This window comes from Pseudomonas sp. RAC1, assembly GCF_030658255.1.
Lineage (GTDB): Bacteria > Pseudomonadota > Gammaproteobacteria > Pseudomonadales > Pseudomonadaceae > Aquipseudomonas > Aquipseudomonas boreofloridensis.
In genome coordinates this window covers 55076-111368 of the sequence record NZ_JAUTXS020000031.1, presented here as the reverse complement: position 1 = coordinate 111368, position 56293 = coordinate 55076, and the positions used below count along the sequence as shown (strand labels likewise).

Sequence of the window (56293 nt, the reverse complement as noted above, 5' to 3'; positions counted from 1 at the left end):
CCATGGGTGCCTCGCCCTGCTCGGTCTGCTGACCGACGATCACCGTGTCATCCGACACCTTGACCGTGGAAGGCGGCAGCTCGCGCACGGTGATCTTGCCTTTGGGCACCTGCACCTTGCCGGTCACCGCCAACTTCTCGCCAGCCAGGCGAATCCGCAGGTCGGGCGCGACTTCGAGCGCCGCGTATGGCTCGACGCTGACCGGCAGTTGCTGGCCCTGGAGCCGCAGATCGACGGCCAAAGCCTGACCCCAGGTCATGTCGCCGGTCAATTGCCCGCGACCGGCCTCGCCGCTGCGCCAGTCGCCGTTGATCTGCACCTGCTCACCGGCGATCAGCGCTCGCAGCGACAAGGCTTCCAAGCTGACCGGCAATTCGGCGCCACTGACGTGTCCGCCGCTGAGCTGGACAGTGCCGTTGACCTGCGGCGTCAGCAACGTGCCGGACAGCCGACCCTCGCCATTGAGCTGGCCAGCCAGGCGCTCGACCATCGGTAGGAACGGACGGGCGATCGACAGGTCGACGCCGGAGAGTCGGAAATCGCCAGACAACGGTTTGTCGCGCCCCAGTGGATCGATGCGCGTGGACAGGTTCAACTGACCCAGCCGCTCGCCGCGGAAAACCAAAGTGGTGTCCACCTGACGCGGCGCCAGGGTGCTGTCCAAGCGCAGCGTCTGATAAGGGAAATCGACCCAGCGACCACTGTCGCGCACGCGCAGCGTGCCGCCACTGGCATCCACGCGCACCGTACCCTTCGGCCCGCTGGCCGGGATATCCAGGTTGATGTCGGCGTTGAGCATGCCTTGCCAGGCGAAGTCCTTGGGTAACCACTGGGCCAGGCTGTCGATGGGGAACTGTTTGAGGTGATAACGCAGTCGCGGCTCCGGCGCCAGGCGCTGGTCGTCGCCGCACAGGCTGGCCTGGCCGGAGCGCCAGCAATGGCTGGCGAAGTCGATCTGACCATTGGCCAGGCGCTGCACGCGTGCCGGGGCCTGTAGTTGCCAGTCCTGGCCACCGGCCTGGACCCGGCCGCTGGCCAGCCGACCGCGCCAGTCGCCCTTGGCCAGTGTGCCGTCGAGCGCAAGGTTCAGCTTGAGTTGCGGGCCGTCGAGCGCAAGGCTCAGCGCCTGCTGACGAATGTCGCCCTTGCCGCTGAGGTCCAGATTACCCAAGGCGGTCTCGCCCAGGCGGATAGCGCCGACCTTGAGCGTGACCACGCCTCGCTGGGCATTGTCCAGGCGCGCGTCCAGGTCCAGCCGTTGAATGCGATTGTCGGCCTGGGCCAATTGCTGCCCCTGCAGCGTCAAACTACCCTGCGGGGCCGCCAGGGTTCCGGCCAGATCGAGGCGGCCTTTGGCCTGGCCTTGCAGGCGCGGCCAGAGCTGCCCCAAACGGGGTAGGTCGAGGTCGATGCGCCCGGCCAGGCGCTGCTGCAGGCTGCCGCTGCCGGTAATACGGTTGTCGCCCAACTGGATCGCCAGCGTGCCCAGGGTCCAGGCATCCCCTGCCCCCTTGGCGTCTGCCTTGAGCTGCGCAGGTTGACCACGCAGGCGCCCCTTCAGATCGAGCTCGGCATCGAGCTGCAACCGCTCGTTCTTCAACTCACCCTTGCTGCGCAGCGGCCCTGCCAGCGTACCTGGCAGTTCAGCGACCCAATAGGCCGGGTCGAGTGCCGATACGTTCAGATCGACATCCCACGCCAGGGTGTCGGCGAACTGGATGCCGACGCTGCCCGCCGCCCGCCCTTGACCAGCCACCAATTCGAGCTTGGGCAAACGCACCTGGCCCAGATCTCCCGCGAACGGGCTGGCCACACTGAACGCCCCCGCCGGGCCTTCCAGATTGCCGGTGAACTCGCCTTCGTAGCGGCCGTCGCGATACGCCACCTGCGCCTTGAAGCGCTTGAGCGTCACTTCAGGCGCCTCTGGCAGCGGGTACAGGCGCAACCAGGGGAAATCGAGCCAGTCGACAGTGGCATCGGCCTGCACGCCCTGCTCCCAGTCAGCCGTGGCCTGAAGCCGGAGGCGCTGCGTGTCACTGGCGGTCAGGTCCAGGGCATCGAGGCGCGCTCCTTTGGCATCGACCTTGCCGTTCAACGCCAGGGCGATCGGCCCTTGCTCGGCCGGCAGGCTCGCCGTGCCCTCGAGCCGATAACCCACGAGCAGGTCCCCGGTTGCCAACAGTTGAAGTTGGTTCAGTTGCAGCGGTGCGGGCAACGCGGCAGAGGGCCGGAACCCGTCGGCACGAATACGCAGCCTTGCGGGCACATGCTCGGCCAGCGCTTGCAGCTCACCGTCGATTTTGGCTTGCAGGTAACCGCTGCTGGTGCCGTCGAGCGCCAGCGTCTTGAGCAGATCGCCTTTGGCGTTGAGCACCAACTGCCACGCCTGACCGTCAACCGCAGGCAGTTGCAGCGTGGCATCGGCATCAAGCGGCCAATCGCCCTCGGGCAACACGGTACCTTGCAGGCTCAGGTGCAGATCGTCGCGCTGCAACTGCAAGCGGTCGATGCGCATGCCCTGTCCGGTCCAGTGCGCCGCCAGTTGCAGATCGCCGAGCAAGTCGCCGCCATCGAGGCGCAGTTGGCCCACCTTTACCTCCCCCAACTCGATGGCGATCGGCAAGCGCAGGTCAGGCAGTTTCAGAGGACCACTGTCGGTCTGCTCGGCGCTGGGGGCAAAGGCCATGTCGATACGCTCGGCCTGCAGGCGCTGGACACACAAGGTGGCGCGCAACAAACAGGCAGGCGACCAGTGCAGTTGCGGCGCCTGCAGTTCGACGCGGCTTGCGTCCTGTGTCCAGACCAGGCGACTGGCCTGCCATTGCCCGCCCAGCGTGCCTTGGAAGTCGTCGACCTGCAGGCCCGGCACCCAACCTAGCACCCAGCGACTGCCCGCCTGGGTGCCGAGCACCAAGGTCAGCGCGAGCACCATCAACAGCAGCAGGCCGAGCAGTCCCAACAGCAGCGGCGTGATCACCCGCCTCACAGTTCAGGCCCCATGGAAAAGTGCACACGGAAACCACCGTCATCATCGAGCGCACGCGCCAGGTCCAGGCGCAGCGGACCGACTGGCGACACCCAGCGCACGCCGATGCCGACCCCTGTTTTAAGGCTGGGCAGCTCCAGCGAATTGAAGGCGTTGCCTTGGTCGACGAAGGTTGCCACGCGCCATTTCTCCGTGATCGAGTACTGGTATTCGACACTGCCGGCAACCAGGTAACGGCCACCGATGCGGTCGCCCTGGCTGTTCTTCGGCGACAGTGTCTGGTAGTCATAGCCGCGCACGCTCTGGTCACCACCGGCAAAGAAACGCAGCGACGGCGGCATTTTCTTCTCATAACCGTTGGTGGCGCTGCCGCCGAACTGCACACGCCCGAGCACGCGATGGTTTTGCCCCAAGGTGGTCAGGCCCTTGAGCAGGACGTTGCCATGCACCAGGTTGGTGTCGGACACCAGCCCTTCCTTGGCCACCTGGACGTCGAACTGCAGGCGGTAACCATTGTGCGGGTCGATGCGGTTGTCGCTGCGCAGGTACGAGTAGCTAATGCCAGGCATCAGCAGGTTGCTCAGGCCAGAGTCGTCACCCAGTCGGTATTCCTCGCGCTGGTACTTGAGTGAAATCACCCGCTGCCAGCCGCTGGGCAGCTTGCTGTGCCACTCCGGGCCGACCGTCAACAGCTTGCTCAACGTGTCGGTGCCAGAGAGTTCTTCGTTCTGGTAGCCACCGGCAAAGCGCAGTTTGTCGGTCAACGGTGGGTCCAGGGGTACGTCATACCAGAGGCCGACGTTCTGTCGGGGGCCGGAAATCTCGGTTTCCCAGCCATAGCTGTGGCCCTGAGGGTTGACCCAGTGCCGCGTCCAGTTGGCTTTGCCGCGCGGCCCGACGTCGGTGGAAAAACCCAGTCCCAGACCCAAGGTGCGCGGTTTGCGAGTATCGAGTTGCACCGCCACTGGCACCACGTCGTCAACGGCTGCCGTGGGCGCAGCATCCACCCGCACGCCCTCGAAGTAGCCGCTGGACTGCAGGTCGTTGTTCAGTTCGGCGACCAGTTCCGAGTCATAGGGCGTACCGGGCTTGAAGCCCACCATGCGCTGCAGCAGATCGTCGTCCAGTGGCGCGTCGCCGCCGAAGGTGACCTTGCCCAGGCGGTAGCGCGGACCGCTCTGATACACCAGTTCAATATCGGCGACGCCGGCGCGGGGATCCACGGCCAGGCGTTGGCGGGCAAACCGACCGTCGAAGAAGCCATAGCGCGAGGCCTGGTTCTGGATCAGGCGCTTGGCGTCCTCGTAGGCACCGTGATTCAGTTGCTCGCCTTGACGCAAGGCCCGGCTGTCCGGGACTCGGAACGCCTTCATCTCGCTGGCCGGACCTTCGATACGCACTTGCACATTGCGCAGGCGCACCGGCTCGCCGGACTCGACCCGGATGATCAATTGCAAAGGCTGATCAGGCTTGCTCGGGGGCTGGACCTGGGCGTCGATCTGCGCCTGGTAATAGCCCAGCGCCTGGGCCGCCTTGCGCGCCTGTTCCTCGGCCCCGCGACTGAAGCGCAGCAAGGCGTCCTCGTCACGATCGCCGAGGCTGCCGATATAACCTTCAATGTTCGCCTGCAGCGCCTTGTTGGCCGGTTTGACCCGCACCACCAATTCGCTCTGGCCCCACGCTGTACAGCTGGCGGCGAGCAACAGCACGCCCCAGCCAAATCGTCCTGAATACGTCATGGCGGGCATGCTACCAGAGCGAAGCGGCAGCGTAAGCCGCGCCTGTCGCGATCAAGACCCTATCGTTTTGACTGACGACGGATTCGGATTGAAGAACACCCGTTCGTTGACACTGCCGAGTGCAAGCTCTCCAACCTCCTGATACCCCATGCGCTCGCAGAACCCGTAGTAATGCGGGTTGCCGGTGCTGAGCACGACGCCTTGCGTCTCCAGGTCCTTCGCGCACCAGTCATGCACCGCCTGCAAGAGTTGTTCGGCGTAGTGCTGGCCCTGCACCTGTGGATGCACGCCCAGCAACGACAGCACATGCACTTGCTGGGTGGGCAGGCAGGCGGCCAGTGCTGCCTGATACGCCAGGTAGCGACGGGTGCTGCGCCGACCTGCGCCGATCAACATACGCAGGCGCCACATCCAACTGTCGGCCACACCCAGACGGCGCTGGGGCGGCGCGATCAATGCCACGGCGATCAAGCGGTCGTCGACCAGCAAGCCCAGCGCCGGCAGTTGCATATAGAAGTGCTGGCGCACCCAGGCGCGTATCATTGCGCGCAATCGCCGCTGGTAACCGCTGCGTTGGGCGTCGAACAGCCAGGCGAAGGTCGGTTCCGAGGGATAAGCATCATAGAGCAGCCTGCGCACTTCGCGGCGATAACCATCGTCGAGCAGGCAGAGGCGGGCTGGGGCGGCGGACATTGCGAAGATCCTTCTGGAAGGTGCGGGTCAGAGCTTTTGAGGCACGCCATGGCGCATCGTTCCACCGTCGTTGCGGTACTGGAGAGCCGCCCAGAAGCTCAGGCTGGTGATGACTGCGGATGTCAGCTAGCATCCCTGGCTTTTACCAGGACCGCCTTAGCCATGAAGATCGTCTCGTTCAACATCAACGGCCTGCGCGCCCGCCCGCACCAGTTGGCCGCGCTGATCGAGAAGCATCAGCCGGATGTCATCGGCCTGCAGGAAACCAAGGTCAGCGACGAGCAGTTCCCGCTGGCCGAGGTCCAGGCCCTGGGCTATCACGTGCACTTTCATGGGCAGAAAGGCCACTATGGCGTCGCCCTGCTCTCGCGGCGCGAACCGCTGTCGTTGGTCAAGGGTTTCAGCACCGATGAAGACGATGCCCAGCGTCGTTTCATCTGGGGCACCTTCGCCGATGACAATGGCGCCGCCATCACCATCATGAACGGCTACTTTCCCCAGGGGGAAAGCCGCGACCACCCCACCAAGTTCCCAGCCAAGCAACGCTTCTACAGCGATCTGCAAGCCTTGCTGGAGGGTCAGTTCCACAACGACCAGCCCTTGGTGGTGATGGGCGACGTGAACATCTCCCCCCAGGACTGCGACATCGGCATCGGCGCGGACAACGCCAAGCGTTGGCTCAAGACCGGCAAGTGCAGCTTCCTGCCGGAAGAGCGTGAATGGATGGAACGTCTCAAGGGCTGGGGTCTGGTCGACAGCTTCCGCCACCTGCACCCAGAGGTGGCGGACCGCTTCAGTTGGTTCGATTATCGCAGCCGCGGTTTCGAGGACGAGCCCAAGCGTGGCCTGCGCATCGACCTGATCATGACCTCGCAGGCGTTGCTACCGCGACTCAAGGACGCCGGCGTGGACTACGAACTGCGGGGCATGGAAAAACCGTCCGACCATGCACCGATCTGGCTGGAATTGGCTTGACCGCCGTGCATCGATGAGTCAACTGCGCAGAAAGGCCTCGACCTGCTGCGCGGCGCTCACCGGATCCTGTTGCATGAAGCAGTGCCCGCCCGCGACCGACTGCTCACTCACATGGCGATTGCGCGCCGCCAGGCGTCGAGCCGACTCGGCAACGAACGGATAGCTCTGTTCGCCGTGCAGGATCCGCGTCGGCGTGACGATCTGCTCCAGGCTCGGCCACAGCCGCGACGGCCAGGAACTGAATACCTCCACCTCGCGGCTGGGCCGACACTTGAGCACCACGGCATTGGAACAATCGCCCAACGCGTGGCCCACATAAGCCTGCAGCGACGCTTCGCTCCACCCTTTGAAGATGCCCCGTCCGTGCAGCGACGCCAGCGCCGCCTCACGGTCCGGCCAGTGACTGCGCCGGGTAGCGGCTTTGCGGGCCAGGCCATGTCGGCGATTCAGGCCCATCAGCGCCAGGATGCGCATGACCGCGATCATGCGTGGGCTGAACAACACCGGATCGAGTAGCACGGCACGCGCGAACAACTGTGGCTGCCGGGCCAGAATCAGTGCGGTCAGCACGCCACCGAAACTGTGCCCGGCGGCATACCGCGGTACCTCGCCGAACATCGACCGCTCCGCCTCGAAGGCTTCTACCACCAACTCCGCTGAGCGGTTCCAACCGCGAAACGCCCCGCCATGATCGCTATCGCCATGCCCCTGGACATCGCACAGCCACAGGTCGAAGTGCTCGCCGAGGCGCATCAGCAACGGCTCGTAAGCCAGGCAACAGAAGCCGTTGCCATGCAGAAAATGCAACAGCGGCTTGCCGCTGGGCGCCGAGTGCCAGCCTCGCAAGGTGAAGCCGTCGGAGCAGTCGTGGGACCAAGGAATCAATTGCATCGGGAGCGGCACTCGTCGAACTACGAAAACGACGATTCTACAAACAGCAGCGGATACAACGAAATCACCAGCAACACGGCCATCAGGACATTGAACAGCACCAGCCAGCGAGGATTGCGCAGCACGTTGCGCAGCGCGCTGCCGAACATGACCCAGATGCCGACGCTCGGCAGGTTCACCAACGCGAACAGCACGGCAATCACCACAACGTTCACGGCATAGCCTTGGGCCGGGGTATAGGTGGTGATTGCCCCAACAGCCATCACCCAGGCTTTTGGATTGACCCACTGGAATGCCGCCGCGCCCCAGAAACTCATGGGGCTGCGCGTGCTCTGAGCCTCGCCGGATAGCGGGCCGGAGGTGGCGATTTTCCATGCAAGGTAAAGCAGGTACGCCGCGCCGACATAGCGCAGCACGCTATACAGCGGCGGCCAGGCTTTGAAGAGCTCACCCAGGCCAAAACCCACACCCAGCACCATCAGCATGAAGCCAATGCTGATGCCCATGGCATGGGGAATCGAGCGACGGACACCGAAGTTCACTCCCGAGGCAAGCAACAGGGTGTTATTCGGCCCTGGCGTGATGGATGAAACGAAGGCGAAAAGAATGAAGGCGCTGAGTAGTTCGTAGGAGCCAAGCATGGCGTGCAAGTCCGTCAGAGGATGATTGTCGAGTCGCATAACACTAGCGATCCTCGATCGGCCCCAACCCATACAGTTGTGGAAAATTAGCCCGTAACACATAACTGTTCATTCGCTACTGATGCCCCCGCCCCCTAAAACCCGGCCAATCTCAGCGACTCGGCAACGCCAGCCTTACCCGCTACGCTAGGCGCTTGTCTTTCAAGGAATGCCCCATGAGCCTGACCATTCGTCCAGCCCAGCGCAGCGACGCCGCACAGATCCTCGATTTCATCACTGAGCTTGCGGACTACGAGCGAGCCCGAGACCAGGTGGTAGCCAGCGTCACCGACATCGAACGCAGCCTGTTCGATGACGGCAGCACCGTACACGGACTGATCTGCGAACGTGACGGTCAGCCCATCGGCTTTGCCGTCTTCTTCTATAGCTACTCCACCTGGTTGGGCCGCAACGGTATCTACCTCGAAGACCTGTACATCACCCCTGAGCACCGTGGTGACGGCGCCGGTCGCCAACTACTGCGCCACATCGCCCGCGAAGCGCTGGCCAAAGGCTGTGCGCGCCTGGAGTGGAGCGTACTGGACTGGAACGCTCCAGCCATTGGCTTCTACGAGGCGCTGGACGCACAAGCCCAGTCTGAATGGATTCGCTACCGTCTCGAGGGTGAGCGGCTGCGCAACTTCGCTGAAGGGTGACGTTCGGAATAAACGAGTGGGCGATGTGTTACCCGCACAGCGTCGGCGGCCGACAAGCGGGTAACACGGAAACAATTCGAGAGGTTCGTGCGCGCTTCCCACACTGCCTGAAAACGGCAAGCCACTGATTTTAAAGAAAATTAAAAAGTTGGCACGCCACCTGCTATATCTCTGGCACAACAAAAATAAAAAATCGCGACACACCCAATAAAAACAACATGCACCGGCTCTGACATAACAAGAACAACACGGCAGAGGCGCAGCAAGCAGATTTTTTTGGAGTAGGCAGCAATGTGGGGTTCGCCCCCCGGTTCGACACAGAACAACAAAACTACCTTCAGGTAGCGACAGTCAGGATCGAATGCAGGCCAGCGCTCAAAAAAATACGTTTGCTCTTGGCCCCAGATAGGGGCCCGGCTACACCGGAACCAGCTGACAACAACAACAACAGGCCGGTTTTGAATAATAATAAAAGAGCAGGCAACAACACCTAGAGGGGAGCTTCGGCTCCCCTCAGTGTTTCCGACCACCCTCCTCGTCCTTCTTCTCCTCGTTCTCGTCTTCCACCTTGCCCACCAACAGCGGCATGCTGGCCAGTACCAGCAATGCCAGCACGGTGCTCACCAGGGCCGTCGCTTCGCGCCCCATGCCCGCTGCCGTGCCGATGGCGGCCGTCATCCACAGCCCCGCGGCAGTGGTCAGGCCCTTTACATGACTGGTGTCACGTCCATTGCCTTTGAGGATGGTGCCTGCACCGAGAAAACCGATGCCTGCAACGATGCCCTGGATCACTCGACTGAGTGCCTGATCGTCGGCACCGGCCATACCCGGCGCCAATACGAACAACGCCGCGCCCATGGACACCAGCATGTGGGTGCGCACACCCGCCGATTTGCCACGATGCTCACGTTCGAAGCCCAACACGGCCCCAAGCACTGCGGCCATCATCAGACGCACGACGATCCGCGTGACCTCGCTTTCATCGGTAATGTCGGCGAATTCGGCCACTACGGCCTGCCACACGTTTTCCCAGATCCGCTCCACGGACAGTCCTCAGAAGGCTTCATGGAAGGTGGACCGCACACCCTGCCAGGAGTGCGACGGCGATGCAGAAACCTCGCCCCCAACAAGGTCGAAGACTCAAACCACAGGAGAGAAAGGCCATGCCCGTACACATCGACGACCACAAGCGCTGCACCTTGTCCGGTGACACCGTCACCATCGAAGGCCTGGGCCACGAGGTTGAGATCGTCACCGACGCGCACCTGCGCATGTCGGTGGCCATTCTCGCCGGCGAACGCTTCCCGATCACCGAAGCCGAGGCCGACGCGCTCACCGTGGCAGGTGCGGTGGATAGTCGCAGACATCTGAAGAACAGTGGCCCAGGCTCGATAATCTAAGGGTTCGAGTGGGTCACAGCGCGTTCTGATATGGTTTTTATCACCCGACCTGAGCCTGTGCTGAAAACAGATCGGGGGCCATAGTGCCCGGGCCTGATAGAGGCCTGATGAGCGAACCACCATGAGCGAGAGAGTGCCCTTCCGAGTCATCCACATCGAACCCACCGCCACGCCAGCACGACAGAACGCTGACGGGCAGATTCAGACCCGCAGCTTCAAAGGCGTATACCGCAACGTGCGCATCGGTTTCGCCGGCCTGCTGTTCGCGCTGTTCTTCGGTACCGCCTGGCTGAGCTGGAACGGGCGCCAGGCCGTGCTGTGGGACTTGGCCGAGAGCAAGTTCCACATCTTCGGCGCCACGTTCTGGCCGCAGGACTTCATCCTGCTCTCTGCGCTGCTGATCATTTGCGCCTTCGGCCTGTTCGCCATCACCGTCTTCGCTGGACGGGTCTGGTGCGGTTACAGCTGCCCGCAGAGCGTCTGGACCTGGCTGTTCATGTGGTGCGAGAAAGTCACCGAAGGCGACCGCAACCAGCGCATCCGCCTGGCCGCCGCACCCTGGAGCCTCAACAAACTGGCTCGCCGTGCTTCCAAGCACGGCCTGTGGCTGGCGATCGGCGTGATAACCGGCCTGACCTTCGTTGGCTACTTCACACCCATCCGGGCACTGGCCAGTGAGCTGTTGAGCTTCGAGCTGGGCGGTGTCGCACTGTTCTGGATCCTGTTCTTCACCGCTGCCACCTACCTCAATGCCGGTTGGCTGCGCGAAGCGGTATGTATGCACATGTGCCCGTATGCGCGTTTCCAGAGCGTGATGCTCGACAAGGATACCCTGGCCGTGGCCTACGACCCGCGGCGCGGCGAATCGCGCGGCCCACGCAGAAAAGGCAGCGACCCGCGCGCGCAGCAATTGGGCGACTGCATCGATTGCACCTTGTGCGTGCAGGTCTGCCCCACCGGCATCGACATCCGCGACGGTTTGCAGATGGCCTGCATCGGCTGCGCGGCCTGCATCGACGCTTGCGACACGGTCATGGACAAAATGGGTTACCGGCGCGGCCTGATCGGCTACAAGTCCGAGCACAGCCTGCAGGGTGGCACCACCCACTGGCTGCGTCCGCGCCTGCTAGGCTACGCCACGGCCCTGGTGGTGATGATCGGCGCACTGGTGATCGCGCTGCAGATGCGGCCGATGGTGTCCATGGACGTGATCAAGGACCGTGGACTGTTCCGCGAGAACGCCCAAGGCCAGATCGAGAACATCTACCTGCTCAAGATCATCAACAAAACTCAGCAACCGCAGCGTTACGCGCTGAGCCTGGTCGATGCCGACGGTTTCGTCCTGCAGGGCAAACGCGAGCTGTCCATTGCCGCCGGGGAGATGAGCGAATTGCCGGTGTCCGTGGCGATGCTGGCCGAGCGACCTGCCAGCAGTTCGGTGGACCTCACCTTCGAAGTGCAGGACCTCGACCAGCCGCAGGTGTACAGCCGCGCGCGCAGCCGATTCGTCGCGCCCCTGAACCGCTGATCCCTTACACTGCCGCCCACCTTGCGTGCCCAGCCAGAAGTCCAGGAACGATGAAACGCTACGAACGCTTTGCCGACGACATCGCTGAATTGATCCGCTCCGGGGTGCTTGGCCCTGGCCAGCGCGTGCCTTCGGTGCGCTATGCCAGCCAGACCCACGGGGTCAGCCCGTCCACCGTGTTTCAGGCCTACTACCTGCTGGAACGCCGCGGGCTGATCCGCGCCCGGCCGCGTTCGGGCTATTTCGTCAATGCCCATGCGCCCCGTCAGTTCAGCGAGCCGCAGGCGCAGGCGCCGGTCAGCGAGTCCACCGACGTGGACGTCAGCGACCTGGTGTTTTCGATCCTCGACTCGATCAAGGACCCGCACACCGTGCCCTTCGGCTCGGCCTTCCCCAGCCCGACGCTGTTTCCACTGCAACGCCTGTCGCGCTCGCTGGCCAGCGCCAGTCGGGCCATGGATCCGCGCGTCGTGGTCACCGACCTGTCGCCGGGCAATCCGCAACTGCGCCGTCAGATCGCCCTGCGCTACATGGTCGCCGGGCTGATGCTGCCAATGGAGGAGTTGCTGATCACCAACGGGGCGCTCGAAGCGCTCAATCTGTGCCTGCAAGCGGTCACCGAGCCGGGCGACCTGGTCGCCATCGAGGCGCCCGCGTTCTATGTCTGCCTGCAGGTGCTCGAGCGTCTGAAGCTCAAGGCGGTGGAAATCCCGGTGCACCCACGTGAAGGCATGGACCTGGACGTATTGGCGCAGACCCTGGAGAAACACCCGATCAAGGCCGTGTGGTCGATGACCACCTTCCAGAACCCGGTCGGCGCGAGCATGCCCGAGGCCAAGAAACAGGCACTGGTGGACCTGCTGCACCGGCATCAGGTGCCGTTGATCGAAGACGATGTCTATGCCGAGTTGTATTACGCACCCCAGGCCCCCAAGCCCGCCAAGGCCTTCGACCGCGACGGTCTGGTAATGCACTGCGGATCGTTTTCCAAGAGCCTGGCGCCCGGCTACCGGGTTGGCTGGGTCGCTGCCGGGCGTTACGCGCAGAAGATCGAACGACTCAAGTTGATGACCTCGCTGTGCGCCTCGATGCCCGCCCAGGCCGCCATCGCCGACTACCTGCAGCATGGCGGCTACGACCGTCACCTGCGCAAATTGCGCTACGCCCTGGAGGGCCAGCAGTCCAGCATGCTGGCGGCCATCGCTCGACATTTCCCGGCCCAGACCCGCGTCAGCCAACCGTCCGGCGGCTATTTCCTGTGGCTCGAACTGCCTGAGCGAATGGATGCGCTCAAGCTGTTCCACATGGCCCTGGCCCAAGGCATCAGCATCGCGCCAGGGCCGATCTTCTCGCCAACGCGGCGCTTCGGCAACTGCATACGGCTGAACTATGGCTCGCCCTGGGACACCACTTGCGAACAGGCGATGCAGACCCTGGGGCGCATCGTCAGCTCGTTCTGAGTGCAGCACCAAGGCGGCAGCGATCAGCGTCTATAGTGAGGACTCGCCGCCTGGAGAACTGACGCCATGTCCACCCTGCCCGCACATCCACCTGATCCCTATACGCTGGCGTGGCACCGCCAGCAAGCGCGCGCGGCCATGCTCGAGGAAGGCATGAAGGAGCAGTGCTTCGAGCTGCTCTGTCAGCAGATGAACGAGGGGTTCTGCATTGTCGAAATGATCGACACCCCACGCGGCCCACTCAGCGACTATCGGCACATCTACCTGAATGCCGCCAGCGTGCGCCACGCGGGTTATCACCGGCACCTGGGCGTCACCGTTCGCGAGCTCATCCCCGATGAGGCCGAGGTGTGGATCAAGCGCTTCGCCGAGGTACAACGGACCGGAGTCAGCAGTACCTTCGTTCACGAACTCAAGGAAGCCCGTCGACTGCTGGCCGTTTCCGTCTATCGATTGGAGCCGACGAGCAAGCGTCGCCTGGGGGTGATCTTTCGCGATCAGTCGTCCAGCGACTTGCTGCTCAGCCGTTACGAGTTGCTCGAACAACGCATCGATGCCGCCCAGGCCGAGCGCAAACTGTTCGGCGATGTGCTCGACAGCAGCCTGGCCAACGTGCTGGTGATGGACAACAACCTGATTCTGCGCGCCATCAACCGGACCGCGCGGGCCACGTTCCAGCGCGAGCATCACTACGTGCCGCAGATCGGCGAGACGCTGGAACAGGCCCTCGCCCCTCTGCCAGAGGCCAGCAAGCTGATGCTGCCGCTGTGGCGCCGGGCCCTGAGCGGGGAATCCGTGGTTCACGTCATCAGCATTGGTGATCGACCCCATCTGCGCCACTATGAATTGCGCATGAGCTGCCTGCGCAACGATGAGCAGCAGATCATCGGCGCTTATCTGTTCGCCTATAACATCACCGAACGGGTCAACGAACAGGAGCGGCTGCGCGAGGCCGAGCAGGCCCTGCGTCAGTCGCAGAAGATGGAAGCGGTCGGTCAGCTCACCGGCGGTATCGCTCATGACTTCAACAACCTGTTGGGCAGCATACAAGGTGCACTGGAGCTGGCCCGGCAGCGCCTGCGCGAATCGCGCGCGGACGATGCCGCGCAGTTGCTCGACAGCGTGCAACAAGACACTGGCCGCGCGGCCTCGCTGGTGCAGCGCTTGCTGGCGTTTTCACGCCAGCAGACCTTGCAACCCCAAGCCATCCATATCCAACACCTGGTCAGCGGGTTGATGCCGCTGATCAAGAGCTCGGTCGGCAGCCGCGTGCAACTGATCGACCGCACCCAGCCTGACCTGTGGCTGACCTGCGTCGACCCCCCGCAACTGGAAAGCGCCCTGCTCAACCTATGCCTGAATGCTCGCGATGCCATGCCCGAGGGCGGCGCCGTGTCCATTCAGTGCGAAAACATCGACATGGATCCGCAACTCGCCGCAGGCCTGGACGCTGCACCGGGCGAGTACCTGCACCTGGCCGTGGCCGACCAGGGCGAGGGCATGACGCAGGAGGTGGCCGAGCGAGCCATCGATCCGTTCTTCACCACCAAGCCACTGGGACAGGGCACGGGCCTGGGGCTTTCGATGGTGTACGGCTTCGTGCGCCAGTCAGGCGGGCAGATGCAGATTCAAAGCACGCCGGGACAGGGCACGACCGTGCACCTGTATTTGCCACGTCATCACTCGATACCTCGACGCACCGTGTTGGTCATCGAAGAACAACCGGCAATGCGCCTGGTGATGCAGGAGTACCTGGAGGACGCGGGCCACAGAGTTCACACCAGCCTCTCGGGCAACGAAGCGTTGTGCGCCGTGCAGCAAGGGCTGCGGCCAAACCTGCTGATTTGCGACGCACGCGTGCTGCGCCAGGAAACCGGTTTACGCCTGCTCCAGGCAGCGCAGCAGGTGAATCCGGCGCTGAAGGTGCTGGTTGTGGCTGAGCCGGGCGAAGCCGTCGGCCTGCACGGCGATACGCGCGTTGAAGTGCTCAACCGGCCGGTCAATGTCGAGGCGTTGGTAAGCCGCATGACGTCACTGCTCGAAGCACTGAAGGTGTCTTGAAACGCACAGGCCGCTGCGTCGGCAGTGAACCGCCCGGCCTGCTGAAATCTCGCTTCAATGACCTGCCGAGGCCGGCCCCGCCTTCGCCGTGAACGGCGGCTTGGCCAGCCACACGAGCAGGATCAAGGCACCGAAGACCCAGGTGAGCAAGGTGAAATAGTCCACCGTGGACATCATGTAGGCTTGGCTGTTGAGGATCTGCTCGAGCTGCGCATAGCTCTGCGGGCTCGCCCCGCCCAACTGGGCCAACGTGTGCCGGGTCGCCGGGTCGTATTGGCTGATGTGCTCGCTCAGGTAGGCATGGTGCTGATCGGCCCGGCGAATCCAGATCCAGGTGGTCAGCGACGCGGCGAAGCTGCCGCCCAAGGTGCGCAGGAACGTCGCCAGGCCAGAACCGTCGGCGATCTGCTGGGGCGGCAGGTCCGAGAGCAGAATGCTCAAGGTGGGCATGAAGAACAGCGCCACGCCAATCCCCATGAACAACTGCACCAGGGCGATGTGCAGGAAATCCACTTCGCTGGTGAAGCCGGCGCGCATGTAGCAACTGGCGCCGATCGCCAGGAACGCCAGACCGGCCAGTAGGCGCAGGTCGAAGCGATGGGCATATTTGCCGACGAAGGGCGACATGATCACCGGCAGCAGACCGATGGGCGCGACCGCCAGGCCGGCCCAGGTCGCGGTGTAGCCCATCTGCGTCTGCAGCCACTGGGGCAGGATCAGGTTGATGCCGAAGAACCCCGAGTAGCCACCGACCAGCACCAAGGTGCCGATGCGGAAATTGCGGTGCACGAACAAGCGCAAATTGACCACCGGATGACGATCGGTCAGTTCCCAGATCACGAACACGGCCAGGAACACCACCGAGATGAGGCTCCCGGCAACGATGAACGAGGATTCGAACCAATCCAGGTCATTGCCCTTGTCGAGCACCACCTGCAAGGCACCCACGCCAACGATCAGCGTCAGCAGACCGACGTAGTCCATGGGCTGACGACTGGTAGTCACCGGCCGCGCGCGCATCTGCTGGCGCACCACCGCAGCGGCGAACAGGCCGATGGGCACGTTGATGAAGAAGATCCAGGGCCAACTGTAGCTGTCGGTGATCCATCCGCCGAGAATCGGTCCGGCAATCGGCGCCACCACCGTGACCATCGCCAGCAGCGCCAAGGCCATGCCGCGCTTGGCAGGCGGATAGACTGCGATCAGCAACGTCTGGGTCATCGGGTACAGCGGCCCGGCGACCACCCCCTGCAGCACGCGAAAGCCCACCAATTCCGGCATGGATTGCGCAATACCGCACAGGAACGAGGCCAGCACGAACAGCAGCGTGGCCCAGATGAACAGCTTGACCTCACCGAAGCGTCGGCTCAGCCAGCCGGTCAGCGGCAAGGCGATAGCATTGCTCACCGCGAATGAAGTGATGACCCAGGTGCCCTGCTCGTAGCTCACCCCCAGGTTGCCGGAAATGGTCGGCAGCGCCACGTTGGCGATGGTGGTATCCAGCACCTGCATGAACGTCGCCAGCGACAACCCGATGGTCGTCAGCAGCAGACTCGGCGGGGTGAACTGAGCGGGGGCGCCGTTGCTCATTGCGACGCCGTCTTGCCGCTGGCGGCGCTGTTGTCATGAATCAGCTTGGCGATCAGGCGGTCGGCTTCGGCCAGTTGGCGGTCGTACACTTCGGTGGCATAGCTGGCCTGCTGCGGCGGTTGCTGGGCCAGGGTCGGACCGCTCTGGTCGTGCAGGTCGACCTCGACCACGGTCGACAAGCCGATACGCAGCGGGTGCGTCTTGAGCTGTTCTGGGTCCAGGTGCACGCGAACGGGCACCCGCTGGACGATCTTGATCCAGTTGCCGGTGGCGTTCTGTGCGGGCAGCAAAGCGAACGCGCTGCCGGTACCAGCGCCGAGGCTCTCGACGGTGCCGCGGTAGATGACGTCGCTGCCGTAGAGGTCGGCGGTGACTTCCACCGGCTGACCGATGCGCATGTCGCGCAGTTGGGTTTCCTTGAAGTTGGCGTCGATCCACACCTGATTCAGCGGGATCACCGCCATGGTCGCGGTGCCCGGTTGCAGGCGCTGGCCAAGCTGCACGGTGCGCTTGGCGACGTAGCCGGTGACCGGCGCCACCAGCGTGGTACGGGCATTGTCCAGATAGGCCTGACGCAAGTCCGAAGCGGCAGCAAGCACATCCGGGTGCGAAGCGACCACGGTGTCATCGACCAGCGCCGTGCTGGTGTTGAGTTGCTGGCGCGCGCTGTCCAGGGCGCTTTGCGCACTGGACAGGTCATCGCGCGAGTGCGACAGCTCTTCGGCGGAAATCGCCCCGCTGTCGGCGAGCACCTTGCGGCGGTTGTAATTCTCTCGCGCTTTCTTCAATTCGGCCTGGCGCGCCTGCATCTGCGCCTTGAGCGCATCGACGTTGCTGTACAGCCCGCGCACCTGGCGTACGGTGTGCGCCAGCTTGGCCTCGCTGGCCTGCAATGCCACCTCCCCATCGCTCGGATCGAAACGCAGCAGCACCTGCCCAGCCTGGACCAGGTCGCCATCATCGGCACCGATGCTGATGACGGTGCCGGTAATCAGTGGCGTGATCTCCACCACGTTGCCGTTGACGTAGGCATCGTCGGTGCTCTCATGCCAGCGCCCGACCAGGGCGTACCAGGCCCAGGCGGCAGCACCGGCGAGGACCACCAGCAGCAGCAGGGCCAGTAGCCAGGTCTTGCGCTTGCGATTGGCGCCCGGCTCTTGTGCGGGGGCGGGTGCATCGGAGGGAGTGGCCATGACGTTACCTTCGAATCAAGTCGGATCAGGGGTGCGATCGCCGAAGCGAGCGATCGTCAGGGGGTCGCCGGCAGCCAGAAGCAGCTTCGCCAGCAGGGTCTCGAGCGCCTTCAGCTCGGTAGGTTCGAGCGCGCCGACCAGCTCGTTCATGGCCATGGCGCCGATCTCCGGCAAGCGATCGGCCAGACGCTGACCGTCTGCCGTCAAGGCCAGGCGCACCTGGCGCCGGTCTTGCGGGCAGCGCGTACGCAGCAGCAAGCCTTTGTGCTCCAGACGATCGAGCATGCGAGTCATCGAGCCGCTGTCCAGACCCAGATAGCGGCACAGGTCGGCCGGCGTATCCACGTGGTACTGGGTGATGATGATCAGCACTTTGAACTGGGCCGCGGTCACGCCGTCACCTTCCAGGTGCCAATCGAGAATACGGTCCTTCAACAGCGCGGCGCGGCCCAGCAACATGCCGATGGCGCAGGTCTGGAAGTTCTCCGGGGTGAAATGGGCCATCGGAATCGCTCGACATCGCAATAATGTTAGAAAATATTACTGCCTAGGCAGTAAATGTCAAAAACTTTATTAGTTTCCTACCTAAAATCTTATTCATGTGTCCGCCGACACGATAACGCTGCAAAACCCATCAAAAAACGCGCAACTGATAGGTATTCGCCATTATCTCGGTTCTCGCCATGCAGCGCTGACGGTAGAATGCGCAAAACCGGGAGCCACGATGAATCAGGACCGCCTCACATCAACCGACGCCGATGCCGTCACCGATGCCGCCGCGCAGTGGTGCATGCGCCTGCACGCCGAGGATTGCTCGGACGCCGAGCGTGAGGCCTTCGCGCAGTGGTTGGCCGCCGATCCGCAGCACGCCGAGGAATACCAGGCGATGCTGGAAATCTGGCAAACCGCCGACTTGCTGCCCCGCCCACCCGCTACCACCCGCCAAGCCCCCGCTGGCCGTGTGCGCCGCCGCGCATGGCGCCCCGCCGCTTCGGCAGCGATGATCAGCGTGCTCGCGCTGCCCCTGGCGGCCTGGATCGGCTGGGAGCTGGGCTGGCTGCCCAACCGCTATCAGCATTTCGACAGCAGCGATCAGGTGCGCGCCGTGCAACTGGCCGATGGCAGCAACGTCGAACTCAACCTGCACAGCGAGGTGCGCTTTCTCAACTTCAAGGATCGGCGTCGGGTCGATCTGGTCAAGGGCGAAGCCTTTTTCGACGTCAGCCACGACAGCCAGCACCCCTTCATCGTGCATGCCGGACGTGGCCAGATCCGCGTGACAGGTACGCAATTCAACGTGTGGAAGTACCAGGACCAGGTCAAGGTGACACTGGTCGAAGGCTCGGTGCTGGTCTCCAGCGATGGCAGCGATGGCGGCTATCGCCTCGGCCCAGGCATGCAGGCCAGCTACCGCACCGGCGATTTCGAGCCGCGGTTGGCTCAGAGCGACGACTACGCCAACAGCCTGGCCTGGCGCAGCGGGCGCATGGTGCTGGACAACCTCAGCCTGTCCCAGGCGCTGCCGGTGATCAACCGCTACCTGGACAAGCCGCTGATGCTGGCCGACAACAACGTCGGCAGCATTCGTATCAGCGGCATCTACGACACCCGCGATGTTCGCCAGTTGGTCGACAACCTGCCCAAGGTCCTGCCGATCTATCTCACCCGCAGCAACGACGGCAGTACCGTGCTCAACCGTATCCTGCCCTCCCCCCACAAACGCTGAAGCGCAAGCGCCCGGCATCCGAACGAACTCGGCGAGCGGCGCGTCGGTCACACCTTGGGCATGCACATGGAAATCATCCCAGAAGGAGACGGACATGCCCTACCCATTTGCTCCCCTGCCCAACGCACTGCGCCACATCGTGCTGGCCGGCGCCCTGCTGACCGGCAGCGCACTGGTGCACGCCGATGACGTGCTCCTGGTCGGCAACAAGGCCGACGCCAGCGTGTCGGCGCTCGACACGCGCACCGGCAAGGAGCTGGTGACGCTGAAAGTCGGCACCGGCCCGCACGAAGTCGTGGTCTCGGGCAACAACCTGTTGGCCGTTGCTGGCAACTATGGTGTTCAAGGCACCGCCAACAACACCCTGAGCGTGATCGACTGGCCGACCCGCAGCGTGGTGCGCACCATCGACCTGGGCCAGGATTCGCGTCCGCACGGCATTCGCTTCCTGCCCGACAGCCAGCGGGTGGTGGTGACCACCGAAGACAGCGACCGCCTGCTGGTCGTCGACCTGGTCCAGGGCCAGGTCACCGACCGCATCGACATCGGCGGCGGCAAACCGCACATGGTCGCCTTGGCGCCCGGCGCCGAGCGCGCCTACGTCACCCATGTCGACGGCGGTCAGTTATCGGTGGTGGACCTGCTGCACAAGAAAAAACTCTATGACATTCCCACCGGCAACGGCAGCGAAGGCGTGGCGGTGACCCCGGATGGCAAGCAGGTGTGGGTCAGCAACCGCGGCGGCAACGAGGTGGTCATCGTCGATCCGCAGCGCCGGGAAGTCACCGATCGCATCCGTACCGGGCTGTTCCCCATCCGCGTGGCCATGACGCCCGACGGCAAGTACGCACTGGTGACCTGCGCCAAGTCGGCGGAACTGGCGGTCATCGACGTGGCCGCCAAGAAAGAGATCAAGCGCATCGGTTTGGCGCGAGAAGGCGCTGAGTACCGACGCACGCTACTGGGCGAAGAAGCGCTGCCCATCGGCGCGGTGGTCTCCCCTGACGGCAAACAGGTGTACGTGGCCATCAGCGGCGGTGACGAGGTGGCGGTGATCGACACCGCCAACTGGACCGAGAAAGCCCGCTGGAAAACCCGCGCCGAGCCGGACGCATTGGCCATCGTGGTGCAGCCCAAGCAGGACGAGTGACGCAGCGACGGTCCTATCCGACTGCGGCCGTGGCATCCACCACGCGCAGACAGTCGCGCCCACCGCGCTTGGACTGGTAGAGCACCGCGTCCCCCTGTTCGATCAACGCCGCCAGGCTCGCTGGCGGCTGATCGAACAGGTGAGCGCCAATGCTCAGGGTGACCGCCATCGGCGTGGCGAAAGACTGTGCCGTGATGTGCTGGAAGCGCTCGCGCAGCAGCGCCCCCAACACCTGGACTTCGTCACGCCTGGCGTTGCCCAGCAGGATGATGAATTCGTCACCACCCAGACGTGCGGCCAGCGCATGGGGCGGCAACAGCCCCTGGATGGTTTCGCTCAAGGCCACCAGCAGGCGATCACCGGCGGTGTGTCCGTACAAGTCGTTGACCAGTTTGAAATGGTCGATGTCGATCAATAGCGCAGCACTCGGTCGCTCGCCACTGGTCGCCTGCAACAGCCTCGGTGCGCGCATTTCCAGGGCGCGGCGATTGAACAGTGCCGTCAACGGATCACGCGCCGCCAGCAACGCAATGCGCTCCTCGCGACGGTAGCGCTCGGTGCCGGTCATCGACAGCGCAATCAGCATGATCGCCATGGCCCCTTCGATCAGCGAGATCTGGATGATTTCGCCACGAAACGCGGCCAGATCGATCAGCGTCCCGGGAACCACCGCAGTCGAAGCCTTGGCCACATAGAACAGGCCATGACCCAGCAGGATGTAGCGCAGTTGAACGGCACCCACGCTCAGCGACACGCCATGGGGGCGCAGCAGGAAACTGGCGCGCAGCGAAACCCCGGCCACCAGCAGCGATTGCACACCCAGCATGATCTTCGACCACGCCGGCCCTTCTGGCAGCAACAGCATGCCGGCCCACAGCAGGACGATCAGCAACCAGGCCCGTGACAGTCGCACCTCGGTAAAACGGGCGACGCCCAGCAGAAAGCAGAAATGCGCGAAGATCAACAGACCGTTGGCGAACCAGATGCCGACCAGCAAATAACCGTTCATGCGCAACAGCGCCAGCACGCAGCCGATCATGATGGTGGCGAAACCTGCACTCCAGTACAGCAACGACGACTCACGTACGCTGCGCCATTCGATTGCCAGGTAAAGCGCAGCCGCGGCCGCTAGGGCGACACTGAGTGCCAGGAGGGTGGGAGGGTCGAGCGTCATGAACCAGCGAGCCTGTGATGGGGAGCAAACGCGGCGATTGTAAGCGCTTCCACCGCGATTGCAGAGTGCCATCTCATCGGATTGCCGGGGCCGTTGCAGCGACCCCGGACAGTACCGCTATTTCAGGTCGAAACGGTCCAGTTCCATGACCTTGACCCAAGCCGCGACGAAGTCCCTGACGAACTTGTCCCTGCCATCATCGCTGCCGTAGACCTCGCTCAGCGCCCGCAGCTGGGCGTGGGAGCCGAACACCAGATCTACCCGCGTACCGGTCCATTTCACCTGCCCGGTCTTGCGATCACGGCCCTCGAAGGTCTCGTTGTCGCCTGAGGTCGGCTTCCACTGCGTGCCCATGTCCAGCAGGTTGCGGAAGAAGTCGTTGCTGAGAGTGCCCGGCTTGTCAGTGAACACGCCATGCTGACTGCCGCCGTGGTTGGCGCCAAGCACCCGCAGGCCGCCGACCAACACAGTCAGTTCCGGGGCGCTGAGGGTCAGCAGTTGGGCCTTGTCCAGCAACAGTCGCTCGGCCTTGACGCTGTAGCGGGCCTTGCTGAAGTTGCGCAGGCCATCGGCGAGCGGTTCGAGCACGGCGAAGGACTCGACATCGGTCTGTGCCTGAGCGGCATCGGTGCGACCGGGACGGAACGGTACATGGATGGGATGGCCGCCGTCCTTGGCGGCTTTCTCGACCGCCGCGCAGCCGGCCAATACGATCAGATCCGCCAGGGAGACGCGTTTGCCAGTGGCGCTGAACTCGTCTTGGATCTTCTCAAGCGCCTTGAGCACTTTATCCAACTGCTCAGGCTGGTTAGCGGCCCATGAGCGTTGCGGCTCAAGACGCAGTCGGCCGCCGTTGGCGCCGCCGCGCTTGTCCGAACCGCGGAAGGTCGAAGCCGACGCCCAAGCGGTGGCAACCAGTTCGCCCACACTCAAGCCTGAGGCCAGCACCTTGGCCTTCAGGTCGGCAATGTCCTGCTCGCCCACCAGCGGATGGTCGACTGCGGGGATCGGGTCTTGCCAGATCAGTTCCTCCTGCGGGTTTTCCGGCCCCAGGTAACGTGCCAGCGGTCCCATGTCACGGTGGATCAGCTTGTACCAGGCACGGGCGAAGGCATCGGCCAACTGCTCCGGGTGATCCTTGAAACGGCGGGCGATGGGGGCATAGATCGGGTCGAAGCGCAGCGCCAGGTCGGAGGTGAGCATCATCGGCGCATGGCGCTTGTTTGGATCGTGCGCATCGGGCACGGTGTTGGCGCCTTTGCCGTCCTTGGGTCGCCATTGGTGAGCGCCGGCCGGGCTCTTGGTCAGTTCCCACTCGAAGTCGAACAGGTTGTTCAGGTATTCATTGCTCCAGCGGGTCGGGGTCGAAGTCCAGGTCACCTCCAGGCCGCTGGTGATGGCGTCGCCACCCTTGCCGCTGCCGAAGGTGCTGGCCCAGCCCAGGCCCTGCTGCTCCAGCCCGGCAGCTTCGGGTTCAGCGCCTACGTGGTCCGCCGGACCTGCGCCGTGGGTTTTGCCGAAGGCGTGGCCGCCGGCGATCAGGGCAACCGTCTCTTCATCGTTCATGGCCATGCGGCCGAAGGTTTCGCGGATGTCCTTGCCCGAGGCGACGGGGTCGGGATGACCTTCGGGGCCTTCAGGGTTGACGTAGATCAGGCCCATCTGCACGGCGGCCAGCGGGTTCTCCAGATTGCGTGCGCCCGGCTCGGTGCGGCTCTGCTCCTCACCGTGCTTGGCAGGCTCGGCCACCAGATCTCCCTGCCCCGGCGCCTGGGCCTTGCCATAGCGGGTGTCGCCACCAAGCCAGACCTTTTCCGAGCCCCAGTACACGTCTTCGTCCGGCTCCCAGACATCGGCGCGGCCACCGGAGAAGCCGAAGGTCTTGAAGCCCATGGACTCCAGCGCCACATTGCCAGTGAGCACGATCAGGTCGGCCCAGGAGATGTTGCTGCCGTACTTCTGCTTGATCGGCCAGAGCAGGCGTCGGGCCTTGTCCAGGCTGACGTTGTCTGGCCAGCTGTTGAGCGGGGCGAAGCGTTGCTGGCCGGAGCCGGCGCCGCCGCGCCCGTCGGCAATGCGGTAGGTGCCAGCGCTGTGCCAGGCCATGCGCACGAACAGCGGACCGTAGTGACCGAAGTCAGCAGGCCACCAATCCTGGGAGTCGGTCATCAGGTTCGCGATGTCCTGCTTCAGGGCTTGAAAGTCCAGGCGCTTGAAGGCCTTGGCGTAATCGAAGTCCGGGTCCATCGGGTCGGACTGCTCGCCGTGCTGGTGCAGGATCCTCAGGTTCAACTGATCGGGCCACCAGTCGCGGTTGCTGGTGCCCTCCCCGGCCGTGTGATGGAAGGGGCATTTCGATTCGTTCGACATGTGCGCTTACCTTGCAGGTTCGGTTATCCAGATTTCCGGTCTGTGCCGGGCGATCCGCGGGCCGAGCCAGGAACTCGACCCATCTGCTCATCAGGGATGGTCGGACAGGAGCCGACGCTGGCTCACCGCGCGTCAGACGCACGAGGCGAAGCCAGGGGAAAGACTAGCCGAGCTTCGGCAGAGGTCTAATAGAGTGGCTGTTCAGGGGCGATAGTCAGGGTCTTTCAGCACCCTGAGCCCGCTAACGACGGCGTTGCATCCACGCCGCCCCCAGGCCGCTGAGGCAAATAATGGCGATACCGAACACGCTGAGGGTATCCGGCACCTGGCCGAATACCAGCAATCCGAGCAGCCCGGCGAACACGATCTGGCAATAGCTGAACGGCGCCAGCAGCGCAGGGGCGGCGTGGCGGAAGGCTTGGGTCAGCAACAGGTGCGCGGTCATGCCGCAGCCGCCGAGCGCCAGCATCAGCAACACATGGGAGGCTTGCGGGGTTTGCCAGAAGAACGGCACCAGTGCGCTCATGATCAGGGTGTTGCACAGGCCCGCATAGAAGTTGCTGGTGGTGGGGCTGTCGTGTGCGGCCAGAATACGGGTGAGCAACTGGTAGAAGCAGAAGCCCAACGCCGAGCCGAACGGGAACAGGATGGCCGGTGTGAACATCGCGCCGCCCGGATGCACCACCACGAGCACCCCGATAAAGCCCAGCACCACGGCCAGCCATTGACCAGGCGTGACCCGCTCCTTGAGCAGCGGCGCCGACAGCGCAGTGACCAGTACCGGAGCCAGAAAGTTGACCGAGGTCGCTTCGGCCAGTGGCAGGTATTGCAAGCCGGCGGTGAACAGCAGACTGGTACTGAGCAAGCTCAGGGCACGCAGGGTTTGCAGGAGTGGGCGGCGAGTGCGCAGCACGCGCAGCCCCGCTTGAGGCAGGAAGATGCCCGCCATGAGCAAGGTGTGCACCACGTAGCGCGCCCACACCACCATGATGATCGGGTAGAGACCGCCCAGGTACTTGGACAGTCCGTCGTGACTGGCAAACAGGAAAGTCGCCACGACCACCAGGGCGATGCCATGCAGCGGGTGATTGACGCCAGACAACGGGGTGCGGGTGGTCATGCGGATCTCGGGCCGTGGCAAACGCTGGCAGTTTAGAAGAGTTGCACGAGCCCAGGGAAAGACAATGCCCGTCCAAGGGACGGGCAATGGCAACGAGCGTGCGGTTATCGGCCAGACAGGCCGCTCAAGCGTGTCCGTGCGACAGGCGCTCTCACCGTCTCACTTCTCTTCGAGTACCGCCTTGCCCTTGACCGCACGAGGGCCTCGCCACGCCCAGAACAACAGGCCGGGGAACGGCGCCCATACCACGAATACGACCCAGAGCATCTTGCGCTCGGCACGTCGGTCGCTGCCGATGATGTGCCAAATCGCCCAGACTTGCAGGAGGATCACCACCACCGCGACGACGATCCAGATCGTTCCGATTTCCATGAGCGTTCTCCCGTGTGCATGTACTGTATTGGTTCGCGCCAAGCGGCAAGGGTTCAGTCGGATACGCAGGCGATTGCGCGTGCACCCTGGCCTGTTCAACGATTGTCTTTCCGCGCGACGGGTAGCACACTCGCTGCGCCAGAGAAGCCCATGGAGTCCGCTGTGCCAACGCCCCGCCAGTTCAGCAAGAAGACCAGCACCAGCAACATGCTGCGGCTCAAATCCGGCGCCAGCGACGAACAGAAGCCCTACCACGTAGGTTTCGTCCTGCTCGAGCACTTCTCCATGGCCAGCTTCACCGTGGCGATGGACGTGCTGGTCACCGCCAACTTGCTGCGCGCCGAGCGCTTCGCCTTCACCGCGCTGTCGTCCAGCGGCGACCGGGTACTCAGCGACCTGGGCCTGGAATTGATCGCCAGCGAGCTCGATCCGTCCGCCCTGAAGACACTCGACCTGCTGGTGGTCTGCGGCGGCCTGCGCACCCTGCTCAAGTACCCTGAACTGGACCGTCTGCTGGCCGATTGCGCCGCCCACGGCATGGCCCTCGGCGGCTTATGGAATGGCGCCTGGTTCCTCGGCCGGGCCGGGGTGCTCGGCGATTACGGCTGCAGCATCCATCCCGAGCAACGCGCCAGCCTGGCCGAGCGCAGCCCGCAGACGCGCATCACCCCGGCCAGCTTTACCCTCGACCGCGACCGCCTCACCGCCGCCAGCCCCAACGGCGCGATGGAGCTGATGCTTGGCCTGGTGCGCCGCTTGTACGGCGATGCGCTGGCCGAAGGCGTCGAGGAAATCCTGTCCTTCTCCGGCGCGCGCTATCGTCAGGTCGGGCCCGGCGCCAAGAAATCCATGAGCTTGCAACTGCGCACCATCGTCGAGCTGATGGAAAACAACCTGGAAGAAACCCTCAGCCTCGACCAACTGGCCGCCTACAGCGGTCGCTCGCGGCGCCAGATCGACCGGCTGTTCCAGGCCCAGCTCGGCACCTCGCCACGGCGCTACTACATGGAGTTGCGCATCACCAAGAGCCGGCGCTTGCTGCAGTATTCGGACCTGTCGGTGATGGAAGTGGCGGTCGCTTGCGGTTTCGTCTCGGTATCGCACTTCAGCAAATGCTATGCCGCCTACTTTGGTTACCCGCCGTCGCGCGAGCAACGCCTGGGCGAGTGAGCCGACAACAGTGTTGAACTAATCCAGGCGCGCGGCTCCCTAACCTCTGACACATCCATGGCCACTCACAGGAAGGGTTGATCCATATGAAGCGTGAACAGATCGAAGGCGTCGCGGACAAGGTAATCGGCAAGGCGCAGAGCGCCGCTGGCGAGTTTCTCGAAGACCCGGACCTGGCCGCCGAGGGCGATGCGCGTCAGGCCGTCGGTCAAGTGACCAAAAGCTATGGCGACGCGGTGAACAACGTGTCGAACTTCGTCAAGGAAAAGCCGCTGACCGCCCTGGCAGTCGGCGCGGCGATCGTGCTGGTGGTCAACCGCCTGCTGCGACGCTGATCGCCAGTGGGTGTACTGGGGCCGCTTCTGCGGCCCTTGTGCTTTCTGGGCACCCTGGGGAGCGCGCGGTCATGCGCGGATGTAATTGAGCACGGCCTCGCAGAGCATCTGCTTGTGCCGCACCTTGATGGCTTCATCGCTCAGGTCGATCTGGAAGATTTCGCCGAAGGTATGCCGGTTCGATACCCGGTAGAAACTGAACGAACTCATCAGCATGTGCAGGTCGATGACCTCGATACCGGGGCGAAACACGCCCTCCTCCACGCCCCGGCGCAACACCCGCCCCAACGCCTCGAGCACCAGGCTGCTCATTTCGCCGATCACCGGCGCCTGCTTGACGAACTCGCCGTAGTGGATGTTTTCGGTGCAGACGATGCGCACGAAGTCCACGTTCAGGTCGTGGTGATCGAAGGTGAACTCCACCAGACGGAGGATGGCCTGCTCCGCGGATAGCGACTCAAGGTCCAGGCTGTGTTCGGTCTTGCGAATGTCGCCGTAAAGCTTGATCAAGCACTCCAGGTACAACTGCTCCTTGCTGCCGAAGTAGTAGTAGATCATGCGCTTGGAGGTGGCCGTACGATCGGCGATCGCATCGACCCGCGCCCCGGCGAGCCCCTGCTCGACGAACTCTTGGATCGCCGCCTGGAGAATGTCCTCACGGGTCTTTTCCGGGTTGTTCTTGCGCGCCCTGCGCCCCCGGACCATTGGCTGGTCGGGGCTGACTTGCGGATCACTCATACCGACTCACAGGCTATCTGGTTGTAGTGGGCGGGGATTATCCGTGACCTGACCGGCACTGGGAAGCATGGACATCCGGCAGGGCCCGGTCACTGGCGCACGTGCTTGAGCGCCGCCAGCACATGCCCGGTAGCCCGATCGCCGTCGCCCTCGCGACACGCGATGCCCAGCGACCGCCACAAGCCCGGCCGTAACGCGCGGCACACGATGCGCCGATCCAGCTCGGGGCCTTCGCCTTCCTGAGGCAGCAAGGTCGCGCCATAGCCCGCCGCCACCAGGCTCTTGATCGCATCGTTGTAGTTCAGCTCGATGCGCGCCTGCGGATAGAGCCCGGCCGCCGCGAACCACTCGGCGGTAACTCGCGACAACTGGGTGCCGCTGTCGTTGAGAATCAACGCGCGCGCGGCCAGCCACGTGGGCGTCAGCCGCGCCGGGGGCTGCCAGTCGGCCGGCACGTAGGCCAGGATCGGGTCGCGCCGCCAGGGCATCAACTTCACACCTTTGCTGGCGGTCTGCGGCAGGGCCACCAGGCCGATATCCAGGCGACCGTCGCGCAACGCGGCCAACGAGGCCTGGGAAGTCAGCACCTGCACCTGCACGTCGATGCCAGGGTGGTCGCGCTGCAGCGCTGCCAGCGCGCTGGGCAGCAGGTGAGCGATGGCCCCGGTGGACGCGCCCAGGCGCACACGCCCGGTCAGCCCGGCCACCTGCCCACGCACCTCTTCCAAGGCCTGCTCGGCGTCCGCCAGCAAACGCCGGGCGCGCTCCAGCAGGGTCTGCCCAACGGCGGTGGCGCGCACCTGGCCGCGGGTCCGAGTCAACAAGGGCGCACCAACCCGCGCCTCCAGTTCGGCCACATGCAGGCTGATGGTCGGCGGCGCCAGGTTGAGCTGACGCGCAGCCTGGGCAAAAGAGCCGAGGTCGGCGATCACCACCAGGGTACGCAGGCGATCGAGGCTGATTTCTCGCACAACAAAACTCCGGTTACACACAAGCTCAATTCAGAAAAACTGAATTTCATGCTCATGATATTCAAATTTTCTTTTATTCAAACCGGCGCGAGGATAGCACCACCTCTTGCGTGAACGGACCTTGCACCATGCACCAGCCCCTGATTTTCATCGACGGCGACCAAGGCACGACCGGCCTGCAGATCCATGCCCGGCTGAAGGGACGCACCGACCTGCGCCTGCTGACCCTGCCTGACGCCGAGCGCAAAGACCCTCGGCGCCGGGCCGAGGCCCTCAACAGCGCCGACATCGCCATTTTGTGCCTGCCTGACGACGCGGCCCGCGATGCCGTGGCGACGCTACGCAATCGGCAGGTGCGGGTGATCGATGCCAGTTCCGCGCACCGTACCGCGCCGGGGTGGGTGTACGGGCTGCCCGAGCTGGACGCCCAGCAGCCCGAGCGCATCGCCTTCGCTATGCGGGTCAGCAATCCCGGCTGCTACCCGACCGGCGCCATTGCCCTGCTGCGGCCGCTGGTCGAGGCCGGCCTGCTGCCGGCGGACTATCCGCTCGCCATCCACGCGATTTCCGGCTACTCCGGCGGCGGTCGCGGCGCTGTCGAACGCCACGAACACGCCGGCGAGCACCGCCTGCCGGCACTGCAACTCTACGGCCTCGAACTGGCCCACAAGCATGTGCCGGAGATCCAGGCCCATGCCGGTCTGAGCGCTCGCCCACTGTTCCTGCCGGGCTACGGCGACTACCGTCAGGGCATTGTGCTGACCACGGCCCTGCACCTGCGCCTGCTGCGCCCAGGCGTCACCGCAGAGCACCTGCAAGCCTGCCTGCACCAGCACTATCACGGCGCCCGTCACGTGCAGCTCATGCCCTTGCATCAGCAAGGACCGGCCACGGCACTGGACCCTGAGGCTCTCAACGGCAGCGACGACCTGCGCCTGGCCTTGTACGCCAATCCCGAGCACGGCCAGGTCCTGCTCAGCGCCGTGTTCGATAACCTCGGCAAGGGCGCTGCTGGCGCCGCGGTACAGAACCTGGACTTGCTGCTCAGCGCCCTGCGGCGCTGAGGCCCTACCGGCGAAAACGGTTAGACTGTGCATCCCGCGTCGCTCGACGCAGGATGCCTTCAACCGCTGGAGCTTGCCCCGATGTACATCCTGAGCCGCCTCGACGGCGTGCCGCCCGAATCCTTCCAGAACCAGATTCGCCAGTTGGTGATCGAGCAGGCCAGCGCGCTGAGCAGCGTCGCCATCGCCGCCGACAACCCGCTGTACCCGCTGTACCAATACAGCGTGGGCCTGGAGGTCCACCAGTACCTGCAAGCGCTGGACGGTCAGCGCGGTCTGGCCGTGGAACTGATCCTGGCGTTGGACGCCGAGGCGCCCGACCGCCTGCTCGGTTTCGCCCTTGCCCTGCCCGCCCAGGATGACCCGCACACCTGCGCCCTGGCCTTCCTGGCGGTGGTGCCCAGCCATCGCCGCGAGGGCATCGCCCGCGGTTTGCTGGCGGACCTGCGCAGTCGCTACGCCTGCGTGGAAATGAGCGCCTTGCCCCATACGGTGCCCTGGTTCGAAGCCATGGGTTTGCAAGTGGTCGGTGCCCAGGCCGCACACGTGCTGATGAGCAGCAGCGGCAGAGCCAGCGACGCGCTGATCGGCCGACTGGACACCGCCACGATCTACCAGACGCTTGAAGTGCGGCAAATTCATGCCTACCTGCTCAAGCAGCACGGTGACGCCGCGATGATCGAGGCCGAGCGGGCCCGTAACGAGCGGCTGGACGAGCTCGAACTGCAAGCACAGGCGTGCGCGGCCCTACGCAAACAGGTGCACTGAGGGATGAGGCGTGCCATTGATTGCTCGCGCTCGCACCACCCAGCACTGAACGACCGGCCCGGGCACGTCACGTCATTGCGGAACACGACATGGAACTGCACATTCACCTGATCGGCGGCAAAGGCCTGACCGATCAGCTCCACCAGCAATTACACGAAGCCATCGCGCGTGGACACCTGGCCGTCGGCACGCAGTTGCCGCCCACGCGCCTCCTGGCCGAGCAAGTTGCCTTCGCGCGGGGTGCACTGCACAGCCGCCGACGTCCTGGTGTGCAACGGTGCTCAGCAGGCGCTGGAACGGGTTCGCGACGCGTTGCACTCACTCAGTTGACCGTGGCAGTCTGCGCGCTTGAAACGCTACGCCGCATGGCGCTGGCGTAGCCCGCAGGCGCGAAGCGCGCGGTGACCAGTAACATCGCCAGCACCGTCACCGCGAGCAGGCTCCAGGACGCCTGGAAACTCCCGGTGGCCTCGCGTAACCAACCGGTCAGGTAAGGCACGGTGCCCGTGACGATGAACCCGACACCTTGCACGAATGCCGCCAAACTCCCCGCTTCGGGCGCGCCACGCAGATGCTCGAGGGTGAGCGTCAGACTCAGGCTGAAGCACGCGCCCAAGCCCAGGCCGATCATCGCCACCCAAGCCATCATGGCCTGACCCGGTGCCAGCAACAGGCCGACAAAGCCCAGCAGTTGAATACCCAGCGCCAGCCACAGGCCAGGTCTTCTGTCAGACAGATGCCGCAGCAGCAGCGGCAGACCTAACGCGCCGAGCACCTGGAATACCGTCATCCCCCCCACCAACTCGCCACCGCCCTGGGCCGAGCCGCCCTGTTCCAGATGGAACGCCGGCAGCCAGGCCACCATGCTGGTATAGCCGCCATTGATCAGACCGAAGTACAGCGCCAGCAACCACGCCCGACGATTGCCGAACCAGTGCCCTGCGCCGACTTCGTTCAGCGTCTGCGGCGCCTGGCGCGGGCGCAGCCAGCACCAGGCGAGCACCGCCAACAGTGCAGGCAGCGCCCAGATACCCAGGCCGCTTTGCCAACGTCCGCTCAACGCGCTGACACCCGGCCCGAGCACCGCCGCCAAGCCGCCGCCGCTCATCAACGCCGCCGAGTACAGGCCCATGCAGACGGCCAGTCGGCTGGCGAACCAGCGGCTGACCAGGCCAGGCATCATGCCCTGCACCAAGGCCACGCCCAGGCCCGCGATCAGCGCACTGCCCACCAGCGCCCACGCGCTGTCCAGGTACAGGCGCCACAGGCATGCGGCAGCGATGGCCAGCAGCCCCAGCAACATCGCACCGTGCTCACTGAGCCAACGCCGCAGCCAGGGTTGCAGCAGTGGGACCAAGCCCATGCACAACACCGGCAGCGCCGTGAGCAGGGCCGCTTGTTGGTAGCCCAGCCCGGTGCCGTGGCGCATGGGTTCGAGCAAAGGCCCGATACTGGTCAGGATCGGTCGCAGATTGAGAGCCAGGAGGATCACCAGCAGCAGGTTCGCGGCACCTCTCAGGTTGATGGGGTTGGACATGCCACGGCTCCTGGGACGACGGCCGGCCATTATCCAAGCCGCCAGCCAGCAACAGAAATGAAGAGATTGCATGCAGGTCAGTGGCGGCTCGAATGCCACGCGAGATTGGCCTCCCGATAAAGGTGCGCATTGGCTATCGGTGAGCCTCAGGTGTCTGGGTACGCTGGCCACGTTCACCCCTGAATCACACTGACCGGAGCGTCCTCATGCACGACCGAATCGAATGGGCCAAGCACGCGCCCGAGGCCTACAAGGCCATGGCTGGACTGGAAAAAGTACTGGCCAGTTGCGGCCTGGAGCATTCGCTGCTGGAGCTGGTACGCCTGCGCGCCTCGCAGGTCAACGGCTGTGCGTACTGCGTGAACGTACATGCCAACGATGCGCGCAAGGCTAGCGAAAGCGAAGCGCGCTTGCAGACCCTCAGCGTGTGGCAGGACACACGCTTCTTCACCCCCCGTGAGCGGGCGGCGCTGGCCTGGCTGGAAAGCCTGACCCACCTGCCCGAACGTGGCGCGCCACAGGCCGAGTACGCGGCGTTGTTGGCGCATTTCACGCCCGCTGAAGTGGTCAACCTGACCTTGGCGATCGCCAGCATCAATGCCTGGAATCGCTTCGGTGTGGGGTTCGCCATGGTGCCGGCCTGAGCAGGATCGACCCGCCCGAAGTGCCCGCTGTGCAGTGGCCAAAAAGGCCAGAAGGACTGGCCGCTTTCGACATAGGCGCGGGGCCGAACCTTGCCTAGACTCGATCCCCTGGGCAGCGTCGCCCCTGCTCACCGAGCAGGGCGGCGACACGCCTTGGCAATCGGAGCCCGTCATGAGCCGCACAGCATTCGCCGCCATTCATCCGTTACACCCTGCACAGGTATGCCTGCTCGCCTACGGCAGAGGCGGCTGCCGCCCTGCTCGTGCACCGGGCAGTTGCCTGTGAGGGTCGCTGCATCGGCAGATGCCGACGGGCGTTGCGTGCACTTCGAGGAACGCCGCGAGCGAGCGATGGCGCTGTTCGCCGAAAAGGGTTTCGGCCAGGTCAGCATGCGCGAACTGGCCGCCCATGTAGGCCTGACGGCGGGCTCGCTGTATCACCATTTCCCGAGCAAGCAGGATCTGCTGTACGACTTGATCGAAGAGCTTTACGAGGAGCTGTTGGCCACACTCGATCAGGGTCGTCGCGCCCAGGCCGGCGGCAAGCCGGCGCTGCCCCAGTTGATCGCCGCCCACTGGCAATTGCAGGCCGAACGGCCGTTGCAACTGCGCCTGGCCGAACGCGACTTCTGCTGCCTGAGCCCAGCGCAACAGATGCACCTGAAGGCACTGCGTCAGGAATACGAGCGCGGCCTGGTGCAACTGGTCGCACCCGGCGCGCGCCAGCGTAGCGAGATACAAGCAGTGGCTGGGCATATGCTCAGCAGCCTGCTGAACCAGTTGCCCGGCGTCCTTCAGGACCGGGGCGTGCCCGAGCCGCAGGGCGTCGTGCTGGTCGAGCGGCTGCTGGCCGGCGCCTTGGAGCGCGCATTGGTGTAACGCGTGCAAGCGCTGTCGCTCAGGAGGCCGCCGGCGCCTCTTGCACGACCTCTTCTCGCGCGGCGTACCGTTGGGCCAGCACCGCACACACCATCAGTTGGATCTGGTGGAACAGCATCAGCGGCAGGATCATCGCGCCGATCCCACTGCCGACGAACAGCACCTGAGCCATGGGTACGCCAGTGGCCAGGCTCTTCTTGGAACCCGCAAACAGGATCGTGATACGGTCTTCGAGGCTGAAGCCAAGAATCCGCCCGAGCAGCCGAGTGGCAATGAGCACAACGGCCAGCAGCACACCGCAGGCGGCGAACAGGCCCGCCAGGTGCTGCGGCGATACGGTGTTCCACAACCCGGTGACCACGCCCTCGCTGAACGCGGTGTAGACCACCAGCAGGATCGAACCCTGGTCGACCAGCTTCAGCCAGCGTGCATTCCTCTTGACCCAGGCACCGATCCAGCGTCGAGCGATCTGTCCGGCCACGAACGGCACCAGCAATTGCAGGGTGATCTTCAGTACGGCATCCAGGCCCGAGCCGGTATCGCCATCGGCGCCGAGCAGCAGCATCACCAGCAGCGGGGTCAGGAAGATGCCCAGCAGGCTCGACGCTGCCGCACTGCAGATCGCCGCAGGCACGTTGCCGCGCGCCAGCGAGGTGAAGGCAATGGCCGATTGCACAGTCGCCGGCAGTGCGCACAGGTACAACAGGCCCAGGTACAACTCATTGCCCACCAAGGGCACGAACAGGGGCTTGAGCGCCAGGCCCAGCAGCGGGAACATCACGAAGGTGCATGAAAACACCAGCAAGTGCAGGCGCCAGTGGCCAGCCCCGGCGACGATCGCTTCGCGCGACAGCTTGGCGCCGTGCAGGAAAAACAGCAGGCCGATGGCCAGGTTGGTCAACCAACCGAAGATCACCGCCCCTTGGCCCGAGCACGGCAGGAAGGTGGCGATCAGGACCACCGTCAGCAACGTCAGGGTGAATTTGTCGAAAAGCATGCGCAGGTACTTCATGGGGCATCCGTCTTGTCATGGTGCAAGGCTCGACGATAAGGTCTGCGCTCGCTCGGCGCTAACGCCGGAACTCCCGCCGGTGTCGCTGAACGGACATCGGCCCGCTTCGATGCAAGGATCTTGACAATGCTAAGCTTGCGACCCTCTGTTCTGGCCCTGGCCATGACCGCTGCCTGCGCGCCGGTACTGGCCGACGACCTGCAACGCCAGGTGGACGCCGTCATCCAGCCGCTGATGCAGGCGCAGCACATACCCGGCATGGTGGTAGCGGTCTACGCCAACGGCCAGGAGCGGTATTTCAGTTATGGCCTGGCCGATCAGGCGCACAAGCGTGCGGTCACCCCAGACACCCTGTTCGAGGTCGGGTCGGTGAGCAAAACGTACACTGCCACCTTGGTTGCCCTGGCCAGTGCCGAAGGCCGGCTCGACTTGGACGCTCCCGCCAGCCGCTATCAGCCCGCACTGGCCGGGACCGCTCTGGGCAAGGCCAGCGTGCGAGCCCTGGGCGCCTACAGCGCCGACTGCCTGCCTCTGCAGTTTCCCGACGAGGTCACCACTGACGAGCAGGCCCTGAACTTCCTGCAACACTGGCAACAGAAAACCACGCCTGAAACCCGGCGCTGCTATTCGAATCCGAGCCTGGGCCTGTTCGGCGACTTGGCGGCGCGCGCGCAGCAGCGGCCCTTCGCTGACCTGATGACCCAGACCTTGCTGCCAGCCCTGGGCCTGAAGCACACCTACCTGCAGGTACCCACCAGCGCCCGCGAGCAGTACGCCCAAGGCTACGACGCGCAGATGCGGCCGGTGCGCGTCGGCCCCGGTCCGTTCGCCGACCAGGCCTACGGCATCAAGACCAGTGCCAGCGACATGCTGCGCTACCTGCGCGCCGAACTGGACCCAAAGGGCTTGCCCGCGGCGCTCAGCCAGGCGATCGGCATCACCCACGGCGGCTATTACCAGGTGGGCGAGATGACCCAGGGCCTGGGCTGGGAACGCTACCCCTACCCGGTCAAGCTCGACACGCTGATCCAGGGCAATGCCGCGCAAATGATCCGGGAGCCTCAAGTCACTCGACGGCTGCAGCCTGCGCAACCGGACGGCGCAGCGTACTGGTACAACAAGACCGGAGCCACCAACGGCTTCGGTGCCTATGTGGCGTTCGTGCCGTCGAAGAACGTGGCGATCGCCCTGCTCGCCAACCGTAACTACCCCAACGACGACCGGGTTCGCGCGGCCCACGCGATCCTCGCCCTGGTCTCGCACTGAAGCCATAGCCACCTTTTTGATCAGGATTGTCCGACAATATGTAGTGCCTGAAAATTTTCACTACAAAACCATTGACGACATTCTTCAGCCTTGGGCATGATGAGGCCGTCTCCCTGATCGGGAGCGGTGGCAAGGGTGTTCCAGACGGCCTGCGCGGTAACGCAGGCCGTTCGTGGAGAGGGAATCTGTCCAAAAGGCAGCGTGAGAAAGCCCCTGTTGCGATGCTGCTGTAGCAGCCTAGGTAGTGCGCTACATCGTGGTAGCGCCAACTGTGAAAATCACCAACGAATGGGAAATGGGGGCTTTATGATGAACCTGAACAACAATCCGACGATCGACCAATTGGCCCGGCTGTTCGCAGCGCGAAAGGACAGCCACGACGACCACCTGCTGTGGGTCAGCCAGACCGGCGAGGTTCGCCTCGATCGTCTGCCGGCCAACACTGTCGAGGCCGAATCCGACCGGCACATGCCTGACAGCATGTGCGCCCGCTTCAAGGTCTACCGCCGCGGCCAAGGCTACGTCGGCAAGAAGGCCGCAGCCGATACCGGTTTTGTCGAGCGTGTGCTGATGACCCTGCAACAGGAATGGCCTGCCGCCCGTGAGCAGCAGGCCGTCAAGGTGATCGACCCACTCGACTGAGTGGCTCGCCACTGTTTGAGCCCGGCCCATAAGGCCGGGCTTTTTCATGCCTGGCGTCGCGCCAAGGGCGGTGTCACCAGAGCGCCGGTGGCCAAGGCTCGGGCGCGGTCCACACCCCACACCAGCGCACGGGTCATGGTCTGGCCGGGCAATGAGCGGTGATACTCCTCGCACAACGCCTTGCCGCCTTGGGCATACACGCCCAAGAACAACTGAGTGGCGCCAAGCCGCGACAGACGAACCTGCACGTCGATGCTGGTGCCGTCGCTCAACTCTTCGTCATGGCAGCGACTGTGCAGTTGGCTATCCGCCCATTTCCAATAGGTCTCATCCCTGACTCTCATGGAAGTCCATCCTCCTTTTCCCAAATGCCGCGTCAGAAAACCACAGTGACGCCTCTACGGCGAGCGTTAGCCGCCGTTCCACTGCGCCGGATCAAGACATCAGGAGATACACGTACCGTTCGGCTAAAAGTTAAGCGGCGCCGGCCATTCACTGACCTGTAAGAGCGCAGCGCGCGAGTTGAGGCTAGCCGGTGAAACGCTAACCGCCGGGGCAAATGGGATTTGCCCGACAAGTGGCACATTGCCGCTACTTAGCGCGTCATCCATGACGCCCACAGGTTTACTGGGCATTCACCGCCCGTAGGCGCTGGACCACACGCGGTCCGAACACGTTGATCAGCAGCCCCGCCATCACCAACAACGCGCCCCAGCCTTGGACGCCGCTCAAGCGTTCGCCCAGCAGCCATGCCGAGGAACTCAGGCCAATCACCGGCACCAGCAGCGAGAACGGTGCCACCTTGCCTGCCGGATGACGCGACAGCAATGTGCTCCACAGGCTGTAACCGAGCATGGTGGCCACCAACGCCAGGTATAGCAGCGCCAACACCGAACTCATGCCGATATTGGCCAGCGCATGCCCCATGCGCTCAGGACCTTCAAGCCACCAGGACAGGGCCAGGAACGGCAGTGGCGGAATCAGTCCGCCCCAGATCACCAGCGCCACCAGATCGACCGAGCCGAATCGCCGCGTGATGATGTTGCCCATGCCCCACATGGCGCCCGCGCACAGGGTCAGCAGCAGCGCCAGCAACGGAACATGGCCGCTGTCCTCACTGCCGATCAGCGCCAGCCCGCACGCCGCGACCAGTAGCCCGAGCACGCTGGCAGGTCGCAGCCGCTCACCGAGAAACAGCGCGGCGAAGCCCAAGGTGAAGAAGGCCTGCGATTGCAGGACCAGTGACGCCAGACCTGGGGGCATGCCGCTGTACATGGCCTGGAACAGGAAGGCGAACTGCCCTAGAGAGATGGTGGCGCCATAGGCGATCAGCCAGCGCCACGGCAGCTTGGGTCGTTTGATAAACAATACGGCGGGAAAGGCCACGAGCAGGAAGCGCAAGGCCCCCAGCAACATGGGCGGCAAGCCGTCGAGTCCGACCTTGATCACCACGAAGTTGACGCCCCAGGCGATGATGACCACCAGAGCGATCAGTAGGTCCTTGACTGGCATTGCACGGTTCCTTGTTCAGGCTTTTATAGACATATTTCGTTACAGCATAAGGCTATTCCCTTTGCAGCGACCAGCACAGTTAACGCCGAGGGTTGCACAACAGTAGGCTGTGACGACACGCGCCGCGGGCCTGACCGATCCCGACTCGCCTCTTCTGCACGCCGAAAGTTGGGTCACGCGAACGGATTGACCATCTTGTATATACATGCTCATATGACATGCATTGCCTCACCCGCCCATAACAACAACCACGCGGAGTCCAGCATGTCCAGCACGCCTGTAATCGAGCGCCGCTCGATCGACTACATCCCTCCCGCCGAACGCCACGGACGCGTCTACAGCCAGTTCACCCTGTGGCTGGGCGCCAACCTGCAGATCACGGCCATCGTCACCGGCGCACTGGCCGTGGTGCTGGGTGGCGATGTGTTCTGGTCGCTGATCGGCCTGCTGCTGGGCCAGCTCATCGGCGGCACGGTGATGGCCCTGCACGCCGCCCAAGGCCCGCGCTTGGGACTGCCGCAGATGATCTCCAGCCGCGTGCAGTTCGGGGTCTATGGCGCGGCCATTCCCATGCTGCTGGTGTGCCTGATGTACCTGGGTTTCACCGCCACGGGCACCGTGCTATCGGGCCAGGCCATCGGCCAGTTGCTCGGCGTCAGCGACAGCCTCGGCATCCTGATCTTCGCTGGCGTCATCGTTCTGGCCACCCTTGCCGGCTACCGAGTGATCCATTGGATCGGCCGCGTGGCCAGCGTGCTGGGCATCATCGCGTTCGTTTATCTGTTCAGCCGCATCCTCATGCTCGCCGACATCGGCCAGTTGCTGGACAACCGTCATTTCAGTTGGGCCTCGTTTCTGCTGGCGGTGTCGCTGGCCGCCTCCTGGCAGATCGCCTTCGGTCCGTATGTCGCCGACTACTCCCGTTACCTGCCACGCAGTACCTCGGCGCTGAAGACCTTCTTCGCCGCCGGCTTGGGCTCGGTGATCGGCGCACAGGCGTCGATGGTGCTGGGGGTATTCGCCGCCGCCATCGCCGGCAGCCAGTTCTCCGGGCACGAGGTGGCGTACATCGTCGGCCTGGGCGGTGCCGGCGGTACGGCGGCGTTGCTGTATTTCGCCATCGCCTTCGGCAAAGTGACCATTTCCACCCTCAACAGCTATGGCAGCTTCATGTGTATCGCCACCATCATCAGCGGCTTTCGCGGCAGCGTGCAGATCAGCCGGGGCCAGCGCCTGCTGTTCGTGCTCGGCATCGTCGGCGCGGCGACGCTGGTGGCGTTGCTGGGCCAACATGCGTTTCTCACCGCGTTCAAGTCGTTCATCCTGTTCCTGCTGACCTTCTTCGTGCCATGGAGCGCGGTGAACCTGGTGGACTACTACTTCATCACCCGCGAACGCTACGACATCCCGGCGCTGGCCGACCCGAACGGGCGCTACGGCCGCTGGAACTGGCCAGGCATCGGCGTGTACAGCCTCGGCGTGCTGATCCAGATGCCTTTCATCGACACCAAGCTCTACACAGGTCCCATGGTCGCGCACCTGGGCGGGGTCGACGTGTCCTGGCTGATCGGCCTGGTGGTGCCGAGTCTGCTGTATTACTGGATCGCACGGGGCAAGGCCAGGCAGGCACCGGCCGAACTGATCGAGCCGCCGGCGCACTAGCGCGCACGGGCGCCGTCACTTTTCAGTCACACGCCTGTCGTAATCTGCCGGACATTCCTATGCCCAAGGACTCCGGCATGCGTCGCCCACTCGCCCTGCTGCTCTGCCTGCTACCCCTGCTGGTCCGCGCAGAGCCGGCCTGGCTGAGTATTCAAGGCTCGAACACCATTGGCGCAGCGCTGGCACCGGCGCTGGTGCGCGGATTCCTGCAAGGCCAAGGCGCACAGGCTATCCGCAGCCAGTCTGGCGGGCAGGCCAACGAGGTCGAGGTCAGCGCCATTAATGCCCACGGCGCGCCCCTGCGGATCAGTATCGCTGCCCACGGCACCCGCACCGGTTTCAGCGCCCTGGCCCAGGGCGAGGCCGATCTAGCGGCCGCCTCGCGACCGATCAGCGACGAGGAGGCCCGCGAGCTGGCGCACCTGGGCGACCTGCGCAGCGCCTCCAGCGAGCAGGTGATCGGCCTCGATGGCGTGGCCGTGGTCGTGCATCCCGATAACCCTTTGCAGGCATTGACCATCGCCGAACTGGCCAAGGTCTTCTCCGGGCAGATCCAGCGCTGGGAGCAATTGGGCGGGCACGCTGGCCCAATCCACCTGTACGCGCGCGACGATCGCTCCGGCACCTTCGACACCTTTCGCACCCTGGTACTGCGCCCGCAGGGCCAGGAGCTGTCACCCCAGGCCGCCCGCTTCGAATCCGGCGAAACCTTGGCGGCACAGGTCAAGGCCGATCCGGCGGCCATCGGCTTCAGCAGCCTGACCACCGTGCACGAAGGCAAAGCGCTGGCAATCGCCGAGGGCGACGCGCCGGCCCTGCTGCCCACCTCGGCCAACGTGGCCAGCGAAGACTATCCACTGTCGCGAAGGCTGTTCTTCTATTTGCCCACAAACCCCAGCGCACCCGCCAAGGCCCTTGCCGAGTTCAGCCAGAGCCCAACCGGTCAGGCGATCGTCGCCGCCCAGGGTTTCGTCTCCCAAGGCATCACGCCACTGACCATCGCCGCGCAGCCACGGATGCCCGCGCCGTATCGCGCCCTGGCGAACGAAGCGCAGCGCCTGAGTGTCAATTTCCGCTTTCAGGAGGGCAGCGCCAGCCTGGATAACAAAGCGCTGCGCGATGTACAACGCCTGGGCGATTACCTGCGTCAAGTCGGCAAGCTGCAGGACCAGGCGGTACTGGTCGGCTTCAGCGACCCTAAGGAAACCCCTGGTCGCGCCGCCCTGCTCTCACGCCTGCGGGCCATGGCGGTGCGCCGCGAACTGGCGCGCGACGGGGTGCAGGTGAAGGATGTGCTAGGCATGGGCGATGAGCTGCCCGTGGCCGGAAACGAGCAGGAACACGGACGCCTGCGCAATCGCCGGGTGGAGGTGTGGGTCTACTGAGCGCAAACACGCGTTTCCTCCGCCCGCGCGGCTGAGTACTCTGTGCCGGTACCCGACCTCGGATCCGTGCTCATGCTGCCCCTGCTACTCACCACGCTCGTGCCCATCATCCTGCTCATCGCCCTAGGCACCGTGCTGCGCGTACGCGGCTTTCTCGCCGACAGCTTCTGGCCAGGCGCCGAGCGATTGAGCTACTACGTGCTGCTGCCTTCGCTGTTCCTGCATGGCCTGGCCACCGCCAATCTGGATGGCGTACCCGTGCTGGGCATGGTCGCCGTGCTGATGCTCTCGACCCTCGTCGGCGGCGTGCTGCTGGTGCTCTACCAAGGACTGGCGCAGCACGATGGCGCCGACTTCACCTCGGTATTCCAAGGCGGAGTCCGCTTCAACAATTACATCGGCGCGACGCTGGCGGCGGGTATCTATGGCAGCGCCGGCATCGCCCTGGCGGCAGTGGCCAATGCCTCGATCGTGCCGCTGGTCAACTTGCTCTGCGTGCTGGTGTTCGCCCGCTTCAGCGCCCGGCACAGCTCGCCGTTCACGGTGTTCAAGGCAATCTTCGCCAACCCGCTGATCATCGGCTGTGCCGGGGGTCTGTTGCTGCGCGTCACCGGCATCGGCTTGCCCGCCGGATTGGAACCAACGATCAAGGCCTTGGGCCAGGCGGCACTGCCCCTTGGACTGCTGTGCGTGGGCGCGGCATTGGGCGGCGCGCGCATGGGCCAGCAGGTCAAGCCGCTGGCGGTCGCCTCGGTCTTCAAGTTCCTGGTCATGCCGCTGACCACTTTCGGCCTGTGTCGCCTGCTCGGGCTCGGCGGTCAGGCGGCCGTGGTGGCGGTGCTGTTCCAGGCGCTGCCGACGGCATCGTCCTCCTACGTAATGGCCCGGCAGATGGGCGGCAATGCGCCGCTGATGGCGACCATCATCGCCTTGCAGACCGTGGCGGCGGCCGTGACGTTGCCGTTGATGCTGAGCCTTACCCTGGGTTGAAGCCGCGTGGTTAGAATGCTCGGATCCCAGTCACACGGACATCCGATCATGCGCCACCGGTGGATTGCGTTCAGCCTGCTCATCGCCCTACCCTTCACACAGGTGCACGCCGCCGACAGCAACACAGCCGCCATCGCCGAAGACAAGGCCCAGGCGCTCGAGCAGAAGGTGATCGACGACGCGCCACCGCCCAAGCCCCCGGAAAAGATCACCGCTGCCGAGGTCAAGGCCGTCGACCCGGCCGGCCAGGCGCCGCTGGACGACAGCATCACCTGTCTGGCACGAACCCTTTACTGGGAAGCCAAGGGCGTCGACGAAAAGGACATGCGCGGCGTCGCCAATGTGGTGCTCAATCGCCTGGGCAAACCGGGCTTCCCCGACTCCATCTGCGGCGTCGTCAAGCAGGGTGTGGAAAACCGCAGTTGCCAGTTTTCCTGGTGGTGCGACGGGCGTCCGGATCAAGTCGAGGAGCCGCCGCGCTATGACATCGCCAAGGAAATCGCGCGCAAGGCGCTCAACCAGCAACTGCCGGACAGCACCGCCGGCGCGCTGTTTTTCCACGACCGCCACGTGCGACCGAGCTGGGCGAAGACGTATCGGCGCACCGCCCAGACCCGTCATTTCTTCTTTTACCGCCCCAGCACAGCGCTGGCACGCTGAGCCCGGCTCGCTGACACGTCAACGTCAGAAGTCGACCGTGCCGGAGAACTTGACCAGGCGTGGATCGCCCTGGGTCAGGTAGCCGCCGTTGGCCGACGCCCAGTATGACTTGTCGGCCACGTTCTCCACGTTCATGCGCAGGGTGATGTCTTTGTCCTGAACCTTGAAGCGGTAGCGTGCGCCTAGGTCGAAGCGATTCCAGGTCGGCAGGCTGAGGGTATTGGCCGGGTTGGCGTACTGCCCACCCGTGCGCAGCATGCGCGCATTGAGCGCTACGCCGGGAAGACCGGGAACGTCCCAATCGACGCTGGCATTGAGCTGGAACGTCGGCACACCCACGGCATGATTGCCATCGTTGCTGCCGTTCTGGGTGTTCTTGAGCTCGGTGTCCATGCGTGTGCCGCCCGCCATGAGACGCAGCCCCTGAAGCGGCTCACCGAACACGCTGAGTTCGACGCCTTTGTTGATCTGCTGGCCGTCCTGCACGAAGACGTTGCCTTCGCGGTAGCCGTCAGTGGGCCGCTCGATACGATAGACCGCCAGGTTGGCGCCATAGCGCTGCTGGTCGAGTTTGATGCCGGCCTCGACCTGCTTGGTCTTGGCCGGCGGGAATACCTGGCCGACGTTGACCACTTCGCCACTGGCCGTGGCGCCCTGGGCCAAGCCCTGGATACTGTTGGCGTACAGCGACAGTGCTGGCGTGAGCTTGTAGACGATGCCATATACCGGTGTGGTGACCGCCTCGTCATAGAACGCGGTGCGCCCCCCGTCGACGCCCGTGCCGCGATAGGCGTAGCCCTCTACCCGCAGTTGCTGACGACGAAGGCCAGCGGTGAGCAGCAAGGTGTCGTCGAACAGACCGAGCGTATCGGACAGGGCCACGCTGCGGTTGCGCGTCTTGCCCGTGACTCCCGGGTCGCTCAGGAGGCCCGCGCTCGCGCTCACGCTGGCAGGACGCGGAACCGGCAAGGTGTCGTAGATATTGGTCGGCTGAGACTTGTAGAAAACGTAGGCATTTTCCTGTTCGGTCCAGATGCTCGCCGCGCCCAGGTTTAATTGGTGGCTGACCGGGCCGGTCTGGAAGCGACCGTTGAGCCCGGTCATGAAACTCGCGTTGTCTTCATTGTGTGGAATTTGCGAACCGGCGATGGTCGCAGCGCCGGTGGCGGCGTTGGTCAGCACGGGCGTGCCGTAGAAGCCGGTTTCGCGGGTGTGCTTGATGCCGCCAGCCAGGTAACCGCTCCAATGCTCGTTGAAGTCGTAGTCGCCACGCAGCATGCCGAAGGTATCTTCGGTCTCGGTCCAGGACCAGTCCTGGCCATAGTTGTGGTCAGCACTGGGCGCATGCGGGATATCCGTGACACCCGCGCCCAGTCGCACGGAGTTACGCAAGTGGTTGACGCGCTGCTTCTGGTAGCCGAAGTCGCTCGAGACACGCAGTTGATTGCCGCGGTAGTCCAGGCCTGCAACGAACAGCTTGCTGCGCTGATTCTGATCGTCGACCGCCGTGTCGCCCTCGCGCTGGGACAGGTTCAAGCGTGCACCGAAACGGTTGTCTTCGCCAAAGCGCTGGCCAATGTCCAGATGCTCGCCAATACGCCCGTCAGTGGTGATGTCCTGGGTGTAGCGGCGGGTCGGGATGTCGTCAGCGCGCTTGGGCTGCAGGTTGACGTTGCCACCCAGCCCCGTGCCGGTGGGGCTGGCGCCGTTGAGAAAAGCGTTGGGCCCTTTGAACAGTTCCACCCGCTCTACCGCATCGGTTGAAATCATTTGCCTGGGCAGTACGCCATACAAGCCATTGAAGGCCACATCGTCGCCGCTGAGCGGCAGCCCGCGGATCACGAAGACCTGCGACTGATTGCCGAAACCAAAGGACTGGCGCACCGAGGGGTCGTTGAGCAGCACATCGCCGATGTCTTCGGCCTGCTGATCCTCGATCAGTTGCGCGGTATAGCTGGTCAGGGTGAACGGCACGTCCATCATGTCCTGATTACCCAGCACGCCCATCTGCCCGCCCCGGGCCACTTGCCCACCGGCGAACGTTTCAGGCAAAGGGCTGGAGGCCGGTTTGAAGGCGTCGGCATTGACGGCAGTGGCGTCAAGTACGAGGGGGCCGTCCGCCGCTTGGGCGCTCAGACCGACGGAACAGCAAAGCGCGATCAAGGTCGGACGCATCGGACAGGTGTAGGCCATGAAAGGCTCCTGAATAGGTGATTGAAGAGCCTTCCTGGCCAGCATTATTGCAAGTGAGTCGCGTTTATAATCGATGTTGCGAATTATTTCCAACAAATCGCACTTTTTCGCGCGCCGCCTGTCTACTGCCTCTTTTGCCGCCATCGGGTTACCGATGGCTCACCGCAACACACAAGCCAGGCCAAAAACCGGTGGCTTGTGTAGGATGGGCAGCGCCCCCACCAGGCCACTGCCAGTCATAGGGAGATTCTTGATGCGCGTCCTGTCATCCCTCGCCTGCCTTGGCGCCCTGTCGCTGGGTTTGCTGAACCCGATCAACGTCCAGGCGTCGAGCGGCGATGAAGCGCAACTGATCGAAGCGATCAACCTCTACCGCAGCCAGACCCAACGTTGCGGTGGCGAGGCGTCGCTCGAGCTGCCGCCGCTCAACAGTGACACCCGCCTGGCCCTGTCGCCGGAAGGCACCCGCGACCTGCAGCAGGCCATGACGCGCGCCGCCTACCCCATGGTCAACGTCCAGGCCATCAGCCTGTCTGGGCCACGGGACGCAAAAGCGGCCATGGGCGCCATCGAGGAGAGTTTCTGCCAGGTGGTGCTCGATCCGCAGTTCGTCGATATCGGTGTCAGCCAGGAAGGCCGCGACTGGCGCATCGTGCTGGCGCGCCCGCTGCTCAGCGGTCGCCTCGGTGACTGGCAGGCCGAGGGTCAAAAATTGCTGCAGGAAGTCAATGCCGCGCGCAAGCTGCCGCGCCAGTGCGGCGGCCAGCCCTTCGCCGCAGCGCAGCCCTTGAACTGGAATGCCACCCTGGCCGATGTCGCGGCCAATCACACCCGCGCCATGGCCAACCAGAACTTCTTCGACCATATCGACCACGACGGGCGTACCCCTGGCGATCGCGCAGAACTTGCGGGTTATCTGTACCAGCAGATTGGCGAGAACATCGCCGCAGGGCGCGACACGCCGCGCAAGGTGGTCGATGGCTGGCTGGCCAGCCCTGGCCACTGCGCTACCCTGATGAACCCCGACTACCGTGACCTGGGCGCGGCCTATGCGGTGGATCCGAAGAGCGATGCCGGCATCTACTGGACCGGCGTGTTCGGCTCGCCGCAGTGAAGGCTGGTCAAATGCAGCGCAGCGTCTTTACTTAGGGCTATGCCCCTCAGCAGCGAAGCCGCCTATGAAGATCGTGGTCACCCGCATCCTTGTCGACGACCAGGCCAAGGCCCTGGCCTTCTACCACTACATACTGGGTTTCCAGCCCAAGGACGACATCCCCATGGGCCGGCACCGCCGGCTCACCTTGACGTCGCCGAACGATCCGAACGGAGTGGAACTGCTGCTTGAGCCGGATACCCACCCCGCCGCCCAGGCTTACAAGGCTGCGCTCAAGGCCGAGGGCATTCCCGCCACCTCCTTCGCGGTGCGGGATATCCAGGCCGAGTACACGCGCTTGTGCGCCAGTGGCGTGCAGTTCGCCCAGCCGCCCACTGTGACCGGGTCAACGACCGTGGCGCTGTTCGACGACACCTGCGGCAACCTGATCCAGCTCAGCCAGCGTCATTGACGCCGCGCCCAAGGAGCCGAACCGATGCGCCACGAATTCAGCGAAGTGCTCAACGATCTGATCGACTATTTCCTGCTCGCCGACATTCAGCGTCTGGCGCGTTTCAAGGAGGAGAACGACCTGCCGGACGATCTGGCGCGCGCGTTCACCTCCGGCGACAGTGGCGATCGTGCGGTGCTCGAAGGCGTGGTCGTGCCCATGGCGGGGGTCGACAACCTGCCCTACCGCATCATCTTCAGCCTGGACGAACCCATCCCCGCCCTGCTGGAACCGGGCAATCGCGTCGCACACCGCCGCGCGGGTTATGTACTGCAGGTTGAACATCGCACCTTGATGCTGTTCACCTGGCGCATCCTGCAGCATTTCACCCACAAGACCCTGGGCGATCTATTGGCCCGCTATCAAGTGCCTGGCCGTCCGATCATCGAACTGGACAACGGCTGGTATCACGTGGAGGTGCTGGCCGGTGCAGTGTTGAGAGAGGACTTCTATGAGCCAGCATTCGAGTTCGTGCTCAGGCGCACGCACTGCCAGCGTCCCACGGACGACATCGATGTGAGCTACCGCTTCAGCCTGGAAGAAAACCTCCTGCCCTCCACACTCGCCCGCTGACACTTCTCTGCCGCGAACTCAGTAATCAAATCGCTCAACCGCCCGCCGCCGCTCGTTGTCGTCGCGGCGGTCGTAGCCTGCGGTGGTTGAATGTTGACGTGGTGCGCCAGCTTCTGGGCAATGGACAGGTCATGCTCCTCGATCACCCGCGTGATGAATGCACGCCGAAAATCGTGTGGCATGATCTTCACGCCCACCTGCGCGCCGCGCTGCCGAGCGATGTAGTAGATGGCGTGCTTGGTGATACGTGCCCGAGTTATGTGATTGCCACGACGGATGCGGTTGAACAGGAAGCTGTCGTCCGTCACGCCGGTCGGCAGGTGCTCACGACGCAACGCCAGCCAGGCGCCAAGCTTCTCGAACGCCCACGGCGGGGCATATTTGATCAACTGCCGATTGCCCTTGCCCACGACCCGCAGGCTGCGCTCCTGGAAGTCGACATCGGCCAGGTCGATATCGACCGACTCGGACTTGCGCATGCCGGTGCCGTACAGCAAGGCGATGATGGCCGCATCGCGCACGCCCTGCGGTCGCGGGTCGGCAGCACAGACGTCCATCAGTTCGCGAATCAAGCTGCGCTTCAGGTTGCGTCCTGGCGGCAGGCGCGTGCCACTGGCGGGCTTGACCTCGCGAATGCGCAGCAGGTGTTCGTGGTCGATCAGTCCCTGGCGCCAGGCCTCGTTCATCACCCCGCGCACAGCGTTGACGTACAGCGATGACGTATTAGGGGCATAGCCATCGGTACGCAGCGCCGCCACCAGCGCAATGATGTGGCCCGCCTCGAGCCCGTGCCAAGGCACCGTGGCGATATCGTGATCGGCAAAGCCCAGGCGGTCGGCGGCATCCTGAAGGATGTAACGCAGGGTCATCTGGCTGGACGGCGCCAGACGCGCCAGGTACTGCAGCACCGGATTTTGCACGGGGTGGGTCAAAACATGGATCCTGTCGCCGGCGACGGCGGTCTCAGCGCCATCAAATTGAAATCAAAGCACTTTTTGAGTGCCTGCGACGTGATGGTAACTGATCGATGGCCAGGGATCGAACGCCGACGGCACTGTGATCCAGACGCTGAAATTGACTGAGGCCCTGAACAGGGCCTCGATTCGAGGGGGGTGCTGGCGAGCCTGAGGCTTGCCACGTTCAACTACGCGGCTTCATTCCGCCCCTGGCGGGATGGCGTCCTTATGCTTGTCCTTCAGTCGCGCCCTCTCCGCCTCAGTGGAGTGAGCGGGTACCTGGTCCTGCTTGGGGTCTTGCTGCTGATCGGTCATGTGCAGTGCTCCGTGGCTGTCAAAGGTTGGGCATCCTCGCGCAGATGCAGTTCAAGCTCATCCTCACACCCCGCCTGGAGAATCCAGCACCTGACGCACCTTGCGCGCCAGTTCCTGTGGCAGGTAAGGCTTGGAAATGACCTCGAACTCCGCCCCACCGATATCGGTGCGCTCGATGGAGCTCTTGGCGTAACCGGTGGTCAACAGCACCTTGATGGCGGGTCGCTGCGACTGCACCCTGCGCGCCAGGGTCACGCCATTGATGCCGCCTGGCATGATCAGGTCGGTAAACAGCAGGTCGAATGCGTCATCGCCCTCGAAGAGTTCCAGCGCTTGCTGGGCATCCTTGGCCACCAGGGTCTTGTAGCCATGCTCCTGCAGGATCACCTGGGCCAGCTCGGCGACGTCCAGACGGTCCTCGACGATGAGGATGCGCTCGTGCCCTGCTTTGGCGTAGCTGGCCGAGCGCTGCTCGATGGGCTGGAGCTCGCTGGCGTCGGCGGGGAAGTAGAAACGCAGTGTGGTACCCACGTGTTCTTCGGAGTAGATCTTCACCGCCCCGCCCGACTGCTTGGCGAACCCGTAGACCATGGACAGGCCGAGGCCGGTGCCCTTGCCTTCATCCTTGGTAGTGAAGAACGGGTCCATGGCCCGATCGCGTACCAGTTCCGACATTCCACCGCCGTTGTCGGTCACGGCCATGCAGACATAACTACCCGCCAGCAAGCCCTCGTAAGAGGCGCGCGCGTCCGGGGTGACGATCACATTGCGGGTCTCGATGTTCAAAGCGGGATCGTCATCCCCCGCCATCGCATCCCTGGCATTGATGACCACATTGAGCAAGGCGATCTGTGCCTGGGCGGGGTCGATACGGCAATTGTGCAGATTCGGATCCAGGTCCAGCGTGACGTTGACCCCATCCCCCAATGTCTGGTTGATCAGCACCTTCGCGTCGGTGACGATCTGATTGATATTGATCACCCGCCCCTGAAGCGATTGCTTTCGAGAGAACGCCAGCAACTGCCGAGTCAAGGTATTGGCCTTGTCCACGGCGTTGCTGGCATAAGTGAGGTTTCTCACGATCTTGGCGAAATCGGGTTGGTCCTTCTCGGCCGCCGCCTTGGACAGCGAAACGTAGCCGCCAATCACTTGAAGCAAGTTGTTGAAGTCGTGGGCGATGCCACCGGTCAGTTGCCCCAGCGCCTCCATCTTCTGCGACTGCCGCAGCGCCTCCTCGACATCCCGGCGCCTGCTGACATCCAGTTGCGAGGCGAAGAAGTAGGTCAGTTTACCGGCGTCGTTGTAGATCGGAGAAATGAACAGTGCATTCCAGAACGAACTGCCATCCTTACGGTAGTTGAGCACTTCGGTGGAAAAATCGTAACGCTGCTCGACTGCCTGGCGAATGGCGGCAACCACCTCCGGGTCGGTGTCCTTGCCTTGGAGAAACCGGCAGTTGCTGCCCAGCAGTTCCTCCAGCCCATAACCCGTCATTTCCTGAAAGGCGTGGTTGGCAAAGATGATCGGGTTATCGGGTTGATTGGGATCGGTAACGATCATCGGCATGCGGGTGCTTTCAACCGCCGCGAAGAAGATGTCCTTGGGATGACCAAGGACCTCGGCAGTGAATCGATTGTCAACTCTGAGATCGCTGTTGGGCACTGCGCTTTCCTCACACTAAAGGCGGCTTCGGCAACTTCCCACACGCACGATCACTGTGCAGGAAACTTCAGCGCCATCGGTAATCTTGGCCATGTTGGCTTGGATACCGGGGAAGCCGCTACGTTCGGATTTTTTCCAGACCCAGCGCGCGTTCTCGATAATGACCGGGGAGCGGCCGGCAACAGCGCAGACACCGGCCGCGCAAACGTGGTCAGGACACGGCGAAGTGGTTCATGAATGTCAGGTCTTCGATGGCGTGCGCGTACTCAGCGAATCGTGCATCACCTTCACTGAACGCTTTTGCCACGTCTTGGGCATATTCAAGACTTTCCCACATCGTTAGATCCACGAACACGCGGTCATCGCCCAGCGGCGCTTAAGCGTGGTAATCCATCAGGCCGGGAAAGCACTTCGCAGCCGCCATGAGCATTTCCACGCCCAGTATCAGCGCGTCCAACTCGAGCGTGTTCAACGTCAGCGGCGGCAGTTCGAAGTCAGCCTCCCGGCCATACCCCAAACAGGATCGGACCGCGCATGGCCCTATGAATGGCCGTCATTCGAGAACTACTTCGCTGATTGCGCGTCAACTCATGCGACTCGCTTACTTTAGGCGATAGTATCCTCCGGCTGGCGCGGGCAAATCGCATCGAAGTGCAAGCATGTAAAGACTCAACGCCAACTGCCGCCACATCAAACAACGCCGCCTTGGCAGGCGTACAAGGATGGACATGTTCAACTTCTTGACTCGGTTATTCAAACGCAGACGGAACAGCCCAACCCGCAACGCAGGCCTGGAGGGTGTTCGACAGGGCCAGGGGGTTGATCCGATGATCACCCTGGGTACACTCGGCACGCTGCACAGCCTGCAATCATCGGATTGTTCGACCTCCGATCGCTCCAACAACCACTGCTACGGGTCGGACCACAGCACGCATTCGTCCGGCGACGGCGGCAGTTCCAGCGACAGCGGCGGTGACTCTGGCTCCAGTTGCTGCGACTGAGACCGCGCTGTGTCAGGCATCGATTTCGCCATTACGTATAGCGATGCGTATCGCCTCGGCCGTGGTCTTGACTTCGAGCCGTTTGCGGATACGCCTAAGGTGGTTTTCCACCGTGCGCTCAGACAGCGCCAAGGTCGCCGCGATATCGCCCTGTCGCCGCCCTGCAGCAATCCAGGCCAACACCTCGCGCTCACGCGTGGATAACTGACCCGGCGCGACCTCCGGGGGTGGTGCCAGCAATCGACGCGCGGCCAGAAACGCGGCCTCGGCCACGACCTTCACGGCCCAGCGCGCTTGGACGCTGGCGTCGATGCTCGCGCCCCCCGAGCTCATCGCGCCTTCCAACCCCAAGGGCCCGAACAATGGCACTTGCAGCCCATGGATGCCGGGGCCGCGGGGCGTGGTCACGATTCGATACAGTTCACCGTCGGCCGCGTGCCGTGTCTTGGTCCAGAAAAACGGCTCGCGTGCAGTCACAACATGGCGCGTTACCGGGCAGCGCTGCATGTAGGTCTTGGCGTCAACCGCCTCACCCGTCCCGAACCAGTCCCCTTCCAGCCAATAGATACGCTCCACCGGCTCGCTCTGCCCAGCCGACGTCGAAAACAGCATGAAGCGGTCATAACCCAGGCCCGCACAGAAGCGTCGAACGTCGTCACGGACCTGATCGAGCGACTCGGCGACCTCGACGGTCGCCGCGCAGCGTAACACCGCCTCCAGGGCGCTAGCGCTGGACACTACGCCGTCACTTCCTTGAGCAGGACCTCAGCCGCCAGTTTGCCCAGATTGTTTCCCGCGAGCGGACTGTCGCCGGTAATCAGGGTGCGGTCGCGATGGACGGCTCCGCTGATATCGTCATTGACGATCTCGAAGCCTAGCGACTTGAGTCGTTCGCCAAACTTCCAGGTCAAATGGCCGGGCATATAGCCGATTTCCGGCGTTTTCGCATCAAGTGCATCGGGAAACGCACAGATCTTGTAGCCGCGGTACAGGTCGCTCTCACCCACGGCGAGGAACCCTGCCGGCCCATGACACAGCGAGATAACGAAGCGCTCATGTGCGGCGGCCCACTTCAGCACCTCACCCACCTCGGCGCTTTCGGGAATACCGATCAGCGCACCGTGCCCCCCAGGAATGAAGATGGCCGCTTACGTGTCCAGGCCCGCCGCCAGCACGTCAGCCAGACGCTGGGGTTGCTGGAATTGACCGTGGTACTTGTCGAAAAAGCCTGCCACTGCCTGATCTTCGCCTGGCATGGCCCAGAACTCGAACTTCACCGGATTGCCGGAAACGGTCGCGATATCGAACGCGAAACCGGCGGCATCAAGGTGATACATCGGTAACAGGGTTTCTACCGGATGATTGCCCGTGGAGAAGAAACTACCGTTATCGGTCAGCAAATAGCGCTCGTCGGCGCCAATCATGAGAATTCTCTTTGTCCCGGTATAGGGTGCTGGATAGTTGGCGCCGTTGAGGTCCGACGTGGGCGAGGTGAATTGCTGCAGGGAGTAGTCGGACGGGAAAAAGGCGTTTTTCTCCGCAGGATCAGGTCTGGGGGCCTTACTGACTTGCGCGTGATCGGACATGTTCCACCTTCATCGATTGATTGACCAACGAGCCCGAGCATGCGCAACGCCGATGAATCGTGCAATGAGGGATTTCCGCTGAGAACTGTGTTGGCTCGTCGCAGCCCCTGGTATGCCCCGTGCGCTTGATCAATCGGCAAAAGCCACTTTTACTGATGCTATTGAACTCAGAGGACTGCACCATGAGTATTCGCAGCCTGGCAAGAAACCTACCTGCCGATCCTGCCAGAAAGGGATGTGTACTGGGGTGGGGGGTGCTGAAGGACCGACATCCCTGGCATTTCGTTGACGTGTACGCCGATCGGTCAACCGCCCAGGCAGAGGCGCAGCGGCGAGGCACTGGCTACGTGGTGGAATATGGTTCGCATCAGCTTGGGAGTGATACGTTCATTTGCGGTGTGGAGCTGCCGGAGGGGTAGGCATGCGCCGCCAGATAAGCGGCGAGATGCGAAGCTCAACGGTTGATCATGGCGATCAGGAGCGTACTCTTATCACCCACACTCATGATGACAAGGCTGCTAGATCAATGGATGCCACCGCAAGGCGACCGAAAGCTCCGGCTGAACTTCTGCTACTGCACATCGAACTGAACGACATCGAGCCTACGATCTGGCGTCGCTTTCTGGTTCCTGAAACCATCACGTTGGGCAAACTGCACCGGGTGATCCAAGCCGTGATGGGCTGGACTGACAGCCATCTGCACGAATTCGATATTGCTGGTGAAAAATATGGCACTCCCAGCTCCGATGATTGGGGGGCGCCGGTGAACTCAGAAACGCGCAAGACACTGGTCAATGCCCTACAGGGCAAAAAGAGGTTTGGGTATCTTTACGATTTCGGTGATAGCTGGGAACACCGAATCACGGTTGAAAAGCGCTTGCCGATGATCTCGGCACCTCAGGAGCATTATTGCATCGAGGGAGAGAATGCTTGCCCACCGGAAGATGTCGGTGGAGCGCCTGGCTATGAAGACTTCCTCGACGCCATGGCCAATCCTGCTCATCCTGACCATGACGATAGGGTGGAATGGTATGGGGGCGTCTTCGAGGCTTCGGTATACGACTGCAAGCCGGTCAATCAGTGGCTTGCACGCAAGAAGATTTGAAAGGCGCAAATGCTGCTCAGCCTTGATAGACAGCCCCCATTGCGCCAAAGCAATGCGATAGAGGGCAGCGTTACGGGGACTCCCTCATACGCTTACACAAGCCTCATCAAGAGCCTGTACACTTCTCAATCGGTCCGCCGGCCTTTTGGAAGGCTAATTCGGACGGCGCGACGTTTATATAAAGGGTTGAACCATCGTTGAATTGACGTTCGATCCTTAGCACGCGTTCGGGGAGGTAGCGGAAATGTTCGCCTACTGAAGTCAACTTCTGCCCGTCTGATGTCTGCACTACCAGGACACCATCAATCTTGGTAATCGTAGCTGCCGAGCCACAATGCAGTGGGCGCTCCTCGGCCTTGGCCATTGCACCCATCCCTGCCAAGCAGATTCCAAGTCCATAAACACCGCATGCTTTCAACACAGCAACTCCATTTATAATCAATGCCTGATATCCCTCTCACGAACGCGTCAGCTGTTGAGTTTTCGCAAGAATGGATCACCCGATGGGTCCACCGTCGAACCGACTCGATCTCCGATCACACGATACACTAAAGTTCGAGCTCCGGGGTTTTTCCGCAAACTCCCGGTCCACCACAGGATTAGCGTTGAATAGAACAACACGGACGCTTGACTAAAACTTGCGTCAAGAGTATGCGCTTAGCACCTCGGCACGATTCACAGCGGGATCAGAAACTGGGAGCAGCCCTATGACGCCATCTAAAGTCAGCAATATCGTATTCAGTTGTGTTGCGCTTTACGGCGGTGTCGGTTCTCAACCTGCGAGCGAAAATCAGGTACAGGTCGCTGCACAAAAATTGGTTGGCCAACCTGCCAGTAAAGCTTTTGAAACTTTGGTCAGCCAGATCATGGAATAGGTCCATCTTCCTATGGAAGTGGTGGCTTCTATGCATGGAATCGAATTCAGACCCGTACAACGCCCGAACAGGTTTTCACCAAGACAAGCAGCCACTATAGTGGCGAGCAACAGACGTGGGTGGAAGTTGGTGGTGGCGGCGTTAAAGGTATAGTGCCTGTCGACAGCCAGCTAATTTATAGGGACTGACCGCGAAGTGTCAGCAAATGCTGAAACTCCCTGCCTGTCCGCTAATGGGCTTGCAGCGCTGGCACCCAACTGAACCAGTCCCGCCCCGCGTCCAGCCCTTCGAAGTTTCACCCAGGCTGTGGCGAGCCTGAATCAGAAGTGAAAAAGCCCAGCGCGACGGCTGGGCTCTATTACCCAAGGAGATAGAGGATCACGGAGTCCAGTAAGCAATCTTGCCGCTAGCACCAACAGCGACAAAATTGCCGTTGCCGTAAGCAACGCTCCGGACATCTGTTCCTGCGAAAGTGTTGGCTTGCTGAACCCAGCCGATCCCATCCTCGGAAACGGCTGTCTTGCCGCCGTCGCCGACAGCTACATACTTGCCATTACCGTAAGCAATGTCGCGGATGATGGTTCCACCGAAACTGGTGTCTTCAACAGCAGTCCAGTAATTCCCGTTAGCGGAATATGCCATCTTGCCATCCGCGCCAACAATAAACATTCTCCCATTGCAAAGCTTCATGGAAAGGATGGTGCTAGTGCCGAAGGTACTGGTTCTGCTCGAGAATGATTGCACATTACTCGTCGGCATCTTAGTAGCGCTAAGCAGCTTCCCACTCGATCCCGCAATCAACACAAAATCGCCAATGACATTGACGCAGTACACAGTCTCGCTAGAAGTGAAAGTCGTGGTGCGCTCCACCTGGCCTGACCAATCGCCATAACGGGAAAAGACTTTACCGTTAGACCCAACCAATATCCAGGTCGCGTTGGTTCCCAATATGGGCGGATAATACACAATGCCATACAAGTCTCCGGACGCGCGTACAGTTGCCGTAAGGTCTGTCCAATCCCTCAAAGGGCGCGCTGTGCTGCCCCAGCTCACATTGCCGGATTGAGAAAGGGCTTGAAGCGTTGTCCCAATACCGTTCCAGTACAGCTCGTTGATAACCTTTCCGCTATCAGACGTGACGGCGCCCTTGAGCTTGGTCCATACCGTACCAGTCGCGTTTCCGCTGATAATCTGAGTGGTTGTGGGAAGACCGTTGCCACCCGCCGCATAAAACTTGCCATCCGCAAAAACTACGCGCCTAAGCATGCCGGTGTTAGCCACCGGTTCTACTTGAGTCCAAAGATCTTGCATGGTTTGAGACGCCGAGTTTGCCTTTTCCATTTTAAACTCCGTTACTGAGCTGATTTAAGTTCAGGCCTCTGTATTGGGCGTATGGCGCTCATGGGCGATGGCTCGAGACTCGA

Annotated in this window: 51 protein-coding genes and 3 pseudogenes (1 of these 54 only partly in view); 28 read left to right on the top strand and 26 right to left on the bottom strand. The window is 63.2% G+C overall.

The window, feature by feature from the left end:
• The 3 genes in view from Q7C30_RS11100 to Q7C30_RS11090 are tightly spaced (at most 51 nt apart) and all read right to left on the bottom strand, a layout consistent with a single transcriptional unit that may run on beyond the window.
• Nucleotides 1–2986, bottom strand: partial view of a translocation/assembly module TamB domain-containing protein gene (locus Q7C30_RS11100; RefSeq protein WP_317871521.1) — the 5' portion only. It extends 689 nt beyond the left edge of the window; only the first 2986 of its 3675 coding nucleotides appear in the window; the start codon lies at nt 2984–2986; its stop codon lies off the left edge, out of view.
• On the bottom strand, nt 2983–4725 hold the full coding sequence (locus Q7C30_RS11095) for an autotransporter assembly complex family protein (RefSeq protein WP_317871520.1): 1743 nt from the start codon (nt 4723–4725) through the stop codon (nt 2983–2985). The genes Q7C30_RS11100 and Q7C30_RS11095 overlap by 4 nt, the downstream gene beginning before the upstream one ends.
• A 51-nt stretch (nt 4726–4776) precedes the next feature.
• Entirely contained in the window at nt 4777–5427 is a 651-nt protein-coding gene (locus Q7C30_RS11090; RefSeq protein WP_317871572.1) for a GNAT family N-acetyltransferase, read from the bottom strand.
• A 153-nt stretch (nt 5428–5580) separates the two neighbouring features.
• Between Q7C30_RS11090 and xthA the strand changes: the two genes are divergently transcribed.
• Complete coding sequence (xthA, locus tag Q7C30_RS11085) at nt 5581–6393, top strand: exodeoxyribonuclease III (protein ID WP_304484354.1); 813 nt, start codon at nt 5581–5583, stop codon at nt 6391–6393.
• 18 nt (nt 6394–6411) lie between these two features.
• On the opposite strand, the gene Q7C30_RS11080 is transcribed toward xthA, so the two are convergent.
• Both Q7C30_RS11080 and Q7C30_RS11075 read right to left on the bottom strand, forming a co-directional pair.
• A complete protein-coding gene (locus Q7C30_RS11080; RefSeq protein ID WP_317871519.1) occupies nt 6412–7284 on the bottom strand; it encodes an alpha/beta hydrolase in 873 nt (290 codons plus the stop codon).
• A gap of 20 nt (nt 7285–7304) precedes the next feature.
• Nucleotides 7305–7925: a LysE family translocator gene (locus tag Q7C30_RS11075; protein ID WP_304484393.1), complete on the bottom strand. Its 621-nt coding sequence runs from the start codon at nt 7923–7925 to the stop codon at nt 7305–7307.
• 215 nt (nt 7926–8140) lie between these two features.
• Here Q7C30_RS11075 and Q7C30_RS11070 point away from each other — a divergent pair, with 215 nt between their 5' ends.
• The gene (locus Q7C30_RS11070) at nt 8141–8620 is read left to right on the top strand and encodes a GNAT family N-acetyltransferase (protein WP_317871518.1); all 480 of its coding nucleotides are present in this window, start codon (nt 8141–8143) and stop codon (nt 8618–8620) included.
• 513 nt (nt 8621–9133) lie between these two features.
• On the opposite strand, the gene Q7C30_RS11065 is transcribed toward Q7C30_RS11070, so the two are convergent.
• Nucleotides 9134–9655, bottom strand: coding sequence for an MgtC/SapB family protein (locus Q7C30_RS11065; protein ID WP_037027819.1), 522 nt, complete (start codon nt 9653–9655; stop codon nt 9134–9136).
• A 128-nt stretch (nt 9656–9783) separates the two neighbouring features.
• Here Q7C30_RS11065 and Q7C30_RS11060 point away from each other — a divergent pair, with 128 nt between their 5' ends.
• From Q7C30_RS11060 to Q7C30_RS11045, 4 genes are all read left to right on the top strand, one after another.
• Nucleotides 9784–10020 (top strand): DUF3203 family protein, encoded by a 237-nt coding sequence (locus tag Q7C30_RS11060; RefSeq protein WP_029613288.1) that lies wholly within the window; start codon nt 9784–9786, stop codon nt 10018–10020.
• 121 nt (nt 10021–10141) lie between these two features.
• On the top strand, nt 10142–11548 hold the full coding sequence (gene ccoG / locus Q7C30_RS11055) for a cytochrome c oxidase accessory protein CcoG (protein WP_317871517.1): 1407 nt from the start codon (nt 10142–10144) through the stop codon (nt 11546–11548).
• 50 nt (nt 11549–11598) lie between these two features.
• Nucleotides 11599–13008, top strand: a complete 1410-nt coding sequence (gene mapR, locus Q7C30_RS11050) for a GntR family transcriptional regulator MpaR (RefSeq protein ID WP_304484350.1) — start codon at nt 11599–11601, stop codon at nt 13006–13008.
• Between the two features lie 66 nt (nt 13009–13074).
• A complete protein-coding gene (locus Q7C30_RS11045) occupies nt 13075–15069 on the top strand; it encodes an ATP-binding protein (RefSeq protein ID WP_317871516.1) in 1995 nt (664 codons plus the stop codon).
• Between the two features lie 54 nt (nt 15070–15123).
• Here the strand turns inward: Q7C30_RS11045 and Q7C30_RS11040 are convergent, their stop codons facing one another.
• From Q7C30_RS11040 to Q7C30_RS11030, 3 genes are read right to left on the bottom strand one after another with little or no spacing between them, the layout of a single operon-like run.
• Nucleotides 15124–16659, bottom strand: a complete 1536-nt coding sequence (locus Q7C30_RS11040) for a DHA2 family efflux MFS transporter permease subunit (RefSeq protein WP_039577169.1) — start codon at nt 16657–16659, stop codon at nt 15124–15126.
• The gene (locus Q7C30_RS11035) at nt 16656–17852 is read right to left on the bottom strand and encodes an HlyD family efflux transporter periplasmic adaptor subunit (RefSeq protein ID WP_317871515.1); all 1197 of its coding nucleotides are present in this window, start codon (nt 17850–17852) and stop codon (nt 16656–16658) included. The genes Q7C30_RS11040 and Q7C30_RS11035 overlap by 4 nt, the downstream gene beginning before the upstream one ends.
• Before the next feature lie 15 nt (nt 17853–17867).
• Nucleotides 17868–18356, bottom strand: coding sequence for a MarR family transcriptional regulator (locus Q7C30_RS11030; protein WP_317871514.1), 489 nt, complete (start codon nt 18354–18356; stop codon nt 17868–17870).
• A gap of 220 nt (nt 18357–18576) precedes the next feature.
• On the opposite strand from Q7C30_RS11030, the gene Q7C30_RS11025 reads away from it, so the two are divergent.
• Complete coding sequence (locus Q7C30_RS11025; RefSeq protein WP_317871513.1) at nt 18577–19578, top strand: FecR family protein; 1002 nt, start codon at nt 18577–18579, stop codon at nt 19576–19578.
• Between the two features lie 94 nt (nt 19579–19672).
• Nucleotides 19673–20728, top strand: coding sequence for a cytochrome D1 domain-containing protein (locus tag Q7C30_RS11020; protein WP_162889508.1), 1056 nt, complete (start codon nt 19673–19675; stop codon nt 20726–20728).
• A 13-nt stretch (nt 20729–20741) separates the two neighbouring features.
• Here the strand turns inward: Q7C30_RS11020 and Q7C30_RS11015 are convergent, their stop codons facing one another.
• The 4 genes from Q7C30_RS11015 to Q7C30_RS11000 form a co-directional block, all read right to left on the bottom strand.
• Nucleotides 20742–21902: a GGDEF domain-containing protein gene (locus Q7C30_RS11015; protein ID WP_317871512.1), complete on the bottom strand. Its 1161-nt coding sequence runs from the start codon at nt 21900–21902 to the stop codon at nt 20742–20744.
• A gap of 117 nt (nt 21903–22019) precedes the next feature.
• Nucleotides 22020–24272 carry a catalase/peroxidase HPI gene (gene katG / locus Q7C30_RS11010; RefSeq protein ID WP_317871511.1) on the bottom strand — a complete coding sequence of 751 codons (2253 nt, stop codon included), beginning with the start codon at nt 24270–24272 and terminating at the stop codon, nt 22020–22022.
• Nucleotides 24273–24513: 241 nt separating this feature from the next.
• Nucleotides 24514–25392: a DMT family transporter gene (locus tag Q7C30_RS11005; protein ID WP_317871510.1), complete on the bottom strand. Its 879-nt coding sequence runs from the start codon at nt 25390–25392 to the stop codon at nt 24514–24516.
• A gap of 159 nt (nt 25393–25551) precedes the next feature.
• Nucleotides 25552–25764 carry a PLD nuclease N-terminal domain-containing protein gene (locus Q7C30_RS11000; protein WP_039577161.1) on the bottom strand — a complete coding sequence of 71 codons (213 nt, stop codon included), beginning with the start codon at nt 25762–25764 and terminating at the stop codon, nt 25552–25554.
• Between the two features lie 162 nt (nt 25765–25926).
• Between Q7C30_RS11000 and Q7C30_RS10995 the strand changes: the two genes are divergently transcribed.
• A complete protein-coding gene (locus Q7C30_RS10995; protein WP_116888033.1) occupies nt 25927–26934 on the top strand; it encodes a GlxA family transcriptional regulator in 1008 nt (335 codons plus the stop codon).
• An 86-nt stretch (nt 26935–27020) separates the two neighbouring features.
• A complete protein-coding gene (locus Q7C30_RS10990; protein ID WP_029613276.1) occupies nt 27021–27269 on the top strand; it encodes a CsbD family protein in 249 nt (82 codons plus the stop codon).
• 69 nt (nt 27270–27338) lie between these two features.
• Here Q7C30_RS10990 and Q7C30_RS10985 read toward each other — a convergent pair whose 3' ends face one another.
• Both Q7C30_RS10985 and Q7C30_RS10980 read right to left on the bottom strand, forming a co-directional pair.
• Nucleotides 27339–28007, bottom strand: a complete 669-nt coding sequence (locus Q7C30_RS10985; protein ID WP_317871509.1) for a TetR/AcrR family transcriptional regulator — start codon at nt 28005–28007, stop codon at nt 27339–27341.
• Between the two features lie 89 nt (nt 28008–28096).
• On the bottom strand, nt 28097–28978 hold the full coding sequence (locus tag Q7C30_RS10980) for a LysR family transcriptional regulator (RefSeq protein ID WP_317871508.1): 882 nt from the start codon (nt 28976–28978) through the stop codon (nt 28097–28099).
• Between the two features lie 128 nt (nt 28979–29106).
• On the opposite strand from Q7C30_RS10980, the gene argC reads away from it, so the two are divergent.
• The 3 genes and pseudogenes from argC to Q7C30_RS10965 all read left to right on the top strand — a co-directional run.
• Nucleotides 29107–30042 (top strand): N-acetyl-gamma-glutamyl-phosphate reductase, encoded by a 936-nt coding sequence (argC, locus tag Q7C30_RS10975; RefSeq protein WP_317871507.1) that lies wholly within the window; start codon nt 29107–29109, stop codon nt 30040–30042.
• A gap of 81 nt (nt 30043–30123) precedes the next feature.
• Nucleotides 30124–30810, top strand: a complete 687-nt coding sequence (locus tag Q7C30_RS10970; RefSeq protein WP_317871506.1) for a GNAT family N-acetyltransferase — start codon at nt 30124–30126, stop codon at nt 30808–30810.
• 89 nt (nt 30811–30899) lie between these two features.
• Nucleotides 30900–31049: pseudogene (locus Q7C30_RS10965) on the top strand (PLP-dependent aminotransferase family protein); the annotation flags it as partial.
• Between the two features lie 83 nt (nt 31050–31132).
• On the opposite strand, the gene Q7C30_RS10960 reads toward Q7C30_RS10965, so the two are convergent.
• A complete protein-coding gene (locus tag Q7C30_RS10960) occupies nt 31133–32347 on the bottom strand; it encodes a cyanate transporter (protein WP_317871505.1) in 1215 nt (404 codons plus the stop codon).
• A 206-nt stretch (nt 32348–32553) separates the two neighbouring features.
• Between Q7C30_RS10960 and Q7C30_RS10955 the strand changes: the two genes are divergently transcribed.
• Both Q7C30_RS10955 and Q7C30_RS10950 read left to right on the top strand, forming a co-directional pair.
• Nucleotides 32554–32991: a carboxymuconolactone decarboxylase family protein gene (locus Q7C30_RS10955; RefSeq protein ID WP_317871504.1), complete on the top strand. Its 438-nt coding sequence runs from the start codon at nt 32554–32556 to the stop codon at nt 32989–32991.
• A gap of 351 nt (nt 32992–33342) precedes the next feature.
• On the top strand, nt 33343–33870 hold the full coding sequence (locus tag Q7C30_RS10950; RefSeq protein WP_317871571.1) for a helix-turn-helix domain-containing protein: 528 nt from the start codon (nt 33343–33345) through the stop codon (nt 33868–33870).
• 19 nt (nt 33871–33889) lie between these two features.
• On the opposite strand, the gene Q7C30_RS10945 is transcribed toward Q7C30_RS10950, so the two are convergent.
• Nucleotides 33890–34882 (bottom strand): bile acid:sodium symporter family protein, encoded by a 993-nt coding sequence (locus Q7C30_RS10945; RefSeq protein WP_317871503.1) that lies wholly within the window; start codon nt 34880–34882, stop codon nt 33890–33892.
• A 126-nt stretch (nt 34883–35008) separates the two neighbouring features.
• Between Q7C30_RS10945 and ampC the strand changes: the two genes are divergently transcribed.
• Both ampC and Q7C30_RS10935 read left to right on the top strand, forming a co-directional pair.
• Nucleotides 35009–36148 carry a class C beta-lactamase gene (ampC, locus tag Q7C30_RS10940; RefSeq protein ID WP_116888026.1) on the top strand — a complete coding sequence of 380 codons (1140 nt, stop codon included), beginning with the start codon at nt 35009–35011 and terminating at the stop codon, nt 36146–36148.
• 306 nt (nt 36149–36454) lie between these two features.
• Nucleotides 36455–36790, top strand: coding sequence for a hypothetical protein (locus Q7C30_RS10935; RefSeq protein WP_317871502.1), 336 nt, complete (start codon nt 36455–36457; stop codon nt 36788–36790).
• Nucleotides 36791–36834: 44 nt separating this feature from the next.
• On the opposite strand, the gene Q7C30_RS10930 is transcribed toward Q7C30_RS10935, so the two are convergent.
• Nucleotides 36835–37134: a hypothetical protein gene (locus Q7C30_RS10930; protein ID WP_029613269.1), complete on the bottom strand. Its 300-nt coding sequence runs from the start codon at nt 37132–37134 to the stop codon at nt 36835–36837.
• A gap of 280 nt (nt 37135–37414) precedes the next feature.
• The gene (locus tag Q7C30_RS10925) at nt 37415–38302 is read right to left on the bottom strand and encodes an EamA family transporter (RefSeq protein ID WP_317871501.1); all 888 of its coding nucleotides are present in this window, start codon (nt 38300–38302) and stop codon (nt 37415–37417) included.
• A gap of 264 nt (nt 38303–38566) precedes the next feature.
• On the opposite strand from Q7C30_RS10925, the gene Q7C30_RS10920 reads away from it, so the two are divergent.
• From Q7C30_RS10920 to Q7C30_RS10905, 4 genes are all read left to right on the top strand, one after another.
• Nucleotides 38567–39964: a cytosine permease gene (locus Q7C30_RS10920; protein WP_317871500.1), complete on the top strand. Its 1398-nt coding sequence runs from the start codon at nt 38567–38569 to the stop codon at nt 39962–39964.
• A gap of 77 nt (nt 39965–40041) precedes the next feature.
• Nucleotides 40042–41349, top strand: a complete 1308-nt coding sequence (locus tag Q7C30_RS10915; protein WP_295488132.1) for a substrate-binding domain-containing protein — start codon at nt 40042–40044, stop codon at nt 41347–41349.
• Between the two features lie 72 nt (nt 41350–41421).
• Nucleotides 41422–42339, top strand: a complete 918-nt coding sequence (locus Q7C30_RS10910) for an AEC family transporter (protein WP_317871499.1) — start codon at nt 41422–41424, stop codon at nt 42337–42339.
• 48 nt (nt 42340–42387) lie between these two features.
• A complete protein-coding gene (locus Q7C30_RS10905) occupies nt 42388–42999 on the top strand; it encodes a cell wall hydrolase (RefSeq protein WP_317871498.1) in 612 nt (203 codons plus the stop codon).
• A gap of 24 nt (nt 43000–43023) precedes the next feature.
• Here Q7C30_RS10905 and Q7C30_RS10900 read toward each other — a convergent pair whose 3' ends face one another.
• On the bottom strand, nt 43024–45192 hold the full coding sequence (locus Q7C30_RS10900; protein ID WP_317871497.1) for a TonB-dependent siderophore receptor: 2169 nt from the start codon (nt 45190–45192) through the stop codon (nt 43024–43026).
• A gap of 253 nt (nt 45193–45445) precedes the next feature.
• On the opposite strand from Q7C30_RS10900, the gene Q7C30_RS10895 reads away from it, so the two are divergent.
• The 3 genes from Q7C30_RS10895 to Q7C30_RS10885 all read left to right on the top strand — a co-directional run bounded on the left by Q7C30_RS10895 (nt 45446) and on the right by Q7C30_RS10885 (nt 47369).
• Complete coding sequence (locus tag Q7C30_RS10895) at nt 45446–46306, top strand: CAP domain-containing protein (RefSeq protein WP_039577118.1); 861 nt, start codon at nt 45446–45448, stop codon at nt 46304–46306.
• A 64-nt stretch (nt 46307–46370) separates the two neighbouring features.
• On the top strand, nt 46371–46757 hold the full coding sequence (locus tag Q7C30_RS10890; protein ID WP_039577115.1) for a VOC family protein: 387 nt from the start codon (nt 46371–46373) through the stop codon (nt 46755–46757).
• 24 nt (nt 46758–46781) lie between these two features.
• The gene (locus Q7C30_RS10885; protein WP_317871496.1) at nt 46782–47369 is read left to right on the top strand and encodes a hypothetical protein; all 588 of its coding nucleotides are present in this window, start codon (nt 46782–46784) and stop codon (nt 47367–47369) included.
• A gap of 18 nt (nt 47370–47387) precedes the next feature.
• Here the strand turns inward: Q7C30_RS10885 and Q7C30_RS10880 are convergent.
• Together Q7C30_RS10880 and Q7C30_RS10875 are read right to left on the bottom strand one after the other, a co-directional pair.
• Nucleotides 47388–48301 (bottom strand): annotated as a pseudogene (locus Q7C30_RS10880) (tyrosine-type recombinase/integrase).
• Nucleotides 48302–48703: 402 nt separating this feature from the next.
• Complete coding sequence (locus Q7C30_RS10875) at nt 48704–50302, bottom strand: histidine kinase famiy protein (RefSeq protein ID WP_317871495.1); 1599 nt, start codon at nt 50300–50302, stop codon at nt 48704–48706.
• 827 nt (nt 50303–51129) lie between these two features.
• Between Q7C30_RS10875 and Q7C30_RS10870 the strand changes: the two genes are divergently transcribed.
• On the top strand, nt 51130–51303 hold the full coding sequence (locus Q7C30_RS10870) for a hypothetical protein (protein WP_317871494.1): 174 nt from the start codon (nt 51130–51132) through the stop codon (nt 51301–51303).
• A gap of 12 nt (nt 51304–51315) precedes the next feature.
• On the opposite strand, the gene Q7C30_RS10865 is transcribed toward Q7C30_RS10870, so the two are convergent.
• Together Q7C30_RS10865 and hchA are read right to left on the bottom strand one after the other, a co-directional pair.
• Entirely contained in the window at nt 51316–52041 is a 726-nt protein-coding gene (locus Q7C30_RS10865) for a PA1136 family autoinducer-binding transcriptional regulator (protein ID WP_317871493.1), read from the bottom strand.
• Nucleotides 52041–52889: pseudogene (gene hchA / locus Q7C30_RS10860) on the bottom strand (glyoxalase III HchA). The gene Q7C30_RS10865 and the pseudogene hchA overlap by 1 nt, the downstream one beginning before the upstream one ends.
• A 182-nt stretch (nt 52890–53071) precedes the next feature.
• Here hchA and Q7C30_RS10855 point away from each other — a divergent pair.
• Both Q7C30_RS10855 and Q7C30_RS10850 read left to right on the top strand, forming a co-directional pair.
• Complete coding sequence (locus Q7C30_RS10855) at nt 53072–53308, top strand: hypothetical protein (protein WP_317871492.1); 237 nt, start codon at nt 53072–53074, stop codon at nt 53306–53308.
• A gap of 107 nt (nt 53309–53415) precedes the next feature.
• A complete protein-coding gene (locus Q7C30_RS10850) occupies nt 53416–53994 on the top strand; it encodes a plasmid pRiA4b ORF-3 family protein (RefSeq protein ID WP_317871570.1) in 579 nt (192 codons plus the stop codon).
• A 106-nt stretch (nt 53995–54100) separates the two neighbouring features.
• On the opposite strand, the gene Q7C30_RS10845 is transcribed toward Q7C30_RS10850, so the two are convergent.
• Entirely contained in the window at nt 54101–54358 is a 258-nt protein-coding gene (locus tag Q7C30_RS10845) for a hypothetical protein (RefSeq protein ID WP_295488111.1), read from the bottom strand.
• A gap of 343 nt (nt 54359–54701) precedes the next feature.
• Here Q7C30_RS10845 and Q7C30_RS10840 point away from each other — a divergent pair, with 343 nt between their 5' ends.
• Nucleotides 54702–54869 (top strand): hypothetical protein, encoded by a 168-nt coding sequence (locus Q7C30_RS10840; protein ID WP_317871491.1) that lies wholly within the window; start codon nt 54702–54704, stop codon nt 54867–54869.
• A 378-nt stretch (nt 54870–55247) separates the two neighbouring features.
• Here the strand turns inward: Q7C30_RS10840 and Q7C30_RS10835 are convergent, their stop codons facing one another.
• Nucleotides 55248–56210 (bottom strand): hypothetical protein, encoded by a 963-nt coding sequence (locus Q7C30_RS10835; RefSeq protein WP_317871490.1) that lies wholly within the window; start codon nt 56208–56210, stop codon nt 55248–55250.
• Nucleotides 56211–56293: the final 83 nt, after the last annotated feature.

Excerpts from the sequence above, each read along its gene's own strand:
- Q7C30_RS11030 (WP_317871514.1), bottom strand. The coding sequence starts at position 18,356 with ATGGCCCATTTCACCCCGGAGAACTTCCAGACCTGCGCCATCGGCATG.
- Q7C30_RS10850 (WP_317871570.1), top strand. The coding sequence starts at position 53,416 with ATGGATGCCACCGCAAGGCGACCGAAAGCTCCGGCTGAACTTCTGCTA.
- mapR (WP_304484350.1), top strand. The coding sequence starts at position 11,599 with ATGAAACGCTACGAACGCTTTGCCGACGACATCGCTGAATTGATCCGC.
- Q7C30_RS10845 (WP_295488111.1), bottom strand. The coding sequence starts at position 54,358 with ATGGCCAAGGCCGAGGAGCGCCCACTGCATTGTGGCTCGGCAGCTACG.
- argC (WP_317871507.1), top strand. The coding sequence starts at position 29,107 with ATGCACCAGCCCCTGATTTTCATCGACGGCGACCAAGGCACGACCGGC.
- Q7C30_RS10895 (WP_039577118.1), top strand. The coding sequence starts at position 45,446 with ATGCGCGTCCTGTCATCCCTCGCCTGCCTTGGCGCCCTGTCGCTGGGT.
- Q7C30_RS10890 (WP_039577115.1), top strand. The coding sequence starts at position 46,371 with ATGAAGATCGTGGTCACCCGCATCCTTGTCGACGACCAGGCCAAGGCC.
- ampC (WP_116888026.1), top strand. The coding sequence starts at position 35,009 with ATGCTAAGCTTGCGACCCTCTGTTCTGGCCCTGGCCATGACCGCTGCC.
- Q7C30_RS10870 (WP_317871494.1), top strand. The coding sequence starts at position 51,130 with ATGATCACCCTGGGTACACTCGGCACGCTGCACAGCCTGCAATCATCG.
- Q7C30_RS10920 (WP_317871500.1), top strand. The coding sequence starts at position 38,567 with ATGTCCAGCACGCCTGTAATCGAGCGCCGCTCGATCGACTACATCCCT.
- Q7C30_RS10935 (WP_317871502.1), top strand. The coding sequence starts at position 36,455 with ATGATGAACCTGAACAACAATCCGACGATCGACCAATTGGCCCGGCTG.
- Q7C30_RS11070 (WP_317871518.1), top strand. The coding sequence starts at position 8,141 with ATGAGCCTGACCATTCGTCCAGCCCAGCGCAGCGACGCCGCACAGATC.
- Q7C30_RS10925 (WP_317871501.1), bottom strand. The coding sequence starts at position 38,302 with ATGCCAGTCAAGGACCTACTGATCGCTCTGGTGGTCATCATCGCCTGG.
- Q7C30_RS11035 (WP_317871515.1), bottom strand. The coding sequence starts at position 17,852 with ATGGCCACTCCCTCCGATGCACCCGCCCCCGCACAAGAGCCGGGCGCC.
- Q7C30_RS10970 (WP_317871506.1), top strand. The coding sequence starts at position 30,124 with ATGTACATCCTGAGCCGCCTCGACGGCGTGCCGCCCGAATCCTTCCAG.
- Q7C30_RS11095 (WP_317871520.1), bottom strand. The coding sequence starts at position 4,725 with ATGACGTATTCAGGACGATTTGGCTGGGGCGTGCTGTTGCTCGCCGCC.
- katG (WP_317871511.1), bottom strand. The coding sequence starts at position 24,272 with ATGTCGAACGAATCGAAATGCCCCTTCCATCACACGGCCGGGGAGGGC.
- Q7C30_RS10930 (WP_029613269.1), bottom strand. The coding sequence starts at position 37,134 with ATGAGAGTCAGGGATGAGACCTATTGGAAATGGGCGGATAGCCAACTG.
- Q7C30_RS10990 (WP_029613276.1), top strand. The coding sequence starts at position 27,021 with ATGAAGCGTGAACAGATCGAAGGCGTCGCGGACAAGGTAATCGGCAAG.
- Q7C30_RS10985 (WP_317871509.1), bottom strand. The coding sequence starts at position 28,007 with ATGAGTGATCCGCAAGTCAGCCCCGACCAGCCAATGGTCCGGGGGCGC.
- xthA (WP_304484354.1), top strand. The coding sequence starts at position 5,581 with ATGAAGATCGTCTCGTTCAACATCAACGGCCTGCGCGCCCGCCCGCAC.
- Q7C30_RS10960 (WP_317871505.1), bottom strand. The coding sequence starts at position 32,347 with ATGTCCAACCCCATCAACCTGAGAGGTGCCGCGAACCTGCTGCTGGTG.
- Q7C30_RS10905 (WP_317871498.1), top strand. The coding sequence starts at position 42,388 with ATGCGCCACCGGTGGATTGCGTTCAGCCTGCTCATCGCCCTACCCTTC.
- Q7C30_RS10835 (WP_317871490.1), bottom strand. The coding sequence starts at position 56,210 with ATGGAAAAGGCAAACTCGGCGTCTCAAACCATGCAAGATCTTTGGACT.
- Q7C30_RS11020 (WP_162889508.1), top strand. The coding sequence starts at position 19,673 with ATGCCCTACCCATTTGCTCCCCTGCCCAACGCACTGCGCCACATCGTG.
- Q7C30_RS11005 (WP_317871510.1), bottom strand. The coding sequence starts at position 25,392 with ATGACCACCCGCACCCCGTTGTCTGGCGTCAATCACCCGCTGCATGGC.
- Q7C30_RS10945 (WP_317871503.1), bottom strand. The coding sequence starts at position 34,882 with ATGAAGTACCTGCGCATGCTTTTCGACAAATTCACCCTGACGTTGCTG.
- ccoG (WP_317871517.1), top strand. The coding sequence starts at position 10,142 with ATGAGCGAGAGAGTGCCCTTCCGAGTCATCCACATCGAACCCACCGCC.
- Q7C30_RS11000 (WP_039577161.1), bottom strand. The coding sequence starts at position 25,764 with ATGGAAATCGGAACGATCTGGATCGTCGTCGCGGTGGTGGTGATCCTC.
- Q7C30_RS10950 (WP_317871571.1), top strand. The coding sequence starts at position 33,343 with ATGGCGCTGTTCGCCGAAAAGGGTTTCGGCCAGGTCAGCATGCGCGAA.
- Q7C30_RS11045 (WP_317871516.1), top strand. The coding sequence starts at position 13,075 with ATGTCCACCCTGCCCGCACATCCACCTGATCCCTATACGCTGGCGTGG.
- Q7C30_RS10885 (WP_317871496.1), top strand. The coding sequence starts at position 46,782 with ATGCGCCACGAATTCAGCGAAGTGCTCAACGATCTGATCGACTATTTC.
- Q7C30_RS10955 (WP_317871504.1), top strand. The coding sequence starts at position 32,554 with ATGCACGACCGAATCGAATGGGCCAAGCACGCGCCCGAGGCCTACAAG.
- Q7C30_RS10855 (WP_317871492.1), top strand. The coding sequence starts at position 53,072 with ATGAGTATTCGCAGCCTGGCAAGAAACCTACCTGCCGATCCTGCCAGA.
- Q7C30_RS11060 (WP_029613288.1), top strand. The coding sequence starts at position 9,784 with ATGCCCGTACACATCGACGACCACAAGCGCTGCACCTTGTCCGGTGAC.
- Q7C30_RS10910 (WP_317871499.1), top strand. The coding sequence starts at position 41,422 with ATGCTGCCCCTGCTACTCACCACGCTCGTGCCCATCATCCTGCTCATC.
- Q7C30_RS11040 (WP_039577169.1), bottom strand. The coding sequence starts at position 16,659 with ATGAGCAACGGCGCCCCCGCTCAGTTCACCCCGCCGAGTCTGCTGCTG.
- Q7C30_RS10915 (WP_295488132.1), top strand. The coding sequence starts at position 40,042 with ATGCGTCGCCCACTCGCCCTGCTGCTCTGCCTGCTACCCCTGCTGGTC.
- Q7C30_RS10840 (WP_317871491.1), top strand. The coding sequence starts at position 54,702 with ATGACGCCATCTAAAGTCAGCAATATCGTATTCAGTTGTGTTGCGCTT.
- Q7C30_RS11025 (WP_317871513.1), top strand. The coding sequence starts at position 18,577 with ATGAATCAGGACCGCCTCACATCAACCGACGCCGATGCCGTCACCGAT.
- Q7C30_RS11080 (WP_317871519.1), bottom strand. The coding sequence starts at position 7,284 with ATGCAATTGATTCCTTGGTCCCACGACTGCTCCGACGGCTTCACCTTG.
- Q7C30_RS10900 (WP_317871497.1), bottom strand. The coding sequence starts at position 45,192 with ATGGCCTACACCTGTCCGATGCGTCCGACCTTGATCGCGCTTTGCTGT.
- Q7C30_RS11015 (WP_317871512.1), bottom strand. The coding sequence starts at position 21,902 with ATGACGCTCGACCCTCCCACCCTCCTGGCACTCAGTGTCGCCCTAGCG.
- Q7C30_RS11075 (WP_304484393.1), bottom strand. The coding sequence starts at position 7,925 with ATGCTTGGCTCCTACGAACTACTCAGCGCCTTCATTCTTTTCGCCTTC.